The 57671-nt window shown below is 40.0% G+C and carries 53 protein-coding genes (1 of these 53 running past the window's edge); 31 read left to right on the plus strand and 22 right to left on the minus strand.

Annotated features, from left to right (window positions below; all coding sequences use genetic code 11):
- The 3 genes from J1G40_RS08620 to recA all read right to left on the minus strand — a co-directional run.
- A partial coding sequence (locus tag J1G40_RS08620) for an RNA polymerase sigma factor (RefSeq protein WP_265242221.1) occupies positions 1-515 on the minus strand: 515 nt, incomplete at its 3' end.
- A 38-nt stretch (positions 516-553) separates the two neighbouring features.
- Complete coding sequence (locus J1G40_RS08625) at positions 554-979, minus strand: hypothetical protein (RefSeq protein ID WP_265242222.1); 426 nt, start codon at positions 977-979, stop codon at positions 554-556.
- A gap of 106 nt (positions 980-1085) precedes the next feature.
- On the minus strand, positions 1086-2090 hold the full coding sequence (gene recA / locus J1G40_RS08630) for a recombinase RecA (protein ID WP_265242223.1): 1005 nt from the start codon (positions 2088-2090) through the stop codon (positions 1086-1088).
- A gap of 389 nt (positions 2091-2479) precedes the next feature.
- On the opposite strand from recA, the gene J1G40_RS08635 reads away from it, so the two are divergent.
- The 8 genes from J1G40_RS08635 (at position 2480) to J1G40_RS08670 (ending at position 11248) form a co-directional block, all read left to right on the plus strand.
- Positions 2480-3511, plus strand: coding sequence for a rhodanese-related sulfurtransferase (locus J1G40_RS08635; protein ID WP_265242224.1), 1032 nt, complete (start codon positions 2480-2482; stop codon positions 3509-3511).
- Positions 3512-3721: 210 nt separating this feature from the next.
- Entirely contained in the window at positions 3722-4885 is a 1164-nt protein-coding gene (locus tag J1G40_RS08640) for a stage 0 sporulation family protein (protein ID WP_265242225.1), read from the plus strand.
- Complete coding sequence (locus tag J1G40_RS08645; RefSeq protein WP_265242226.1) at positions 4878-5360, plus strand: gliding motility lipoprotein GldH; 483 nt, start codon at positions 4878-4880, stop codon at positions 5358-5360. The genes J1G40_RS08640 and J1G40_RS08645 overlap by 8 nt, the downstream gene beginning before the upstream one ends.
- Positions 5361-5363: 3 nt before the next feature.
- Positions 5364-7697, plus strand: a complete 2334-nt coding sequence (locus J1G40_RS08650) for a penicillin-binding protein 1A (RefSeq protein WP_265242227.1) — start codon at positions 5364-5366, stop codon at positions 7695-7697.
- 134 nt (positions 7698-7831) lie between these two features.
- Positions 7832-8533, plus strand: a complete 702-nt coding sequence (locus tag J1G40_RS08655) for a CoA transferase subunit A (protein ID WP_265242228.1) — start codon at positions 7832-7834, stop codon at positions 8531-8533.
- Entirely contained in the window at positions 8533-9186 is a 654-nt protein-coding gene (locus tag J1G40_RS08660) for a 3-oxoacid CoA-transferase subunit B (RefSeq protein ID WP_265242229.1), read from the plus strand. Before J1G40_RS08655 ends, J1G40_RS08660 begins: the two co-directional genes overlap by 1 nt.
- 359 nt (positions 9187-9545) lie before the next feature.
- Positions 9546-10088, plus strand: a complete 543-nt coding sequence (locus J1G40_RS08665) for a GNAT family N-acetyltransferase (protein ID WP_265242230.1) — start codon at positions 9546-9548, stop codon at positions 10086-10088.
- Positions 10088-11248, plus strand: coding sequence for a serine hydrolase domain-containing protein (locus tag J1G40_RS08670; RefSeq protein ID WP_265242231.1), 1161 nt, complete (start codon positions 10088-10090; stop codon positions 11246-11248). The genes J1G40_RS08665 and J1G40_RS08670 overlap by 1 nt, the downstream gene beginning before the upstream one ends.
- A 2-nt stretch (positions 11249-11250) precedes the next feature.
- Here J1G40_RS08670 and J1G40_RS08675 read toward each other — a convergent pair whose 3' ends face one another.
- Together J1G40_RS08675 and J1G40_RS08680 are read right to left on the minus strand one after the other, a co-directional pair.
- Positions 11251-11949 carry a LytR/AlgR family response regulator transcription factor gene (locus J1G40_RS08675; RefSeq protein WP_265242232.1) on the minus strand — a complete coding sequence of 233 codons (699 nt, stop codon included), beginning with the start codon at positions 11947-11949 and terminating at the stop codon, positions 11251-11253.
- Positions 11946-12917, minus strand: coding sequence for a sensor histidine kinase (locus tag J1G40_RS08680; RefSeq protein ID WP_265242233.1), 972 nt, complete (start codon positions 12915-12917; stop codon positions 11946-11948). Before J1G40_RS08680 ends, J1G40_RS08675 begins: the two co-directional genes overlap by 4 nt.
- Positions 12918-13130: 213 nt before the next feature.
- On the opposite strand from J1G40_RS08680, the gene J1G40_RS08685 reads away from it, so the two are divergent.
- Positions 13131-13706 carry a thioredoxin family protein gene (locus J1G40_RS08685; RefSeq protein WP_265242234.1) on the plus strand — a complete coding sequence of 192 codons (576 nt, stop codon included), beginning with the start codon at positions 13131-13133 and terminating at the stop codon, positions 13704-13706.
- Here J1G40_RS08685 and J1G40_RS08690 read toward each other — a convergent pair.
- The 4 genes from J1G40_RS08690 to J1G40_RS08705 all read right to left on the minus strand — a co-directional run bounded on the left by J1G40_RS08690 (position 13703) and on the right by J1G40_RS08705 (position 18453).
- A complete protein-coding gene (locus J1G40_RS08690) occupies positions 13703-14860 on the minus strand; it encodes a methionine aminotransferase (RefSeq protein WP_265242235.1) in 1158 nt (385 codons plus the stop codon). The two genes, J1G40_RS08685 and J1G40_RS08690, sit on opposite strands and share 4 nt — an antisense overlap.
- Positions 14861-14976: 116 nt before the next feature.
- Positions 14977-15723 carry a succinate dehydrogenase/fumarate reductase iron-sulfur subunit gene (locus J1G40_RS08695; RefSeq protein WP_265242236.1) on the minus strand — a complete coding sequence of 249 codons (747 nt, stop codon included), beginning with the start codon at positions 15721-15723 and terminating at the stop codon, positions 14977-14979.
- Between the two features lie 55 nt (positions 15724-15778).
- A complete protein-coding gene (locus J1G40_RS08700; protein WP_265242237.1) occupies positions 15779-17782 on the minus strand; it encodes a fumarate reductase/succinate dehydrogenase flavoprotein subunit in 2004 nt (667 codons plus the stop codon).
- Positions 17783-17784: 2 nt separating this feature from the next.
- Entirely contained in the window at positions 17785-18453 is a 669-nt protein-coding gene (locus J1G40_RS08705; RefSeq protein ID WP_265242238.1) for a succinate dehydrogenase cytochrome b subunit, read from the minus strand.
- Between the two features lie 270 nt (positions 18454-18723).
- Between J1G40_RS08705 and J1G40_RS08710 the strand changes: the two genes are divergently transcribed.
- Positions 18724-19614 (plus strand): RimK family alpha-L-glutamate ligase, encoded by an 891-nt coding sequence (locus J1G40_RS08710; protein WP_265242239.1) that lies wholly within the window; start codon positions 18724-18726, stop codon positions 19612-19614.
- Between the two features lie 42 nt (positions 19615-19656).
- Positions 19657-20619, plus strand: coding sequence for a succinylglutamate desuccinylase/aspartoacylase family protein (locus tag J1G40_RS08715; protein ID WP_265242240.1), 963 nt, complete (start codon positions 19657-19659; stop codon positions 20617-20619).
- 256 nt (positions 20620-20875) lie between these two features.
- Here J1G40_RS08715 and J1G40_RS08720 read toward each other — a convergent pair whose 3' ends face one another.
- Positions 20876-23725 carry a WD40/YVTN/BNR-like repeat-containing protein gene (locus J1G40_RS08720; RefSeq protein ID WP_265242241.1) on the minus strand — a complete coding sequence of 950 codons (2850 nt, stop codon included), beginning with the start codon at positions 23723-23725 and terminating at the stop codon, positions 20876-20878.
- 141 nt (positions 23726-23866) lie between these two features.
- Between J1G40_RS08720 and J1G40_RS08725 the strand changes: the two genes are divergently transcribed.
- Both J1G40_RS08725 and J1G40_RS08730 read left to right on the plus strand, forming a co-directional pair.
- A complete protein-coding gene (locus tag J1G40_RS08725; RefSeq protein WP_265242242.1) occupies positions 23867-24172 on the plus strand; it encodes a hypothetical protein in 306 nt (101 codons plus the stop codon).
- A gap of 99 nt (positions 24173-24271) precedes the next feature.
- The gene (locus J1G40_RS08730) at positions 24272-25570 is read left to right on the plus strand and encodes an aminopeptidase P family protein (RefSeq protein WP_265242243.1); all 1299 of its coding nucleotides are present in this window, start codon (positions 24272-24274) and stop codon (positions 25568-25570) included.
- A 51-nt stretch (positions 25571-25621) separates the two neighbouring features.
- Here the strand turns inward: J1G40_RS08730 and brnQ are convergent, their stop codons facing one another.
- Positions 25622-26908, minus strand: coding sequence for a branched-chain amino acid transport system II carrier protein (brnQ, locus tag J1G40_RS08735; protein ID WP_265242244.1), 1287 nt, complete (start codon positions 26906-26908; stop codon positions 25622-25624).
- A gap of 263 nt (positions 26909-27171) precedes the next feature.
- Here brnQ and J1G40_RS08740 point away from each other — a divergent pair, with 263 nt between their 5' ends.
- Entirely contained in the window at positions 27172-27438 is a 267-nt protein-coding gene (locus tag J1G40_RS08740; protein WP_265242245.1) for a hypothetical protein, read from the plus strand.
- 202 nt (positions 27439-27640) lie between these two features.
- On the opposite strand, the gene thiL is transcribed toward J1G40_RS08740, so the two are convergent.
- Entirely contained in the window at positions 27641-28690 is a 1050-nt protein-coding gene (thiL, locus tag J1G40_RS08745; protein WP_265242246.1) for a thiamine-phosphate kinase, read from the minus strand.
- A 78-nt stretch (positions 28691-28768) separates the two neighbouring features.
- On the opposite strand from thiL, the gene J1G40_RS08750 reads away from it, so the two are divergent.
- The 15 genes from J1G40_RS08750 to J1G40_RS08820 all read left to right on the plus strand — a co-directional run bounded on the left by J1G40_RS08750 (position 28769) and on the right by J1G40_RS08820 (position 45416).
- On the plus strand, positions 28769-30034 hold the full coding sequence (locus tag J1G40_RS08750) for a choice-of-anchor B family protein (RefSeq protein ID WP_265242247.1): 1266 nt from the start codon (positions 28769-28771) through the stop codon (positions 30032-30034).
- 3 nt (positions 30035-30037) lie between these two features.
- The gene (locus tag J1G40_RS08755; RefSeq protein ID WP_265242248.1) at positions 30038-31393 is read left to right on the plus strand and encodes a hypothetical protein; all 1356 of its coding nucleotides are present in this window, start codon (positions 30038-30040) and stop codon (positions 31391-31393) included.
- A 253-nt stretch (positions 31394-31646) separates the two neighbouring features.
- On the plus strand, positions 31647-31976 hold the full coding sequence (locus J1G40_RS08760; RefSeq protein ID WP_265242249.1) for a HesB/IscA family protein: 330 nt from the start codon (positions 31647-31649) through the stop codon (positions 31974-31976).
- Positions 31977-32036: 60 nt separating this feature from the next.
- Positions 32037-33482 (plus strand): Fe-S cluster assembly protein SufB, encoded by a 1446-nt coding sequence (gene sufB / locus J1G40_RS08765; protein ID WP_265242250.1) that lies wholly within the window; start codon positions 32037-32039, stop codon positions 33480-33482.
- Positions 33483-33505: 23 nt separating this feature from the next.
- Positions 33506-34384 (plus strand): N-acyl homoserine lactonase family protein, encoded by an 879-nt coding sequence (locus tag J1G40_RS08770; protein ID WP_265242251.1) that lies wholly within the window; start codon positions 33506-33508, stop codon positions 34382-34384.
- Between the two features lie 5 nt (positions 34385-34389).
- Positions 34390-35142, plus strand: coding sequence for a Fe-S cluster assembly ATPase SufC (gene sufC, locus J1G40_RS08775; RefSeq protein WP_265242252.1), 753 nt, complete (start codon positions 34390-34392; stop codon positions 35140-35142).
- Between the two features lie 71 nt (positions 35143-35213).
- Positions 35214-36530 carry a Fe-S cluster assembly protein SufD gene (sufD, locus tag J1G40_RS08780; RefSeq protein ID WP_265242253.1) on the plus strand — a complete coding sequence of 439 codons (1317 nt, stop codon included), beginning with the start codon at positions 35214-35216 and terminating at the stop codon, positions 36528-36530.
- A 44-nt stretch (positions 36531-36574) separates the two neighbouring features.
- On the plus strand, positions 36575-37801 hold the full coding sequence (locus tag J1G40_RS08785) for an aminotransferase class V-fold PLP-dependent enzyme (RefSeq protein ID WP_265242254.1): 1227 nt from the start codon (positions 36575-36577) through the stop codon (positions 37799-37801).
- Between the two features lie 73 nt (positions 37802-37874).
- Complete coding sequence (locus tag J1G40_RS08790; RefSeq protein ID WP_265242255.1) at positions 37875-38297, plus strand: SufE family protein; 423 nt, start codon at positions 37875-37877, stop codon at positions 38295-38297.
- A gap of 6 nt (positions 38298-38303) precedes the next feature.
- Positions 38304-38636: an SUF system Fe-S cluster assembly protein gene (locus J1G40_RS08795; protein WP_265242256.1), complete on the plus strand. Its 333-nt coding sequence runs from the start codon at positions 38304-38306 to the stop codon at positions 38634-38636.
- A 108-nt stretch (positions 38637-38744) separates the two neighbouring features.
- Positions 38745-39260: a DUF2480 family protein gene (locus J1G40_RS08800; RefSeq protein WP_265242257.1), complete on the plus strand. Its 516-nt coding sequence runs from the start codon at positions 38745-38747 to the stop codon at positions 39258-39260.
- Between the two features lie 71 nt (positions 39261-39331).
- Positions 39332-40258, plus strand: coding sequence for a DUF3078 domain-containing protein (locus J1G40_RS08805; protein WP_265242258.1), 927 nt, complete (start codon positions 39332-39334; stop codon positions 40256-40258).
- 809 nt (positions 40259-41067) lie between these two features.
- Positions 41068-43956, plus strand: coding sequence for a tetratricopeptide repeat protein (locus J1G40_RS08810; protein WP_265242259.1), 2889 nt, complete (start codon positions 41068-41070; stop codon positions 43954-43956).
- A gap of 359 nt (positions 43957-44315) precedes the next feature.
- Positions 44316-44885: a porin family protein gene (locus tag J1G40_RS08815; RefSeq protein ID WP_265242260.1), complete on the plus strand. Its 570-nt coding sequence runs from the start codon at positions 44316-44318 to the stop codon at positions 44883-44885.
- 12 nt (positions 44886-44897) lie between these two features.
- Positions 44898-45416 (plus strand): hypothetical protein, encoded by a 519-nt coding sequence (locus J1G40_RS08820; RefSeq protein ID WP_265242261.1) that lies wholly within the window; start codon positions 44898-44900, stop codon positions 45414-45416.
- Between the two features lie 42 nt (positions 45417-45458).
- Here the strand turns inward: J1G40_RS08820 and hflX are convergent, their stop codons facing one another.
- On the minus strand, positions 45459-46670 hold the full coding sequence (hflX, locus tag J1G40_RS08825; protein WP_265242262.1) for a GTPase HflX: 1212 nt from the start codon (positions 46668-46670) through the stop codon (positions 45459-45461).
- A gap of 77 nt (positions 46671-46747) precedes the next feature.
- Here hflX and J1G40_RS08830 point away from each other — a divergent pair, with 77 nt between their 5' ends.
- Entirely contained in the window at positions 46748-47722 is a 975-nt protein-coding gene (locus tag J1G40_RS08830; protein WP_265242263.1) for an endonuclease, read from the plus strand.
- An 18-nt stretch (positions 47723-47740) separates the two neighbouring features.
- Here J1G40_RS08830 and J1G40_RS08835 read toward each other — a convergent pair whose 3' ends face one another.
- A complete protein-coding gene (locus J1G40_RS08835) occupies positions 47741-48454 on the minus strand; it encodes a 3'-5' exonuclease (RefSeq protein ID WP_265242264.1) in 714 nt (237 codons plus the stop codon).
- A 158-nt stretch (positions 48455-48612) separates the two neighbouring features.
- Here J1G40_RS08835 and J1G40_RS08840 point away from each other — a divergent pair, with 158 nt between their 5' ends.
- A complete protein-coding gene (locus tag J1G40_RS08840; RefSeq protein WP_265242265.1) occupies positions 48613-49728 on the plus strand; it encodes a hypothetical protein in 1116 nt (371 codons plus the stop codon).
- Between the two features lie 164 nt (positions 49729-49892).
- Here J1G40_RS08840 and J1G40_RS08845 read toward each other — a convergent pair whose 3' ends face one another.
- From J1G40_RS08845 to hemE, 8 genes are all read right to left on the minus strand, one after another.
- Positions 49893-50366 carry a methylated-DNA--[protein]-cysteine S-methyltransferase gene (locus J1G40_RS08845; protein ID WP_265242266.1) on the minus strand — a complete coding sequence of 158 codons (474 nt, stop codon included), beginning with the start codon at positions 50364-50366 and terminating at the stop codon, positions 49893-49895.
- A complete protein-coding gene (locus J1G40_RS08850; protein ID WP_265242267.1) occupies positions 50366-51487 on the minus strand; it encodes a CNNM domain-containing protein in 1122 nt (373 codons plus the stop codon). The genes J1G40_RS08845 and J1G40_RS08850 overlap by 1 nt, the downstream gene beginning before the upstream one ends.
- Positions 51488-51543: 56 nt before the next feature.
- Positions 51544-52866, minus strand: coding sequence for a serine hydrolase domain-containing protein (locus tag J1G40_RS08855; protein WP_265242268.1), 1323 nt, complete (start codon positions 52864-52866; stop codon positions 51544-51546).
- A 67-nt stretch (positions 52867-52933) separates the two neighbouring features.
- The gene (hemB, locus tag J1G40_RS08860) at positions 52934-53923 is read right to left on the minus strand and encodes a porphobilinogen synthase (RefSeq protein ID WP_265242269.1); all 990 of its coding nucleotides are present in this window, start codon (positions 53921-53923) and stop codon (positions 52934-52936) included.
- A 46-nt stretch (positions 53924-53969) separates the two neighbouring features.
- On the minus strand, positions 53970-54758 hold the full coding sequence (locus J1G40_RS08865; protein WP_265242270.1) for a PhzF family phenazine biosynthesis protein: 789 nt from the start codon (positions 54756-54758) through the stop codon (positions 53970-53972).
- 9 nt (positions 54759-54767) lie between these two features.
- Complete coding sequence (locus J1G40_RS08870; protein ID WP_265242271.1) at positions 54768-55712, minus strand: DUF4421 domain-containing protein; 945 nt, start codon at positions 55710-55712, stop codon at positions 54768-54770.
- Positions 55703-56605 (minus strand): oxygen-dependent coproporphyrinogen oxidase, encoded by a 903-nt coding sequence (hemF, locus tag J1G40_RS08875; protein WP_265242413.1) that lies wholly within the window; start codon positions 56603-56605, stop codon positions 55703-55705. Before hemF ends, J1G40_RS08870 begins: the two co-directional genes overlap by 10 nt.
- A gap of 53 nt (positions 56606-56658) precedes the next feature.
- A protein-coding gene (gene hemE, locus J1G40_RS08880) for a uroporphyrinogen decarboxylase (RefSeq protein ID WP_265242272.1) crosses the window boundary here: on the minus strand, positions 56659-57671 show its 3' portion. The gene runs 43 nt beyond the window's last position; the window shows 1013 of its 1056 coding nt (coding positions 44-1056); its start codon lies off the right edge, out of view — the gene reads right to left on this strand; the stop codon is at positions 56659-56661.

A 57671-nucleotide genomic window follows, 5' to 3' on the forward strand; every position in this document is an offset into this window, starting at 1 on the left:
TTTTTTTTTTTGATCTTCTCCTTTAAAATCATCCTTGCTCTTGCGAGATTAGATTTTGATGTTCCTGTTGAGGTCCCTAGCTCTTCACTTATTTCTTTGTGAGAGTAACCGTCAAGAACATACATATTAAATGTGAGGCGATATTTATTAGGGAGTTCCTGAATGTATCGAAGCAGCGTCTTGAGATCTACATCAATATATCCTGTTTCTTCTTCTACCTCTTCTTCCTGATTTTCTGAAACCACATTGAGGTATTCTTCTTTTCTGTATTTCTGAAGCACCGTATTTACTGTAATACGTTTCATCCAGCCTTCAAATGACCCCTTAAATTTATATTGCCCAATTTTATCGTAAATGGTCATAAAACTATCGTGCAGATTATCTTCTGCCTCGGTCTTATTCCGGGAGTATTTTAGGCAAATGCCGAACAAAATACGGGAGTACTTCCTGTATAACTGTTCCTGCGCTTTCCTATCACCTCTTTTACAATTATGTATGAGTTTATCCAGACTCAAAATGTTGGTTAGATTAAGTTGGTATTAAGTAGTCGTTGTTATGGTGTAACGGGCACTTCAACTTCAAAAAATTGAGACGATCCGCTTTCATCTTCACCAGTCCAAAATCTAAAGACATAAGTTTTAGAATAAAGACATAAAAAACTAAATGTGGTCTCCACCTCTTCCACAGCCTGTGTACACTGTTCATTTTCACGCTCTGCGCCAAAGGCTACAACATTCCTTATCTGATTGTCTTCAGTTTCCGTTTCGGAAATGTCAAAACCTTCAAATGAAGTACAACCATTTGGAGTAGCATAGGTGACCCTAATTTGGTAGGTTTGATTCAGCGTAAAAGATTCAGGAAGTTCTGCTGCGGTAATTTGTAACGGAACAAAATGAAATTTTTCTTCGCCATCATCCAAACTACACGAGTTAAGACCTATGCTAGCACAACAAAGGAGTAATAACAACGCTTTCTTCATAGTCAACTCTTCTAATTGTTATCCTAAAGATGAAAGGCAGTTCTAAAGGTTGCTTTTAAAAAGGCGAAAAACCCGGTATTCCGTTGTCTTACCGGATAATATAGTATTATGCAAGAGAACTGATAGCCACTTTAATCTTAGCCTCCAGCTCATCGATCAGTTCTGGGTTGTCTTTCAATAATTCTTTAACCGCATCACGGCCCTGTCCTAATTTTGTGTCCCCATAGCTAAACCAGGAACCACTCTTTTTAACAATTTCATATTCTACCCCCAGGTCCAGTATTTCACCAACTTTTGAAATACCCTCCCCGTACATAATATCAAATTCTGCCGTTTTAAAAGGGGGAGCAACTTTGTTTTTAACCACTTTTACCCGTGTCTTATTACCGAGTACTGCACCATCGGTGTTCTTGATCTGCGTGGATCGCCTAATGTCCAGGCGTACAGAAGCGTAAAATTTTAAAGCATTACCACCTGTCGTTGTTTCAGGGTTTCCGAACATTACCCCAATTTTTTCGCGTAACTGATTAATAAAAATAACAGTACAATGGGTTTTACTAATTGAACCCGTAAGTTTCCTAAGTGCTTGCGACATAAGACGGGCGTGAAGCCCCATTTTAGAATCTCCCATTTCCCCTTCTATTTCGCTTTTAGGGGTAAGTGCCGCAACCGAATCTATAATAACAATGTCAATGGCACCTGAACGGATAAGATTGTCTGCAATTTCCAATGCCTGTTCTCCATGGTCTGGTTGAGAAATGATGAGATTATCAATATCTATTCCCAGTTTTTGAGCATAGAACCTGTCAAAAGCGTGTTCTGCGTCTATGAATGCCGCAATGCCTCCATTCTTCTGAGCTTCTGCTATAGCATGCAGCGTCAGGGTAGTTTTACCAGAAGATTCCGGGCCATATATTTCTATAACTCTTCCCCTGGGATAACCCCCAACTCCTAAAGCGATATCCAGGCCTAAAGAACCGGAGGGAATAACTTCTACATCTGCAACTACGGTATCTCCCATTTTCATAACAGCTCCTTTTCCGTAAGTTTTATCGAGCTTGTCTAAGGTTAGTTTTAAGGCTTTTAATTTCGCTTCTTTCTCGTTACTCATTTTTTGAAAATATATAGTGTTAGGAAGGCTAAATTACCATTTCTTTTTAGGTATTACAATGTCAAAAGCAACCTTTTTAATTTTCGTGCATCCTAGAGATATGTGTTCGTACAAAAACACCTAAAACACCATTTTCCGAAAGGACTTTGGACAAGTTTTGACCACAATCATATTGAAGATTCTATGAAAAAGGAAGTACAACAGATGTGGTCTGTTGAAGCCCTGATAATTTTATCGGGGCTTTTCTTTTCTTTATAGTTTAATTTACGCCTTCTTCCGCCAATTTACCTTGGTATAGTGCAAAACAGCTACAGTTTTATCTGGAATACGGGAGATATTGATTATTTTTGTCCCCTTACTGAACCTTTAATCTTAATTTTTAGTATAGCATGCAACTGTACAATACATTAAGCGCAAAGGAAAGAGAAATTCTTATTGAGGAAGCCGGAAAAGAACGGCTTACCATCTCTTTCTATAAATATGCCCATATAGGTAATACCTCAATCTTTAGAGATTATCTGTTCATTCATTGGAATGAACTCGATGTCCTAGGAAGGATCTATGTCGCTAACGAAGGGATTAACGCCCAGTTATCTGTTCCTGCAGAAAATTTTGAAAAGTTTAAACATCATTTAGACGGCATTAGCTTTCTTAACAATGTACGGCTGAATATCGCGATAGAACAAGACAACAAATCTTTCCTCAAACTCAAAGTTAAAGTTCGAAAGAAAATAGTTGCCGACGGTTTAAATGATAACACTTTCGATGTAACTGATAAAGGGGTTCATGTAAACGCCGAAGCTTTTAATGAGCTCATTGAAGATCCCGATACCGTTCTGGTGGATATGCGCAATCATTACGAATCCGAAATAGGGCACTTTAAAAATGCAATTACCCCGGATGTGGATACCTTCAGGGATTCTTTAGACATTATTGAAAATGACCTGAAAGAGCATAAAGAAGATAAGAAGCTCGTAATGTATTGTACCGGAGGCATAAGATGCGAGAAAGCAAGCGCTTATTACAAACACAAGGGGTTTAAACAAGTATATCAGCTCGAAGGTGGCATTATAGACTATACCCGCCAGGTGAAGAAAAGGAATCTTGAAAACAAATTTATTGGAAAGAACTTTGTTTTTGATCACAGGAGGGGAGAGCGGATTTCAGAAGATATTATATCTAACTGCCATCAATGCGGTGCTCCTTGCGATACCCATGTTAATTGTGCAAATGAAGCCTGCCATTTATTGTTCATACAGTGCCATACCTGCGCTGAAAAAATGAACGACTGTTGTTCGGACGCCTGTAAAGAGATTCATGAGTTACCATTTGAAACTCAAAAGAAACTAAGAAAGGGCAAAGGAGCCAGCAATAAAATCTTTAAGAAAGGACGCTCTGAAGTGCTGAAGTTCAAAAAATAAGCACTTACCACAAGAAGATTAAAACATTGAACTGTGGCCATACAATTATTCACAAATCATCTTTGACTACACAGGGTTCAAATGCAATGCATAGCGTTAAGCGGTGCTATGTTTCTATTCAAAAGCAAATTGTCTTATCTTTACCTTTGAGTTTAATATGAACCTTATTTGGCGAAAACAATAGCGTTTCGCCAAACCAAGATACAAAATATGGGTTGTAACAGTTGTTCAACCGGTAAGGATGGACAACCGCGTGGATGCAAGAATAATGGGACTTGTGGCACAGATGGTTGTAATAAATTAACCGTGTTTGACTGGCTTTCCAACATGTCTCTTCCTAACGGTCAACAGCCGTTCGACTGTGTTGAAGTCCGATTTAAAAATAGTAGGAAGGAATTTTACAGGAATTCCGAAAATCTTTCACTTTCTATAGGAGATATTGTGGCTACACAGGCAAAATCTGGCCATGATGTAGGGATGGTTACCCTTTCCGGAGAATTGGTAAAGGTTCAAATGAAAAAGAAGAAAGTTGACCTGAAGAGTGAAGAAATTCCAAAGATTTACAGGAGAGCATCCCAGAAAGATATTGATAAGTGGCAACGGTGTAGAGATAAAGAAGAAGAAATAAAAAAGCGAGCCAGAGAAATTGCTATTCTCCTTAAACTTCAAATGAAAATCTCAGATGTTGAATTTCAGGGAGATGGTTCTAAAGCTACTTTCTATTATACAGCCGAAGAACGGGTAGATTTCAGGCAACTCATCAAAGATATGGCCAAAGCTTTTGGTATCCGCATTGAGATGAGGCAAATAGGCTATAGGCAAGAAGCCCAAAGATTGGGAGGGATAGGTTCTTGCGGACGCGAATTATGTTGCTCTACATGGCTTTCAGATTTCAGATCTGTAAGTACTGCGTCAGCGCGTTATCAACAATTATCTCTTAATCCTCAAAAACTAGCAGGCCAGTGTGGGAAACTAAAATGTTGCCTCAATTATGAATTGGACGTGTACCTGGACGCCCTAAAAGATTTCCCTCCTCAGGACGCTAAACTAGCAACAGAAAAAGGCATCGCCTTTTGCCAGAAGACAGATATTTTTAAAGGAGCCCTCTGGTATTCTTACAAAGATGACCCTGCCAATTGGCATGAACTTACCAGCAATCAAGTACAGGAGATTCTTGAAAAAAACAAAAAGAAAATAAAGGTTCCCAGCCTTGAAGAATATGCAGCCGACAATTTACGTGAGGAAGAAGTCGTTTTTGAAAACGTAGTTGGTCAGGATAGCCTTACCCGGTTCGACAGGCCCAAACGACAGAACAAAAAGCGCAAAAATAAAAAGCGTAGAAACTATAAAAAAAGACCTGCCAGAAATGCGTAATTTTCTTTTAATACTGATTATTAGTACCCTTATTTCGTCCTGTTCGGAAACACTTCAAGTATCTGAATTTACTGCTATCCCTGGGGGTAACTGGAATAAAGATGACACTGTGGAATTTACATTTTCAGAAGTGGACACTTTGGGAATCCACAATATATTTGTCATGGTAAGAAATGATGAAAGATATCCATACAGCAATCTATTTCTTATCACCGAATTAGGATTCCCGAATGGAGAAACCATAAGAGATACTCTGGAATATGAAATGGCCCTGCCAGATGGTCAATGGCTGGGAAAAGGGTATGGTAGTATAAAAGAAAATAAGCTCTGGTATAAGGAAAACATCGTTTTTCCCGTTAGTGGCGTATATACTTTACAAATATCTCACGCGATGCGTAAAAATGGAAACGTTGATGGCATTGCAGATCTGCAGGGGATCACTGATATTGGTTTCGAAATAGAAAAGAGTAAATAGGTTATGGCAAAAAAAGCGAAAGCGCCCAGTTTTATTAAATTCATAAAATGGTTTTGGATTGTATTTGGAGTAGGAGTACTTTCTCTTGTGCTCATCTTTCTTATGGCTTCCTGGGGAGCTTTTGGTGAAATGCCCACTTTTGAACGACTCGAAAGTCCGCAGACCAATTTAGCTACTGAAATAATCTCATCTGATGGGAAAACGCTTGGAAAATTCTATTTGGATGATAACCGAACTCCAGTCCCTTATGATAGCCTTCCAGCAAATCTTGTCAACGCCTTGGTAGCCACAGAAGATGCCCGATATTATGAACATTCCGGCATCGATGCGCGTGGTACGCTGAGGGCTGTTTTCTTTCTCGGAAAACGGGGAGGAGCCAGCACCATTTCTCAGCAATTGTCCAAGTTGCTATTTACCGAACGTGCTTCTGCCAGTACCTTAGACCGGATTCTTCAGAAAGCTAAAGAATGGGTTATCGCCACACGCCTCGAAAGACAGTACACTAAGGAGGAAATTGTGGCAATGTATATGAATGAATACGATTTTGGATATAATGCAGATGGGATAAGATCTGCCGCACGAATCTATTTTGGGAAAGAGCCAGCACAGCTAAAGACCGTGGAATCAGCTGTACTAGTTGGGATGCTTAAGAATTCTTCGCTATATAATCCCATTCGCCGTGAGGAGTTGGTATTCAACAGAAGAAATACAGTCCTCAGCCAAATGGCTAAATACGAGTACATAACTGAACAGGAAAAAGACTCGCTGCAGGCCTTAAAAATGGACATCAATTTTAGTCCGGAATCCCACCGTGAAGGATTAGCGACCTATTTCAGGATGTACCTGCAACGTTTTTTAAACAATTGGATTGATAAAAACCCAAAACCTGCATTGGAAGGAGAAAGAGACCGGTGGAATATTTATTTGGACGGATTGAAGGTGTACACTACAATAGATTCGAGGATGCAGAGGAATGCCGAAGAAGCCACCAGAGAACATATGAAAAGGCTTCAGGCCGAGTTTTTTCATCAAAATACCCCTGATCGCAATAGTACCGCTCCCTTTTTAGAATTGGAAAAGGATGAAATTAACGGCATCATGGAAAAGGCCATAAAAAGTTCTTCTCGTTGGAGAAAAATGAAAGCTAACGGAATTTCAGAAAAAGAAATCAGAGCTTCTTTTACCAAAGCAACCGAAATGACCGTCTTTGACTGGAATAGCGAGACCCAGGAAAAAGATACAATAATGACTCCCCTGGATTCTATACGATATTACAAAACATTTCTTCGGGCTTCTATGATGAGTATGGAGCCACAAACCGGGCATGTAAAGGCATGGGTAGGAGGACTTAATTACAAACATTTTCAGTACGATAATGTTATTCAGGGAGCACGACAGGCAGGGTCCACTTTTAAACCGTTTATTTATGCAGCTGCAATAGACCAATTGCGCTATTCCCCCTGTGATTCGCTTCCGGATAGTCAGTACTGCATTGAGGCAGGGAAACACGGTAATCCCGAACCCTGGTGTCCAAAAAATGCGGATGGCAAGTATTCCGGAAGGAATTTTACACTAAAGCATGCTCTTGCCAATTCTGTAAATACCGTTACTGCTCAGCTTATAGACAGGGTAGGGCCAAAAGCCGTAGTTTCTATAGTAAAGAACCTTGGGCTAACCCGTGAAATCCTGGAGGTACCTGCAATTGCGTTAGGAGTGCCAGAAGTTAACGTCTTCGAAATGGTTGGCGCTTATGGAACATTCGTAAACCAAGGGGTCTATGTAAAGCCAGTTACAGTGACCAGAATTGAAGATAAAAACGGAACTGTCCTTTATGAATACGTTCCGGAAACCAAAGATGTATTGAGTAAAGATGTGGCCTATGCAATGGTGAATTTGATGGAGGGAGTCACTCAGGGAGGTTCAGGGACACGCCTAAGACACACCTACAAAAAGAATGCTACGGAATACAAGGAAATTATAACCGGGTACCCTTATGAATTTACCAATCCGATTGCCGGGAAAACAGGAACTACTCAGAATCAAAGTGATGGCTGGTTTATGGGGATGGTTCCAAATTTGGTCACCGGAGTCTGGGTCGGAGGAGAAAACAGGTCCATTCATTTCAGGACAATTACATATGGCCAGGGGGCCTCTATGGCATTACCCATTTGGGGATTATATATGAAAAAGAACTATGCCAACGAAGACCTGGGCATATCTCAGGAAGAATTTCCAGAACCAGAGGAGTTGTCTATTAATGTGGATTGTACAAAAATTAAAGAGGAAACACAGAAAGACAACGACCTTGATGACGATCTGGATGATCTGGATTTTTAGTCCTGAAAGATCATATAAAACACAATCATTACAATTATAATTTATCCCGCTTTTGAGCGGGATTTTTTATTTAATGATGTATTTTAGTAGAGCTTGGGGTAGATAAAAAGCCCCATACATTAGATCGGCAACATATGATAAAGAAAACGGTAAAGGATGTAAGAAAAGCCCTTGACGGAGTGCAAAATGGCATGACCTTTATGCTAGGGGGGTTTGGACTCTGTGGAATTCCGGAAAATGCAATAGCGGAATTAGTGCGCCTTGGTATTAGAGACATCACCTGTATTAGCAATAATGCAGGGGTAGACGACTTTGGTCTGGGATTACTATTGCAAAAACACCAGATAAAAAAAATGATTTCTTCATATGTGGGAGAGAACGATGAATTTGAACGTCAGATGTTAAGCGGAGAACTGGATGTAGAACTTACACCTCAGGGAACACTGGCAGAGAAATGCAGATCGGCACAAGCTGGCTTTCCCGCTTTCTTTACCCCAGCGGGTTTTGGAACAGAAGTAGCAGAAGGAAAGGAAACACGAGAATTTAACGGAAAAATGTATGTATTGGAGAAAGCCTATGAAGCTGATTTTTCTTTTGTTAAGGCCTGGAAAGGAGATGAAGCAGGGAATTTAATGTTTAAAGGAACAGCCAGAAATTTTAATCCATGTATGTGCGGAGCGGCTAAAATTACGGTCGCTGAGGTTGAAGAATTACTGCCGGCAGGGTCACTAGACCCTAACCAAATTCATGTACCAGGCATCTTTGTCCAACGAATATTCCAGGGAGAGAATTATGAAAAGCGAATAGAACAGTTAACCACAAGGGCAAAGAACTAATGTTAGATAAAAACGGGATTGCAAAACGAATAGCAAAGGAGGTAAAGGATGGCTACTATGTAAATCTGGGCATTGGCATTCCCACCCTGGTTGCGAATTTCGTACGCGAGGATATCGATGTAGAATTTCAAAGTGAAAATGGTGTTCTCGGAATGGGTCCTTTTCCTTTTGAGGGTGACGAAGACGCAGATATAATAAATGCAGGGAAACAAACTATAACTACGCTTCCCGGGGCATCTTTTTTTGATTCGGCTACGAGTTTCGGGATGATCAGAGGACAACATGTGCACCTCACAATTCTGGGAGCAATGGAGGTTTCCCAAACCGGGGATATTGCAAATTGGAAGATTCCGGGAAAAATGGTAAAAGGAATGGGAGGAGCTATGGACCTGGTTGCTTCAGCTGAAAATATTATTGTCGCTATGATGCACACCAACAGAGCAGGAGCATCTAAATTGCTCAGCGAATGTTCCCTGCCGTTGACAGGGGTTAATTGCGTAAAAAAAATAGTTACCAATCTTGCCGTTATAGAAATTGTACCCGAAGGGTTTAAATTATTAGAAAGAGCTCCGGGGGTTACCGTGAAAGAAATTAAAGATGCCACTAAAGGACATCTCATCATTGAAGGAGAAATTCCAGAAATGGTATTATAGCGAAGAAATTGAACAGTTTATCGAAGAAAATTACCATTAATTTTATTCACAACAGTATAATATCAATTCACAACATATATTTAGCCACGATAAGAATAGGAAGTATATTTACAAAATAATACAACGTTAGACCCAATTTCTAGCCCTTAACCTACAAAGACTATGGAAGCCCAAATTAACCACAGACCTGTTGAAGAAGAAGTTCAGGTATATCGCAACGATTTCTACAGCGGTCTAATTATGCTGGCCAGAAAACTCTTTATGTTATAGAAAAGAGATTTTTTTGCAAGAAATAAAAGAGCAGTTCCCCCAAAGACTGCTCTTTTTTATTTTAGTATTTTAGGATGCAGTAGAATTTGATGAACCTCCACTATAATCTTTGCACTTCTGAAGACCTGGCCCAATTAACTCAATTGGCCAGAAAGACTTTTGCAGACGCTTTTGAATCCCAGAATGATCCAAAAGACTTTTCAGCCTATATGAACACTGTTCTGTCTGAAGAAAACCTTGAAAAGGAGCTTCTGGATCCCGACTGTAGTTTTTACTTTGTAAAAAACGAGGATAAACTGGTAGGCTATTTTAAGTTAAATGAAAATGCTGCTCAAACAGAGTTAAAGCGAAGTGATAGTCTGGAATTGGAACGTATCTATGTAGATGAAAAATTTCAGGGCATGAAAATAGGCGCCTGGATACTACAGCAGGCAATTGATTTGGCAAAAGGGAAGGATGCAGATTTTTTATGGCTTGGGGTGTGGGAACACAATACAGCAGCAATTAAATTTTATCAGCGCTATGGTTTTATCAAGTTTGGGGAACACCCCTATTACGTCGGTGATGATAAACAAATAGATTGGTTAATGCGGCTAGATTTGGTTACCTTGAAATCACAAAATAGTTCATAATGAATGTAAAAAAGGGAGTTTTAGCCATATGTTTCTTAGTCATTAATCTAATTTCAGCACAAGAAGGGTATTATTTTCCAGATAGAAATGCATCCTGGGCAAGCGCTCCTCCTTCGGCATTTAATATCAATGAGCAAGAATTAGATGAAGCTGTGAACTTCGCCGAAAATAATGAATATTCCGGATCGCGCGATTTACGAATAGCCATACTCAAAGGATTTGAACGCGAACCTTTTCATGAGATTCTGGGACCTACTAAAAAAAGAGGTGGGCCGGCCGGGATCATTCTGAAAAAAGGACGAATTATTCGTACATGGGGAGATATAAAAAGAGTAGACATGACCTTTAGTGTTACCAAAAGTTTCTTGTCTACAGTGGCCGGATTAGCAGTGGACAAAGGGCTAATTGCTTCTACTAATGATAAAGTGGGGGATTATTTGTGGGATGGCACTTTTGAAGGAGCACATAATAGTAAAATTAATTGGGGACACCTGTTACAACAAAACTCCGATTGGACAGGGGAACTCTGGGGAGGAAAAGATTGGGCAGACAGACCACCACGACAAGGGGGAATAGACGATTGGAAATTCCGAAAACTCAATGAGCCGGGAACGGTAATGGAATACAATGATGTTCGTGTAAATGTATTGGCATATGCATTAACACATGTTTGGAGAAAACCTTTACCCATGGTGTTAAAAGAGGAATTGATGGATAAAATAGGGGCGTCTACCACCTGGAGATGGCACGGTTATAAAAATGCGTGGACCGAGATAGATGGGATTCAGATGAAATCGGTAACGGGGGGAGGTCATTCAGGGGCTGGGATTTTTATAAATGCTGAGGATATGGCAAGATTTGGGCTGTTATTTTTGAATGAAGGCAGATGGAAATCAGAGCAATTAATTAGTCCGGAATGGATCAGGGAGGCTACTACCCCCTCTACACCCAACGTAAATTATGGCTATATGTGGTGGTTAAACAAAAAAAGTAAACGGTATTGGTCCGGGCTTTCTGAAGAGCTTTACTATGCCGCAGGATTTGGCGGAAATTTTATTGTTATTGACAAGCAAAACGATTTGGTTGTCGTCACAAGATGGTTGGAGCCTTCCAAAATAGAGGAATTTATGAAGATGGTGAATACAGCTATAAGTAATTAGTACTATCCCAGACTTATCCGTTTTCTGAATTGTGGTTTATATGTTCTACCTACCGGAATACCTTGCCCATTTAGAAATACGAGATTTCCTTTAATTTTTTCGATCTTTTTACAATTAATGATATAAGACCTGTGCACCTGAATAAAGTCTTCATCAGGCAGTTTTTCTATCCAGGTCTTTAAGGCGTCGATAAAGGTGAATTTACCTTTCAATGTAACGAGAGTAATGTAATTTCTATCCGATGCAATAAACAAAATATCCGTTAATAGAATTTTATGAAGCGTTTTATCAATATTGACAAAAATGGAAGCTTCTTCTTCCATTGTAGTGTATTGATCCATTGTTTTTCTATGGCCATTTTTTGCTTTGTTAATGGCTTTTAAAAATCGATGAAAGGAAAATGGCTTTACCAGGTAGTCGCAAATAGTATCCAGTTCAAAACTTTCAGCCGCATGCTCCGGATAGGCTGTTGTCATTATTATTCCTGGAGGGTTATTTAAGGTTCTGATATACTCAATCCCTGAAATATCGGGTAAGTTGATATCTAGAAAAATAAGATCAACAGCATTGTTTTGTAAGAACCGATTGGCTTCCAGGGCAGATTGAAACGCAGCGATCAGGGTGAGCTCTGGCAATTTTGAAATATAATGCTTCACCAATTTTTGAGCTGGAATTTCATCTTCTATAATTACGCAATTCATCTTAGATCCAGTTTTAAAATAGCGATAAATTCTTCCCCCGAACTAAGGGTCAGTTCGTGTTTATTCTTATAAAGTAATGACAGGCGCTTTTTTAAATTGTCTAATCCTATGGGCGTATGTTCGTCCAGATTTTTAGAGAGACCTACCAAATTCTTGCAATTGCATTCCAGGACCCCTTCATGTACACTTATGGTTATTGAAATGGTACTTTTTGCTGCACTATGCTTAAAGGCATTTTCTATTAATGTAATTAGTAATAATGGGGCTATTTCATACTCCCCGAAATCTCCGCTTGTAGAATAGTTGATCTCTTTAATATTTTCTGTCCGGATCCTCTGAAAATCAATATAGTTGCTTATGTATTCCAGTTCGTTAGTCAAAGGTACCTTTTGACCGTTGCTTTCGTAAAGTACATGCTTTAGGTTATCGGACAATTTAAGGATCAATTCCGGTGCCTGGTCCGGCTTTTCCAGGGCATATGAATATATAGTATTTAGATTGTTGAAAAGGACATGTGGATTAATCTGCGATTTTAAATATTGAAGCTCCATAAGCGTATTTTCCTTTTTGATCAGGGAAATCTCTTCTTGTTTTTCCAAATATCTGTATAACATCCAGACAAACGAAAAGAAAACAATTGGCACCAGGGTTTGCCAAAGATAATCTGACAGGCATTTCATTAAAGAACAACCACACTGGGCCAGGTAATTACAGTACAATTGGGTAGCAACTACCGCAACAGTTGTAATAAGGATGGCATAAGGAAGATAGATTCTCCGTTTCAGAAAATAGGGCAGCAAGAATTCACTGTTAACATACACCAATACTACCAATATTGCGAAGTACTGCAAAAATGGATTTTCCTTCCAATAGTAATCCGAGAAAACAAAAAGGGATACGAAGATGAACAATGCCCAAAAAAGCAGATGGATTAATATTTTGGAAATATTGTGACTGAAAATCTTCATCGAATATTAAAACCGAAAAGTACCAAAAAAGTATTGCTTGTTCAAAAAACCTTTACCAAATGAAGTTTCATCTGTACAAACGACTGCCTTCATCAAAAGATACGTTTAGTACAGGTAATATAGCAGCTTGCAAAGTTTTGTCTTCCGCAGGGATACTTTTCATTATTCCGGAATTCCACCAGATTAGTTTTATGGCAGCAAAAAACAAACACCATGAAAAATGTAAAGCACATCTTATTACTTCTGGCACTTATTTCATTTACCAACAAAGGCACGTCCCAGGAAACAAATTACCAGATAACCGATCAAAATGGCAGAGTAAAACTTTTGGGGGTCATCAATAAAGACGGACTTATGAAACCTCCTTTTCAGTCATGGTATAAGAGTGGTTTTAATAGCTATCAATTAGATATGGCAACAATAGCGTCATTTGAGAAAGAGCTGGGAAATTATACTATTAAAGTTTTTATGGGGACCTGGTGTGGGGATAGCAAACGCGAGATTCCAAGGTTTTACAAAGTTCTGGATGCCACTGAATATCCTGAAAAACAATTAATTACTATAGCTGTAGATTATGTTAAGCCCAATTACAAAAAAAGTCCCGGGGGCGAGGAAAAGGGGATGAATATCATTAAAGTACCCACGTTTATATTTTACAAAAACGGAAAAGAAGTTAATAGAATTATAGAATCCCCGGTTGCATCTTTTGAAAAGGATATGGCGGCTATTTTAAGTGGAAAGGACTATGTTCCCAACTACAGTAATATGCCTGTACTCCCGGTAGACTAAATACTGCACAAGATTTTTGCCGCCTTCAGCAGGGTTTCATCTGTCTTCGCAAAACAAAATCGCAATTGCTTATTATCTTCTCCATTGCAGTTGAAAACTGAAATTGGGATGCTCGCCAGGCCTTTTTCAATGGTTAACCTTCTGGCCAGGGCTACATCGTGTTCCTCTGTAATTGCCGAATAATCCAGTAGTTGGAAATAAGTGCCTTGCGAAGGGGTGTAAGTAAACCTGGATTCGGATATGGCACTTAAAAACAGATCTCTTTTTTGCTGAAAAAAGTTACCCAAACCAGTATAATGGCTGGGTTCTTTCAAGTAATTGGCAAGGGCTACCTGAACAGGATGACTAACAGAGAACACTGTAAATTCATGAATTTTCTGAATTTCCTCCATTAAGGATTTGGGCGCTGCACAATATCCCATTTTCCATCCGGTACTGTGAAAAGTTTTTCCAAATGAGGCGCAGATAATGCTTCTCTCAATCAGGTTCGGAAACCGCGCCACGCTTTGATGACTAACCCCATCAAAAGTAATATGCTCATAGGCCTCATCACTTAGTAATAAGATTTTGGTATCCTTCAGACAGTCCCCCAGTTGAATCATATCTTCGACTGAAAAGACTCTGCCACTGGGATTGTGTGGGGAATTAATGATTACCATCCTGGTATTCTCATTGAGAGCTGCCTTAAATGCTATCCAGTCGATCTCAAATGACTTTCCCTTCATTTGTATTAAAACAGGAGTTCCTCCATTGGCAATTATGGCCGGTTCATATGAGTCATATGCAGGTTTTAGCACCACAACTTCATCTCCTGGCCCTACAAATGCCGAAATAGTTGAATAGAGGGCCTCGGTGGCACCTACGGTTATGGTAATTTCAGATTCCGGATGGTATTTTGCATTATAAAGAGACGCTATCTTTTCAGAGATTACTTCCCTTAAAGCGTAGATGCCCTTCATAGGGGCATACTGATTATACCCTTCCTCCATGGCCTTGGAAACCAGGTTGATCAGGGTACTGTCCATATTAAAATTGGGAAATCCCTGAGATAAATTAAGGGCATTGTGTTTTTTTGCCAACCCACTCATTACAGTAAAAATTGAAGTGGGAAGATCGGGTAATTTAGAAGTAAACCCGGATGAGATTAAGGCCATAAGTTTTTGTGTTTGCTATAAAAGTAGCGAAATTGGCAGGCTTCAATTCTAATTCACCAAAAGAAGAAGTATTTTGTAAGGCTTTTGTGTATTTAAGAGCACTAATTAACTCTGAATTATCCCTTTACAGAGGCGCTTAAGTACTCTCTGTTTAGCCTGGCGATATTCTCTAAAGAAATACCCTTGGGACATTCTACTTCACAGGCTCCTGTATTGGTGCAATTACCAAAGCCTTCCAGATCCATTTGGCGTACCATATTCTGAACCCTGTCCACTGCTTCGACCCGGCCTTGAGGCAATAGTGCAAATTGGGAAACTTTAGCGGCTGTAAACAGCATTGCACTGGCATTTTTACAGGCGGCAACACATGCACCGCAACCGATACATGCAGCGGCATCCATGGCCTCGTCAGCAGCATGTTTATTAATCGGTATGGCATTGGCGTCAACGGTATTTCCGGAAGTGTTGACAGAAATATAGCCACCGGCCTGCTGTATTCTCTCGAACGCAGTACGATCAACAATTAAATCCTTGATTACCGGGAATGCCTTGGCCCGGAACGGTTCTATCACAATAGTATCTCCGTCATTAAATTTTCTCATATGAAGCTGGCAGGTAGTGATCAATCTATCTGGCCCATGTGGCTCTCCGTTAATTTGCATAGAACAGGTGCCGCAGATTCCTTCCCGGCAGTCATGATCAAACTCTACAGGTTCATCACCTTTATTTATCAGTTCTTCATTAAGAACGTCTAACATTTCCAGAAAAGACATATCACCTTCAATTCCATTGATTGGATATTCAACCATTTTACCGCTTGAAGAAGCATCTTTCTGGCGCCAAATTTTGAGTGTTAATTTCATATATCGTCTATTTGAGAACTGAGGTATTGCCAAACATCAATGCCTCTTCTACCTATTATTTATAACTTCTGGTTTTCAATTCTATATTCTCGTACTTTAAATCTTCTATATGAAGTACGGCTTCTTTTGGCTGTCCTTTATACTCCCAGGCTGCCACATATTTGAAGTTTTCATCATCTCTCAGGGCCTCTCCTTCTGGCGTTTGATATTCTTCCCTAAAATGGCCGCCACAGGATTCATTTCTATGCAATGCATCTTTGGCAAAAAGCTCTCCCAGTTCCAGAAAATCTGCTACTCTCCCCGCTTTCTCTAATTCCTGGTTCATGTTGTTTAAATCCCCAGGGACTTTTACATTCTCCCAGAAATCTTTGCGTAACTCAGCAATTTCATCAATAGCTTCTTTTAGTCCGGTAGCATTTCTGGCCATTCCACATTTGTTCCACATGATTTTGCCAAGTTTCTTGTGATAGTAATCTACAGAATGTTCTCCCTTGGCATTAAGTAATTTATCTAATCGTTCTCTCACTACGGATTCCGCAGCATCAAATTCGGGTGATGATGTAGAGATTTCCCCTGTTCTGATATCATCTGCCAAATAATCACCAATTGTATATGGCAGCACAAAATAGCCGTCTGCCAATCCTTGCATCAGAGCCGAGGCACCTAACCTGTTTGCACCGTGATCGCTAAAATTTGCTTCCCCCGCACAGTAGCATCCGGGTATAGTGGTCTGTAAGTTATAATCTACCCAAAGCCCACCCATAGTGTAATGCACAGCAGGATAAATCATCATTGGGGTTTTATATGGATTTTCATCTACAATCTTTTCATACATCTGGAACAAGTTTCCATACTTTTCCTCAATCACCTCTTCTCCCAGACTGCGAACGGTAGTGTCGTCCGGATTTTTAAGTCCTGAGGTTAATGCTTTTTCCTTGCCGTATCTCATAATTGCGGCAGCAAAATCAAGAAATACAGCTTCCCCTGTTTTATTTACTCCGAAACCGGCATCACATCGCTCTTTCGCAGCCCTTGAAGCCACATCCCTGGGGACAAGATTACCAAAAGCAGGGTAGCGCCTTTCCAGAAAATAGTCGCGTTCTTCTTCACTCAATTGAGTTGGTCTTAATTTACCTTCCCGGATAGACTGGGCATCTTCAAGCCTTTTAGGTACCCAAATTCTCCCGTCATTCCTTAAAGACTCCGACATTAGGGTTAATTTGGACTGATGCTCTCCGGAGACCGGGATACAAGTTGGATGAATCTGGGTAAAACATGGATTTGCAAAAAATGCTCCGCGCCTGTGGGCTCTCCACGCAGCGGTTACATTGCTTCCCATGGCATTGGTAGAGAGGAAGAACACATTTCCATATCCTCCAGTAGCCAATACAACTGCATGACCAGAATGTCTTTCAATTTTCCCGCTCACCAAATCTCTGGCGATAATGCCTCTGGCTTTACCATCTACCAGCACAAGATCTAGCATCTCATGACGATTATAAGCCTTAATTTTTCCGCGGTTTATTTGCCTGTTCATTGCGGCATAAGCACCCAGCAATAATTGTTGTCCTGTCTGCCCTTTAGCATAGAACGTCCTTGACACCAATACTCCACCAAAAGAACGGTTATCCAGCAAACCTCCATATTCCCTGGCAAATGGCACTCCCTGAGCCACACATTGATCTATAATGTTAGCGGACTCTTCGGCCAACCTGTACACATTTGCTTCCCTGGACCTGTAATCTCCGCCTTTTACTGTATCATAAAATAGCCTGTAAGGACTATCGCCATCACCCTGGTAGTTCTTTGCGGCATTTATACCTCCCTGAGCTGCTATAGAATGTGCCCTTCTTGGAGAATCCTGATAACAAAAGGTCTTAACATTGTACCCAAGTTCTGCCAAAGTAGCGGCCGCAGATCCACCGGCTAGTCCGGTTCCTACTACAAGAATATCAATATTGCGCTTATTAGCAGGGTTTACCAGGTTAATTTCATTCTTATGATTTGTCCATTTTTTGGCTAACGGCCCAGATGGAATTTTTGAATCCAGAATTCCCATAATTAATGTGTTATTGGGTTAAGATGGTGGTATATAGCTATAAAAATAAAGCCCAAAGGAATTAAAACAGCAAATAGCTTTGTCAGTGGTTTGATGGCTATTGAATACTTATTGTTGAATCCTACAGATTGAAATGACGATGCAAAGCCATGCCATAAATGGAGGCTTAGAAGAACAAAAGAGATAATATACAGTACAGTTCTCCAAATTGGTTCAAATTTTTCCACTGTTTCAGCGTGATATCTACCGGGATCTTCCGGACTGAAATCTATGTATTTATAACTTATCTCATGAATCCAAAAGTCGTAAAAGTGCAACACCAAAAATGCCAGAACAACAAGTCCGGTAATAATCATATTCCTGGAAACCCAGCTGGCATTGGCACTTCCTTTGTAACTCGCATAGCTTATACTACGCGCCCTTCTATTCTGCAGCTCCAAAATAAAACCCATGACAAAATGAATAATTACTCCGGCAATAAGAATTGGTTGAAGCAGGTATTGCACCAATGGATTGTAACCCATAAAATGAGACCATTCATTAAAAGTGTCGGGTGCTATTACAGATGTAATATTGATAGTAAAATGCTGGGCCAGAAAGAAAACTAAAAAAAGGCCGGAAAGCGCCATTACCACTTTTCGGGCAATGGAAGATTTAGTCAATCCGCTCATAAGAAGTTGGTTTAAATAGTGAATACAAAACTAGCGCATAGCCCTGTCTTTAACAAACTTTATAGCCGAATTTAGAATGGATATAAAGTACTGCAACAGCCGAATTTTTAATTGGCACAAATTCTAAAATAATGATCCTCAATGCCGCTGTTATATTTGTTAATTTAAGGATGAAAAGTATTGAGTCTGCCGTAATTTTTCTCAAAGCGTTGGGGTGATTCCGATTTTTGAACGATATTACAGAGGTAATCCAACCAAGTTACTACTAACATGAACATTGGCCTCTTATCGGTGAGTATGAATGTTTATTCCACAAAAAGAATAGCTGTGGAGGCCGAGAAGTTAGGGCATCATATAGAACTTATTGATCACACAAAATGTTCGGTAAAACTGGGATCAGGGAAACCCCAGATCTATCTCAGGGACGAAAATATAACCAACGATTTCCATGCTATCATTCCGAGAATTGGAGCTAAAGTAACAAAACACGGCTCCGCTATCGTAAAGCAGTTTGAAATGAATGGAGTTTTTAGTACGGCTCGTTCATTGGGGATTACCCGGGCCAGGAATAAAGTCAGGACACTACAGATTATGGCCAGAAAAGGCATCCCTATCCCCGAAACATTATTTTCAATAAACCCTGACAATATTGAAGAGCAAATAAAAATTCTGGGGGGGCCGCCTGTAATTATAAAACTTCAGGAAGGCACTCAGGGACTAGGTGTGATTTTGGCAGAGACCAAAAAATCAGCCAAATCTATTATAGATACTTTTTATAAAATGGATACAAGCATACTGATTCAAAAATATATTGAGGAATCTAATGGGGAGGATATCCGCATTTTTGTTGTCGGAAATAAAGTGGTAGCCAGCATGAAACGGACCAGCGCTGTGGGTGAATTTCGCTCCAATGTACACAGAGGGGGTAAATCTGTGGCCATCAAACCATCAAATAAGGAAGAGTATATAGCCCTTAATGCGACAAAGTATTTGGGATTAGGAGTAGCAGGCGTAGATCTTATTCGCTCCAAAAAGGGCCCTTTGCTTATTGAGGTAAATGCCTCACCTGGATTACAGGGCATAGAGGCCGCCACAGGCGTAAATATTGCTAGTGAGATCATCAAGTACGTAGAACAAAATGGGCGCCGCCGAAGGCGTTAATATTTTTTTAGGTAAAGCCTTTTACCTGAGAATAATTTAAATATGGAAAACGAGGAGAATAAAGACATTGTAATTGGTAATGAGGCCGTTGCTCCCGGAGAAGCAAAATTGTTGAAGATAAGTATAGACAGACTACCTACAGGGACCCTGATAGACATACCAATCTATGTTTTTAACGCCAAAAAACCTGGACCAACAATTCTGGTTCAGGCCGGATTGCACGGCGATGAGATCAATGGAATTGAAATTGTACGTCGAATGTTGCAGCAGAAGCGTTTAAAAGTAAAGAAAGGAGCTATAATTGCGGTCCCCATCCTGAATATTTTCGGATTTATTCATTTTTCCAGAGATGTACCAGACGGCAAAGATGTTAACAGAAGTTTTCCGGGCAAAAAAACAGGTTCAATGGCCAGCAGGATAGCGTATCATTATACTACCGAAATTTTGCGTCAGGTAGATTGTGGCATAGACCTGCATACAGGTGGTGCCCAAAGGCATAATTACCCCCAGGTACGCTATACTGCAGAGGACGAAAACAGTAAGAGATTGGCAGGGATTTTTAATGCACCAATAACTTTTCCGGCCAGACTAATCAGGGGGTCGTTTAGAAATGCAGCTTTTAGAATGCAGGTGCCCACTATAGTTTTTGAAGCAGGCGAAAGTATGCGGTTCGATGATTATGCAATTCTGCAGGGAATGCAGGGGATTATAAATGTTTTAGATCATTTTGGGATGAATACCAAAACACAACCGGAGTACGCAAAAAAGAAAAAAACAATACTACTAGACGAAAGGCGATGGTTGCGTGCACATACAGCAGGTATGTTTATCCCGGAGGTCATTAATGGAAGTAAGATTATAAAAGGACAGGAATTGGGGCTTATTACAGACACCTACGCAAAGCACAGAAGAAAAATTAAATCCCCGTATGATGGGTATGTTATTTGTATTAACCATCAGGCGGTAGTAAATCAGGGGGATGCGCTATTTCACGTAGGCAGGTAAATGTAGCCACTTACCGACGTTAAAAAGGATTTTTTATAGGCTTTTCAGCCCTGGAGGTATTTTTTAAAAGCAAATTACAGACCACCTGGTTGGTTGCTAAGGTTTTTAATCGATAGTGGCCAGTAAAACTAGCGCCTTATCGATAAAAAACGACTCAAAAACCAAGGCAATTCCTGAGATAAGCGTGTGCCAATGGCATAAAAACAAACTACTAAGTCTGTTTCGCAATTTTGTCATTTTATCGGAAAAACGGGCATCATTTTATTTCAAAATGCACCGTTTCTTTAAGCTTTTTTGTGGTAATTTCCACTGTATATTTGCCTTGAGGAAGGTAAGTTTTACCATTTTTGGCAGTCCTGAGGGCCTTTTTGTTTCTTTTTAAATATGCGGTTTTGCCAGACTTGGAGAAGGCGACATCATAAGACATAATATTAAGTCCTTTATCTGCGCTAAGTTCACTGGAACTTACCACTATGCCTTCCTGGCTTTTTACTTCGGCCCTATAAATCTCTGCTTTATCTGAATAAAAAGTAATATCAATCCCGGGGGTATTGGGCGTACTCCATTGGCCAGACGGGTTGCCCCAACGGTCTGAGTGCTTTATATTTTCCGGCTCGAATACAACAAGGTTTTTAGAAAGCATATCTGGAGTTAATTGTTGCAACTCCGCGATATCGGCCTTATATATACTCCTCCCATGGGTGCCTACGACTAAATGCCGGGCTTCTGGCTGGATTACCAGATCGTGGATTGCCACGTTCGGGATCCCGTTTTGAAAAAGTTCCCAGGAATCTCCCCGGTTAAATGAAACATACAGGCCGTTATCTGTTCCGGCGAACAGTAGCATTTCGTTCTCAGGATCTTCTAAAATTACATTTACTGGAGATTTAGGAATATTAGCAGCGATGTTTTTCCAGCTTTTTCCATAATCTTCACTAACATATATATATGGGGTAAAATCGTCCCAACGGTAGCCATTCAGGCTGGCATAGACCCTTTCTTTTTTATGTTTAGAAGCCGCTATTCTGCTTACCCACAGATCTTTTGGAAAGCCCGAAGACAGGACCTCCCAGCTTCCTCCACCATTTTTACTCAAATGTACCAGTCCGTCGTCACTTCCGGTATAAAGTAATCCAAACTTAAAAACAGATTCTGAAATTGTGGTAATTGTTCCATAGGCTACATTGCCTTTCTTTCCTCCTGTACTAAGATCTCCAGAGATGGTTTCCCAATCGTCTCCCTGGTTTAGGGAGCGATGTAACATATTACTGCCCATATATAATATATCCTGGTTGTGAGGCGATAGTAAAATGGGAGTTAGCCAGTTAAAACGAAATGGTGTTTGACCAAGCTCGTGTTTTGGTTGAATGCGTTTACGAGAATCTTTACTGAGGTCTAATCTGAAATAATTACCAAACTGGAATCCTGTATAGACAATACTTGGGTTCCTGTTGTCTATTTGTACTTGCATCCCATCTCCCCCAAGGATAGATTTCCAAGGATTATGACCGGTTTGATGCCATCTGCTGTTTATCTGCGCATTATGGGGCCCCATCCATACCCCATTATCCTGAAGTCCGCCATAAACATGATAGGGCTCCTGGTTATCTACATTAACGGCATAGAACTGACCGACAGATGTAGAGTTGTGTTTGGTCCAATGTTTCCCGTCATCGTAGGTAGTATTAAGCCCGCCGTCATTGCCATTAATAAGGTGGCCTGGTTTTGCCGGGTTTAACCATAGCGCCTGATGATCTGAATGTACATTTTCAGCGCTAATTGAAGTGAAACTCCTTCCACCATCTTTGGATTTTATTAGGGGGACGCCCCCCAGGTAAATTTTCTCTTTGTCAGTAGGTGCTACGCGTATTTCTCCAAAATAATACCCATAACTATAGTAGAGATCATCTATATAATCCTGATTCATTTTTTTCCAGCTCATACCCGCATCATCACTCCTGTAAACCTCAGCGCCAATTACCGGAGTGTCAAAAAGCCTTGAATTCGCATTCTCTAAATACCTGGCCAGGTCTATAGGTTTAATCTTTCCGCTTCTGACCATCTGTTTTACATTTGCGGCCTTATATTTTTCTTGAAAACCATTGGCCTTAAGGAACTTATCAAGTTTCTTATCTTCTAAACTCAGGAAATCGGATGTTGACATCGACTTAAAGTCGTTTTTCTCCAGGGATCCGAAAGTATCCGGGGCTTTCTTTGAAGGGCTTCTCCTGTATTGATTGTCGAGTACTGCGTACACTGTATTTTCGTCATAAACAGCCAATCCAATGCGGCCAACGCCTTTTCCGGTTGGAAATCCACTTTCTGGGGTAGATAATTTGGTCCAGCTACTCCCTCCATCTGTACTTTTATAAATACCAGAACCTTCACCGCTGCCGTCAAAATTCCAGGCTTTTCTGTCTTTTTCCCAACTGCTGGCGTACATAATATTGAAGTTGGCGGGTACATGAGCCATGTCTATAATCCCAGTTACCTCATTTACGTAGAGTGTTTTTTCCCATGATTTGCCTCCATCCACAGTTTTAAAAACCCCTCTATTTGCATTTGGGGAATAAAGATGTCCGGTGACACCAACTATGACTTCATCGGAATTGTTAGAGTTGATCAAGATGCGACCAACATGATGAGAGTCTTTAAGACCTGTGTTTACCCATGTTTTACCATTATCAACAGATTTTAAGATCCCTATGCCGGCATAAGAAGACCTTGACGAATTATTCTCCCCGGTACCAACCCATAGTGTTCCAGATTTCCAATCAACAGCAATGTCACCCACATTCTGTGTGGGAGTGCCATCCAATACAGGAACAAAGGAAGTGCCATTATTATTGGTGTACCATACCCCTCCAGAGGCATAACCCACATAATACTCAATCGGATTATCGGGGTTTGCTTCTATATCTACGACTCTCCCACTCATAACTGTGGGGCCAATATTGCTAAACGAGATATTTTTTACTATGGAATTTGCTGCCAGGGCTGTTTTTTTATCAAAGGCTGAGGAGATTTCTTCTGATGAAGTTGGACCTGGTTGAGCAAGGAGTGGAATGCTACTTAAGAGCAGTATGGAGATCAAGAAAGATTTCATTGTTTGGTGGATTAAAATAATTGGAGGTGAAAATATGAATTTGTAAGGGGAATTAGAAAATATTAAGTTATTAACAATTAATTGGACAATGATTTTAATTTTTGTTAATTTATTACCCTCTAAACAACTAAACTAACAATAATGGAAGAGTACTTACCCTTAATTATTCAGCTACTATCCGGGGCCTTGGGAGGCAATATAGCCGGGAAACTATTAAAAAATTTATCATTGGGAACAGTAGGTAATTCTATTTCAGGAATCCTGGGAGGTGGCCTTGGAGGTTATCTTTTGGGGATGCTTGGATTGGGTGATGGTGGTGTAGAAATGTCTGCAGCCGCCGGAAGCATGGACCTTTCCGCTGTTCTTGGAAGTATCGCCGGTGGGGGTGTTGGAGGTGGTGTAGTAATGGCAATCATAGGCGCTTTAAAGAAAGCAATCTCCAAATAACAATAACCAATCTAAAACCGGAGAGGGACTTATTTTAAGTCCCTTTTTTTATGGAGAAATGAGGCATTTGGCTATTTTTGAGAAAATACTACGGATCCGATGAAATACGAGCAAATAACAAACCAGCTATTTATAAAAAACCGCAAAAAATTTATGGCGATGATGAAGCCACAAAGTATAGCGGTGTTTAACTCTAATGATATCTATCCTATAAGTGCAGACAGCACTATGCCCTTTCAACAACATAGAGATATATTTTACCTTAGTGGAGTAGACCAGGAAGAAAGCATACTCCTACTCTTCCCAAATGCGACAAATGTAAAATACCGAGAGGTATTATTTGTCAGAGAAACCAATGATCATATAGCGATCTGGGAAGGAGAGAAGCTAACAAAAGAAAGGGCTACCGACGTTTCAGGGGTTTCAACCGTACATTGGCTTTCCGATTTTGAGAAGATCTTCTTTGATCTTATGACCGAAGTGGAGACCGTTTATTTTAATACTAATGAACACTACAGGCAGGCCGTTGAGACCCAAACCAGGGAAGATCGTTTTATTGCCCGGTGCAAATCAAAATTCCCCGCCCACCAAAGTGCTAAGAGTAACCCCATTTTACAAAAGATTAGAGGTGTCAAGGAGCCCGAGGAACTGGAGCTACTTCAAAAAGCATGTGATATTACAGAAAAAGGTTTTCGAAGGATCCTGAGTTTTACTAAACCCGGGGTATGGGAATACGAACTGGAAGCAGAATATTTACACGAATTTATCCGCAGGCGTTCAAAAGGCTTTGCCTATACACCAATTATTGCTTCCGGGAATAACGCAAATGTTTTGCATTATATAGAGAACAACAATTTGTGTGATGATGGGGATTTGATATTAATGGATGTTGGAGCGGAATATGCCAATTATTCCAGCGATATGACCAGAACGATCCCGGTTAATGGGAAATTCAGTCCCAGGCAGAAAGAAGTATATGAGGCAGTCTTTCGGGTTAAGAATGCAGCGACCAAATTACTGGTGCCCGGCACCCTCTGGGCAGAATACCATAAGGAAGTAGGGCACATAATGACCTCTGAATTGCTTGGCCTTGGTCTGTTGGATAAGGCCGATATTCAAAATGAAAATAAAGACTGGCCCGCCTATAAGAAGTATTTTATGCATGGCACTAGTCACCATATCGGGCTAGACACTCATGATTATGGGGAATTAAAAACGCCAATGAAAGCCAACATGGTTTTCACCGTGGAACCAGGAATTTATATCCCGGACGAAAAATTGGGAATACGCCTCGAAGATGATGTGGTAATTCAAGAAAAGGGGGAGCCATTTAATTTGATGCGCAACATCCCGATAGCCGCAGACGAAATTGAAGAGCTGATGTCTGCCGGGAAGTAATTGCTGCTGTTAAATAAGATCTCTAACTATTATAAAGCAGTTAAATATATTCTACTGCGAAGGATTAACCACCGCAGTTCTTTTTAAGTTTGTAATTATCAAAACCAATAGCGAAGGTATTACCCATCCTAAACTATAACTGCTAAATGGGATCCATTGCTGTACCCCTGCTATTTCCTCACTAAGCCCTATACTGCCTAAAAAGTCGGGAATACTAAAAATTATCGTGGCAAAAATCACCCATTTAAAAACTTTTGGTGTAGTAAACTTCCCCGGAAGTGCATTCAGCAAAATAAGGACAATGGTAATAGGATAAATAAACATTAATGCGGGAAGGGCTATAGCAATGATATAGCCAACATTAAACTGCCCCATCAATACACCCAGAAAACAACCGATAACTGCGGTAATGGTATAAGCCAGCTTATTATTTCCCAATCGCGATTTAACAAAATCTGCAGTACCTGCTACGATACCAACAGCAGTGGTAAAACAGGCAAGGCTCACCAGCAGACTAAGCATTAAATTGCCGGTATTGCCCAAAGTAATACGGCTTATCCCACTTAATAGACCTGTACGTGAAATAGATGCATCAAATTCATTATGCATTAGTGCCCCGGTAATGATAAGTCCACCATAAATTAGGAATAATCCCAATCCTGCCAGCCATCCGGCTTTGGCGATCAAACTTCTTCGTTCCTCATAAGTGGCATTCTTATTTTTCAGGTTGATCGAAATTATAATAACCGCCCCGACAACAACTGCACCTATGGCATCAAAGGTCTGGTAACCTTCAATTACTCCATGCGAGAAGGGATTCCCAATTTCAGAAGGAGCAAAATCTAATTCGAACTGAAACAAACTGGTGCCAATAATCAATGCAAGAATGATAATTATGGCCGGGGTAAGGAATTTACCAATAATATTGAGGATCCTGGATCTGTTCATTACAAAAATAAAAACCAGGAGAAAATAGACTATGCTTGTAGCGATTGCGGGAATATTAAAAAAAGGTTCAATAGCCATTTCATGAGTTACCGATGCGGTTCTCGGAGAAGGGAGAGCTAAGGAGATTGCATAGACAATAAAACAATAAGTTAAACTAAATGCCGGAGATACCTTATGAGCAAAATGGAACATGGTACCTTGTAATTTAGAATGCGCCACAATCCCCAATATTGGTATCAATACTGCGGAAATACAAAATCCAAGAGCCACCAGCCACCAGTATTCTCCAAATTTAAATCCGAGTTGGGGGGGGAGGATTAAATTACCGGCTCCGAAGAAAAGGGAAAATAATGCAAAGGCCGTTACAAGTATTTCCTTCGACTTGTTCATAGTTGAAAATAAGTTGGTAAGATAATAGAAAATACTACAAAACTGTTGCAGAATCTGAGCAAAGAAAAAGTTCCGATAATCGAAAAAAAAGACGTTCATCGAAAAAAGAGGGAAAAAAACCAGGGACACCCAATAAAATGCGGTAACGAGTCGTTACTTAATAGAAAGTGATTCTGCTGAAGCACTTTTTAAATAACCCAGATTAAAATTAGCATTTACTACGGTCCCCAAATCGTCCCGATGCAACCTAAAAACCTACAATTATGAAAAAAATATTTTGTAATATTTTTGGGCACCACTACTCCGTTTCCAAAAAAGTAACTGGTCATATAAAAGAATACAAGTGTGTACACTGTGGCAGAGAAGTTACCACAGATGTAGATGGCAATCTTTCAACTCTGACTCCTGAGCTGCAGGAAATAAACGAAACCTTAGAAAGACTTTATCAAAGAAGACATAGGGCTGCTCAAGTTGTAGCTCCAAAAACACCCCCACAGGTTACTAAAGATGTAACTCAGAAGGTGGCCTGATTATGCTTTGGCAATGAATTTGTCGTCGTAAATGGCGATCCAAATTCTAAAAACTATTCCCAGAAATCAATTGAGCTTCTCTTATGCTATGCCGTCTTGCGCCCCACGACTGTATGGTCCGGAATGTCTCGTTATTTTTGGGAATTTTTTTGTTTATCCCTTCACAAAAATTTATAAATAAGTCTGCCGCATCCAAATTAAATCAGCTGCTTTTTAAGGCATTCCAGCCTTGGGCCTGAAGTTCTATTTGTGTATTTCCCCTTGTAATTAAATAACGCCCCTCCTCTTCAGGAGTCATATGCCCTATTACACTTAAGTTGGGATTGCCTTTTATTTTAGAAAAATCTGCCTGGTCTACGGTAAAGAGTAATTCATAATCTTCTCCTCCATTTAATGCCACAAGGGTACTATCTAGCTGAAACTCTTCACAGCTTCGAATAACGGAAGGATCTAAAGGGATTTTATCCTCAAATAATTTACAGCCCGCCTTGCTTTCTTTACAGAGATGCAGTATTTCTGAAGATAAGCCATCGCTAATGTCTATCATTGAAGTAGGGCGTACTTCTAACTTTTTTAATAGTTCTACAATATCTTTCCGCGCTTCAGGTTTTAACTGACGCTCAACAATATATGAGTACTCTGAAAGATCTGGTTGATTCTCTGGGTTTACCTCAAATACCGCCTTTTCTCTTTCCAGAACCTGTAATCCCATATAGGCTGCACCCAGATCACCACTAACCACTAATAGATCATTGGGTTTTGCTCCACTTCTATAGGATAGTTCCTCTTCTTCAGCGATTCCTATTGCAGTAATACTCAATAGCATTCCTTTATTAGATGAGGTGGTGTCCCCGCCTATAACATCAACATTATAAAGCTTAGCTGCTAATGCGATGCCTTCGTATAATTCCTCGAGAGCCTCAAGAGGAAAACGATTAGAAACAGCCACCGAAACGGTAATTTGGGTGGCAAGGGCGTTCATTGCAAAAATATCGCTGAGATTCACAACAACTGCTTTATACCCCAAATGCTTCAATGGCATATAACTAAGATCAAAATGCACCCCTTCTATCAACAAATCTGTAGAGAGCACCGTTTTTTTTCCTTTAAAATCTAGCACAGCGGCATCATCTCCGATGCCTTTTAAGGTGGTTGGCTGTTGCGGTGCAAAGTTTTTGGTCAGATGGTTTATAAGTTGAAATTCACCCATCTCACCTAAGTCGGTTTTCGCTTGATTCTTGTCTTCGAACATGTTGCAAAAATAAGTAGGATAGGATATAAATGGTATCTTTATATTGAAAAAGAATAAAAGTCTCAAATTATTATTGCTATGCAAAAACTATGTTTTCTCGCATTTCTGTCATTCCTGCTATTTTCCTGTTCAAAAAATGATACTCCAAATGACGCCACCGATGATGATCAAATCATCACAGATGATATGCCAATGGGGGGCGGTGACGATGATCCGATAGTATCCTTCACACCTTGTGAAGGTGGCATGGCTGGCGAGTATCCCTGTAACGGGTACGATCTTTTGGCAAGGATTTCTCTGGCTGATTTTAGTGCCACATCAGCTAATGATATTTGGGGCTGGACAGATCCCGACACCGGGAAGGAATATGCGCTTATTGGCCTGGACAATGGTACTGCATTTGTGGACATTTCCGACACAGAGAATTTAATTTACCTGGGAAAATTACCAACGGCCACAACAAATAGCCCGTGGAGAGATATTAAAGTTTACGAAAATCATGCAATCATTGGTTCGGAGGCAGCCGGACATGGAATGCAGATATTTAATCTGGCCCAACTTCGAAATGTCGTCAATCCTCCGGGAACGTTTTCATCTACAACGCGTTATACCGGTTTTGGAAATTCGCATAATATCGTTGTTAACGAAGAAAGTGGATTTGCTTATCCTGTAGGGACCGCCAGGAATGATGATTTTAACGGAGGGGTACATTTTATTGATATACAAAACCCCAGTGGACCTCTGGCTGCAGGGGGATACGGGGGCAATGGGTATACCCATGATGCCCAGGTAGTGACCTATAATGGCCCTGATGCCGATTATGCCGGAAGCGAGATACTGATAGGAGCTAATGAAAGCAGGGTGGTTATTGTAGATGTTTCGGATAAGGAGAATCCGGTGAATATCTCAACCATCCAATATAGTAATATTGGCTACACTCACCAGGGCTGGTTTACGGAAGATCAGCGCTATTTTTTGCTGGGGGACGAAACGGATGAAATAAATTCCGGATTTAACTCCAGGACTTTGGTCTTTGACCTTTCTGACCTGGACACCCCTGTATTATCAGCAACTTATCTAGGAGAAACAACAGCGATAGACCATAATGGTTATGTAAAAGGAGATGAGTATTTCCTGGCCAATTACAGTGCCGGGCTCAGAGTTTTAGATATTTCGGATATCGCCAATATGAATATTAGCGAAAAAGCTTTTTTTGATACTTTCCCTCAGAATGACACTCCTTTGTTTGATGGCGTCTGGAGTATATACCCTTATTTCGAAAGCGGTAAGATTATCATTAGTGATATCAGTTCAGGACTCTTCGTAGTACAAAAATCGAATTGAAAAATGTCTGGAAAAACGGCTACAAAAATTTTTCTTATTCTGCTCTGCTTTTCCTGTTCAGATGATGATATGAACGACGGGGCTGGGATGCTTCTGGACGATTCAATAGTTAATATGGAACCCGAATGGATCAGGAATTTCGGGGGAAGTGGTAGTGAGACTGCCCAGGCAATTATCAACACAAACGATGGTGGATATGCAGTTTTAGGCTATACCAACAGTACGGATGGTGATATTAGCGATAAGACTATGGCGGTTAATGATTATTGGCTGATTAAATTAGATACAGCCGGTAATATGCAATGGAATACCACCTATGGCGGGAGTAAAGATGATAGGGGGCAGTCTGTAATTCAGACAAAAGATGGGGGCTATGCCATAGTTGGTTACGCCATGAGCAGTGACGGTGATGGCAGTAATAATGAGGGGTTTCATGACAACTGGATTCTTAAACTCAATAGCAGTGGCGGGATAGAATGGGAAAGGAGCTTCGGGTTTTCGGGGCACGATCATTCTTATGATCTGGTCCAGACCGAAGATGACGGTTTCTTTTTTGTAGGATTTCTGGATGTAGTCTCCTCTGGAGGAGCAGGAAGCACCGCCAAATTCAATTCTATTACCAGCCATGGGGTTGGAGAGTTTTGGGGAACCAGGCTAGATGCTACAGGGAATCTGATATGGCGGCGCTATTTTGGCGGATCTAATAACGACAGAGCGCATAGTGTGGTCCAGGCAAATGACGGGGGCTTTATTATGGCAGGGTTTTCGGAGAGCGGCGACGCTGACATCTCATTAGCCAAAGGCAGTTATGATTATTGGGTGGTAAAAGTGGATGGTAAAGGTAAATTGGTCTGGGAAAAATCTTTTGGTGGTAGTGGAATTGAGGTAGCGTATGACATAGAAAAAACAGATGATGGTGCTTACGTCGTCACTGGCCACACCTTTAGTGATGACAATGATATTTCTGAACAACACGGAGAATCTGATGTTTGGCTTATTAAGATAGACGATGGTGGTGAAATGCTCTGGGAGCAGACCTATGGAGGTTCTGGTTTTGATACTGCCCAAAGTGTAAGTCTTACCGCTGACGGGGGATTCCTTATATCCGGGAATTCTAAAAGCACCGATCTGGCAAACTCCAAAAATGCAGGTGAAAATGATATGTGGATACTGAAAACCGATAACCAGGGCATTCTGGAATGGCAGATGAATATTGGTGGTACCGCTATAGACACTGCAAACGATGCGATTGAAGATGCTAATGGTAAAATTTTGGTGGTTGGAGCCAGTCCCAGCACAGATTTCCCAATGGTCCAGAATAAAGGGCAGTCAGACCTGATAGTCCTTAAATTGCAGTAACGTACCCCTTGGTAGTAGGGTAATTTTACCCTTCTAAAAAACTCAAAGAATACCGTCTTTTTAACAGTGGATAATGCCAATGACATTTGGGACGGCTTTGATCTCCAGATTTTTTATCAATTCCATAAAGAAAGTTTATAGAGACATACGTTATAATAATGTTAGGTTCTATGGTAAAACCCTACTTATAACCTATATTTGTAAACTATTTAGAATTGTACTAAATAAGCATTAGTACATAAATATTATAAGAATGATACAGGTTTCTGATACGGCAAAGCAGCGAGTGATCAACCTTATGACGGAAGAAGGGTTTGATGCTTCAAAAGATTTTGTACGAGTTGGTGTGAAAAGCGGGGGTTGTAGTGGGCTGTCTTATGAACTTAAGTTTGATGAAATTGCCGGGGAAGCCGATAAGGTTTTTGAGGATAACAGCGTTCGGATCATTGTAGATAAGAAGAGTTTTCTTTATCTGGTAGGTACCACCTTAGAATACTCTGGAGGCCTTAACGGCAAAGGATTCGTATTTAATAATCCCAATGCACAAAGAACTTGTGGTTGTGGAGAAAGTTTTTCCCTCTAAAACATATTTGATAATTAAATAAGCAACAGGCGGTTTTAATCAACAGCCTCAGATCAAAAAATGGCATATACCGAAGAAGAACTTAAGAAAGAGCTCGAAACAAAAGAGTACGAGTATGGTTTCTATACCGATATTGAGTCGGATACGCTACCGAAAGGACTAAATGAAGATATTGTCAGGGCGATTTCTAAAAAGAAAGATGAACCGGAATGGATGACCCAATGGCGTCTTGAGGCTTTCCGGGCCTGGAAAGATATGGTTGAGCCGGAATGGGCCAATATTCATTATAAGAAACCAGATTTCCAGGACATCTCTTATTATTCTGCACCTAACAAAAAACCAAAATATGAGAGCTTAGATGAGGTAGACCCTGAATTGCTCGCAACTTTCGAAAAATTAGGGATTTCTCTGGATGAGCAAAAAAAACTGGCTGGAGTGGCAGTGGATATAGTGATGGATTCGGTTTCAGTGGCTACCACATTTAAAAAAACCCTGGCAGAGAAAGGAATTATTTTCTGTTCTATATCAGAAGCCATTCAGGAACATCCGGATTTGGTTAGAAAATATCTTGGTACCGTGGTACCTCAAAAAGATAATTTTTACGCAGCGCTAAATTCCGCTGTTTTTTCTGATGGTTCTTTTTGCTATATCCCAAAAGGGGTAAGATGCCCTATGGAACTTTCTACCTATTTCAGAATCAATCAGGCAGGAACAGGTCAATTTGAAAGAACCTTGGTTATTGCCGATGAAGGAAGCTATGTGAGTTATCTCGAGGGTTGTACAGCGCCTTCACGTGATGAAAACCAATTACATGCCGCAGTGGTTGAATTAATAGCTTTAGATGATTCAGAAATAAAATACTCAACGGTACAAAACTGGTTCCCCGGTGATAAAGAAGGTAAGGGCGGCGTTTATAACTTTGTGACTAAGAGGGGAATATGTGAAAAAAATGCAAAAATTTCCTGGACACAGGTAGAGACAGGTTCGGCGATTACATGGAAGTATCCCTCATGTATATTAAAGGGAGATAACGCAATAGGAGAGTTTTATTCTATAGCTGTTACCAATAATTACCAGCAGGCGGATACAGGAACAAAAATGGTGCATATTGGTAAAAACACCAAGAGCACAATTATCTCTAAAGGGATTTCGGCCGGGAAATCTCAGAATAGCTACAGAGGTTTGGTCCAGGTGAACAGCAGAGCTGAGAATGCCAGAAACTTTTCTCAGTGTGATTCCCTGCTTATGGGGAATGAATGCGGAGCACATACTTTTCCCTATATAGAGGCAAAAAACAAATCGGCGCAGATAGAACATGAGGCCACCACTAGTAAAATAGGGGAAGACCAGATTTTCTATTGCAATCAAAGAGGTATAGATACAGAGAAGGCCATTGCACTTATTGTAAACGGATTTAGTAAAGAAGTTTTAAACAAGTTACCTATGGAGTTTGCCGTGGAGGCTCAGAAGCTGTTGGAAATAAGTCTTGAAGGATCTGTAGGATAATGATAATACACAGTATGGCAGAAATGAAAAAAATAGTAATTATTGGCCTGTTAAGCTTAGTCGTTTTATCCTGCAAGGAGCAAAAGGAGAAAAATTCCCAGGCGGCGGCGGCAAAGAACGAAAAAATTGCGCCGGAAGTAAAGCTTTATACTTTTAGCGGGGGCACGGTAATGGTTAATAATCTTGAATTGTTTTCGCAGGATACCACTTACCAGGGGCAGAGCAAGGAGTTTGCCGATGCATTTTATGTAATTAGCCATCCCGACGGGAACCTGATGTGGGATGCCGGCTTGCCAGAAGCATTGGCAGCTATGGATGAGCCGTTTACCTCTCCTGATGGAAATTTTACCGTTTCAAGGAAAGATTCTGTAAAAAATCAACTAAAGAGTATCGACCTCTCAATAGAGGACATTAAATACCTTGCGGTTTCTCACACCCATTTTGATCATACCGGGCATGCCAATGTCTTTAAAGATGCCACATGGTTAGTTCAAGGGGCGGAATATGATTTTATAACAAGTGAAGAATCTCAGCAAAATAATGCTGATAATTACAACGCTATCAAGGAACTTACCAAGGTAAAGAAACTAAATGGCGATTTTGATGTGTTTGGAGACGGATCTGTAATCATAAAATCCATGCCCGGACATACCCCGGGTCATCAGGTATTGTATTTGGATTTGGCAGAGCACGGACCTTTACTCTTAACCGGAGATCTCTATCATTTATATGAGAACAGGGAGTTTAAACGCGTACCAATTTTCAATTTTGATGTAGCCCAAACGCTGGCAAGCATGGACGCTTTTGAGGCATTTGCAAAAGAAAAGAATGCCAAAGTGTACCTGCAACATCAGAAAGAAGACTTTGATAAAATGCCTAAGGCACCTAAATTTTTAAAATAAAGAAAATGCTGAAAATTAAAAATCTACACGCAGGGGTAGAAGGAAATGAAATCCTGAACGGGATTAATTTGGAGGTGGCGCCAGGAGAAGTGCATGCTATTATGGGGCCCAATGGTTCAGGAAAAAGTACTCTTGCTTCAGTAATTGCCGGGAAAGAGGAATTTGAAGTAACAGAGGGGGTAATCTTTTTTGAAGGGAAAGACCTTGAAGATATGGCACCAGAAGAAAGGGCTCATAACGGGATTTTCCTCTCCTTTCAATATCCTGTAGAGATTCCCGGTGTATCCGTAACCAATTTCATGAAAACGGCAATTAACGAATCCAGAAAAGCCAGAGGCAAAGAGGATATGCCTGCAAATGAGATGCTTAAACTTATTCGGGAGAAATCGGCAATGCTGGATATTGATCGAAGGTTTTTATCGCGCTCGCTTAACGAAGGGTTTTCCGGAGGGGAGAAGAAACGAAATGAAATCTTTCAGATGGCCATGTTAGAACCTAAGCTAGCCATTCTAGACGAAACGGATTCCGGTTTGGATATAGATGCTTTAAGAATTGTAGCCAATGGCGTAAATAAGCTAAAGAGTAAAGATAATGCTGTCATAGTTATAACGCATTATCAGCGACTGTTAGAATATATAGTCCCGGATTTTGTACATGTTTTACATGAAGGTAAAATTGTTAAGTCGGGGAACAAAGATCTTGCTCTTGAGCTAGAGGAGAAAGGATACGACTGGATAAAAAACGAGGCTGTTGTTTAGACTGCCCTGAGGGCGTAAGGCAATGGATAGCTATTTAATCCTCATAACGCTGTACTGAATACCACTAAGAAATGGATTTAAAAGAAAAATTAGTTTCCTCTTTTATGGCCTTCGAGAACAATGTTGATATAGATCACTTTGTTCATGACATCAGGTCCGAAGCCATCAAAAACTTTGAAAACAAAGGTTTCCCTAATAAAAAACAAGAGGCGTGGAAATATACTTCGCTTAACAGTTTGCTGAAGATAGATTTCAGCATATTTCCTAAGGAAGTAAATGCCTTGGAATACAAAGATGTAAAAAAGTACTTTTTACATGAAATAGATACCTATAAGATAGTATTTATAGACGGTATCTATAGTTCATATCTTTCGGAAACCACACATGACGGCGTAGATATTTGCCTGATGAGTTCGGCTTTGACAAAACCTATGTACAAGGCTGTTATTGATACCTATTTTAATAAAGTTGCTTCCGGGGAAGATTCGCTCACCACATTAAATACGGCTTTTAGTCAGGAAGGGGCTTATATTTATATCCCAAAGAACAAAGCACCAAAGAAGCCGGTTGAGATCCTGCACTTTGCGACTGGGAATGAGGCCAATTTAATGCTACAGCCCAGAAATTTAATAATAGTCGAAGAAAATGCCGAGCTTCAGGTAATTGAAAGACATCAGAGCCTTACCTCTAATGAAGTGCTTACCAATTCGGTTACAGAAATTTATGCTGCTAAGCACGCCAATATAGACTATTACAAAGTGCAGAATAATGTAAAGTCGGCCTCGTTAATAGATAACACTTATATTTCTCAAAAAGATACCAGTACGGTTAAAGTACATACCTTTTCTTTTGGCGGGAAACTTACAAGGAATAATCTGAATTTTTACCAGGATGGAGAACACGTTAATTCTACCATGAAAGGAGTTTCTATTCTAGGGGAGAAACAACATATAGATCATCATACCCTGGTACATCACAGACAACCAAATTGCGAGAGTCATCAGGATTATAAAGGGATATATGGAGAGAAATCTACCGGAGTTTTTAACGGTAAGATTATAGTAGATAAGATTGCCCAGAAAACAAATGCCTTTCAGCAAAATAATAACATTCTCATAAGTGATAAGGCTACAATTAATACCAAACCTCAATTGGAAATTTTTGCAGATGACGTAAAATGTTCTCATGGGTGCACCATTGGACAATTGGATGAAGAGGCCTTGTATTATTTAAGATCAAGAGGCATCCCAAAAAAGGAAGCATCTGCTCTGTTAATGTATGCATTTGCAAATAATGTCCTGGAAAGTGTACGACTTCCGGCGCTTAAAACCAGAATTAATAAGTTAATTGCCAATAAACTTGGTGTCCGATTGGGATTTGAACTATAGAGATCAATTCTTGTATTAATGTAGCATCATTATCCATCTTAGAAATGATACAGACGGCCTTAGATATAGAAGCTATTCGAAAAGATTTCCCAATTCTTAAAAGAGAAGTTAATGGGAAACCCTTAGTGTATCTGGATAATGCTGCAACTTCTCAAACACCTCAGCAAGTTATAGATGTAATAGTGGATTATTACCAGAATTACAATGCAAATATTCACAGAGGGGTACATAGTTTATCGCAAGAAGCAACGGATAAATACGAATTGGCCAGACAAAAAATCCAGAGGCATTTTAACGCTGCCAAATCCAAGGAGATAATATTTACCTCCGGTACTACTCATGCCATAAATTTAGTCGCCAACGGATTTACTTCTCTTTTGGAAAAAGGGGATGAAGTTTTGGTTTCTGCCATGGAACACCATTCAAATATTGTCCCCTGGCAAATGCTTTGTGAGCGGAGCGGGGCAGTGTTAAAGGTAATCCCCATGAACAATGAAGGAGAACTTCGTATCGATTTGTATAGGGAGATGCTCACCAGCAAAACCAAACTTGTATTCTGCAATCATGTTTCAAATGCCTTAGGCACCATCAATCCGGTTAAAGAGATGATAGCTGCTGCACACAATATTGGGGCGGCTGTATTAATTGACGGAGCACAAGCGGCTCCCCATATAAAGACCGATCTTCAGGAATTGGACGTTGATTTTTATACGGCTTCGGCGCATAAGATGTGTGGGCCAACTGGAGTAGGAATACTATATGGCAAAGAAGAATGGTTAAATACCCTTCCACCTTATCAGGGCGGAGGCGAAATGATAGAAGAAGTAACCTTTGAAAAATCGACTTATGCCGGTTTACCTCATAAATTTGAAGCAGGAACGCCTAATATATGTGGAGGGATAGCCTTTGGGGCCGCTATAGATTACCTTAATTCTGTTGGATTAGACCTGATAGAAAAATATGAGCACGAGCTTTTAGAATATGCTACCGAACAGTTACTATCTATAGAGGGATTAAAGATATACGGGACTGCCAAACAAAAGACCTCTGTAATTTCCTTTAATATTCAAGGGATACATCCTTATGATATTGGCGCTATATTAGATAAACTGGGAATTGCGGTGAGAACGGGTCATCATTGTGCACAACCGGTGATGGATTTTTTCAGTATTCCGGGTACGGTGCGGGCAAGTTTTAGCTTTTACAATACCAAAGATGAGGTGGATAGCTTAGTAGCTGGTGTAAATAAAGCAAGGCAAATGCTTGTATAGGCATGCGCTAATGAAATAAGGTGACAATTGAAAAACACTTATACATATCGTAATTTTACTGTTATATTAGCCTATGACCATTAAAGAGATCCAGGAAGAAATTGTTGATGAATTTTCCTTGTTTGAGGATTGGATGCAGCGCTATGAATACATGATAGAACTCGGAAAATCTCTTCCTTTAATTGATGAGCAGTTCAAGACAGAAGACAACATCATAAAGGGATGCCAGAGTAAAGTTTGGGTGCATGCGGAACTAAAGGACGACAAACTTTATTTTACTGCGGATAGTGACGCAATAATTACTAAAGGAATTATTGCCATATTAATACGGGTCTTTAGCGGCCAGCCACCCAGAGATATTATTGATGCGGACACCGATTTTATTGATGAAATTGGACTTAAAGAGCATTTATCACCTACCAGAGCAAATGGTCTGGTGAGTATGATAAAACAATTGAAATTATATGCCGTGGCCTATCAAACACAACTTAATTAAATTAAAATGAGCGAAGAAGTGACAGCAATAGATACACAGGAATTGGGAGAAAAAATAGTAAAAGTACTTAAGACGATTTATGACCCGGAAATTCCTGTAGATATTTATGAACTGGGGTTAATTTATGACGTCTTTGTCAACGAAGACAATGAAGTCAAAATATTGATGACACTTACTTCCCCAAATTGCCCGGTTGCGGAGACCCTCCCTGTAGAGGTAGAAGAGAAGGTAAAGTCGCTAGACTTGGTTAAAGATGCTGAAGTCGAAATTACTTTCGACCCTCCATGGACACAGGATCTTATGAGTGAAGAAGCAAAACTGGAATTGGGGATGTTGTAATTACAGATATAGTTCCTTAAAATCTGATGTTTTATTAAATACAAAACATTTTGTATTACGGGAACTGATAAAAAAAAATAATCAAGGCTTAATAAAGTCAGTATTGGGATGCAAGAAGACACTGAACCCATTTTAAACCGCGTTGCCCAGAGTAAACTGGTCACTTTTAATCTCGAAGATTACTACCCTGAAGGGAAAAGGCGAAAACTCGATATTAAAGATTGGTTGCACCAGGGTTTAATCCTGAAAGAAAAGGAGTTCAGGAGCTATGTGGAGGATCACGATTGGCAGCAATATAAAGGGGATTATGTGGCACTTCATTGTTCAACAGAGGCTATTGTCCCGGGGTGGGCATATATGTTGATAAGTACAAAAATTCAACCCTACGCCAGGCAGGTAATTGTAGGAGATTTAGAAGAATTGGAGTCTGTAATTTATCTCGCAGTACTTTCAGAACTAGACCTTGCGCCATTTAAAGACAAACCTGTTATAATTAAAGGCTGTAGTAACAAACCCGTGCCTCAGAATGCCTACCTGTGGGCTGCTTCTAAAATCAGGCAGGTTGCCAAAAGTGTCATGTACGGCGAGGCCTGTTCTTCAGTGCCATTGTACAAGCGAAAATAATGTTGATAAAGCATGGGTTTTATTAACAATTATTACATTTGCTGTTCATAACACTATAAACACTACACACTATGAAAAAATTAATTTTGTTACTGCTAATTTTTGCCGGTACGCAAATGGCATTTACTCAGACGGAAGAGGAGTTAAAAGCTACACAAGCAGCAAAGAAAGATTCTATCGCAGCTATCCAGGGAAGAGTGGATGCCCTTCAAGCACAGATCGACGCTCTTCCAGGATGGAAGAAAGGCGCTTTTGGAACTATTGGCGGAAATTTTTCGAACTTCAGTAATTGGTATTCACAGGGGATTCCTAATAATTCAGCCGGGAATATCGGCTTTACCGTAAATGCTTTTGCTAATTTAAATCAGGATAAGTTTTTCTGGAGGAACTCTGGAAATGTCAATTTAAATTGGGTGAAGTTAGATGATAAAGACGATGACACAGATGAGGATGGTTTTAGGGAAGCTACAGACGTTTTTAATATATCATCGCTTTATGGTAGGAAGGTCAGTGAGAAATTTGCCGTTTCTGGTCTTGGGGAATACCGTACTACAATTTTAAATAATTTTAATGATCCCGGATATTTAGATCTTGGTGTTGGAGGTACATGGACACCTGTTACAGACTTGATAGTGGTAATTCATCCACTCAACTACAACTTTGTTTTTAGTAAGCAGGATAATATATTCGAATCTTCCTTAGGGGCCAAGATAGTTGCAGATTATACAAAACAATTGGGTGCGGTTAACTTTAAAACCAATCTTTCAATGTTCCAGAGCTATAGCAGTGGTGATCTTAGTAACTGGACATGGACCAACTCTTTTGCTTATACCTTATGGAAAATGATTGGAGTAGGTTTTGATTTTGGTTTAAGAAGTAATAAACAAGAGGCTTTGAATTATTCAATAAACACATTGGGTAATACCGCTGAAACCTTTGATACGGTTGATAATGATCTACAGACCTATTGGACCTTAGGCCTGAGCTATGCCTTTTAATCCAAATGCCACATAAACAAAATAAAAAAACCCTGACAATGTCAGGGTTTTTTTAACTAAGTAGGGATTGTAAGACTTGGTTATTATATTGGTCAAGTGCTGATTTGGGGTCCACACTTTAAATTAAGAACAGTATCAGATTTGGGGTCAACACTAAAACTTAATTACAATGTAAATGTATGGCGATATTCCGGAATCACTTAATTTATGTTGTGAACCTGGCCTTAAATGTTGTGAAAAATATGAGTGGTTCGTTTTCTTCGATGAATGGTAATCTAATTATCAATTAGATCACTACAACACAACAAAAAATCAATAATGGCAAATAAAAAAAGCCCCGACTTTATAGTCAGGGCTTTAATTGTTAAGCAGGTTTTGTAAAATTTGGTTTGGTATAGTCTTTAACTTGAAATGCTGATTTGGGCTAGCATTTTTAATTAGGCTCAGTATTAGATTTGGGGTTAAACACCAGAACTTAATTACAATGTAAATGTATGATGAGATTTTGAATACATTAAAATTATGTTGTGAAGTGTCCTTATTATGTTGTGAAACATCTCAACTGCATTTTAGTCCCAAGAAAGACATGCCTGAAGAAAAGTATCTAACAAGCCAGGGATAAGGCTGCAATAAACTTCTGGGAACTATTCTTATATGATTTGGGACTTATATATTAATCAGTTGCTGATGTTTTGCTTTAATATTGAAGTGGAGAAGGTGCATAAAAATTAAGTAACTTGTAAGTAAGGGAATATATTGGGATGAAATTTTATTTGTTATTCTTTTTTCTATTATCGACACTTTGCGGGATGTCCCAAACCAGAGCAGACAGTCTCATCTACAAATTGGACCAGACCAAAGAGGATTCGAGTAAGGTTAAGGTGTTGCAGCAACTCTTTTCTGAATATCAGAAAGATTCATTGATTTTTGCAGAAGAAATGATACTTCGGGCAATATCCCTTTCCAGGAAAGACAGTCTTAAGATTCCTTTGATTACAAGTTATAACCTGTATGGTGGCTTTTTAAGAATACAATCACGTGAAGATTCGGCCATAACGGTATTTAAATCTGCTTTAAAACTAGCCAGGGGAATTCAATATAATGAAGGTATATCTGATGCGCTTGTTGGTGCAGGGCATTCCTTTTGGCAAAAGGGAAATTTTGAGAAATCAGAGGAGTATCAGCAAATGAATATTGAAATTGCCAGGGCAATGGGAGATAGCGCTCGTGTTGCCAGATCATATATTGGTCTTGGAGGTATTCTATCTCAGACAGGAGATTATACCAAAGCCATGGAGTACTATACGGCAGCTTCGAAGCGCTTTCTGGAGTTGGGACAGGAAAGGAATTATGGGGTGGCCCTTGGTAATATTGGATATATACAAAGGAGTTTGGAAAATTATGAAAGCGCAATAGAATATTTCAAAAAGAGCGACAGTATATATATCAAATTAGACAATGTATCGGGCAGGGCTTTTGCCGCATATAACTTATCCGTGGTGTATAAGAATATGGGGTCATTAGATTCGGCCATGGTATACAACCATATTGGGCGGAAATTATATGAGCAGCTGGGTTACCGCAAAAGAGTTTCATACTGTTATTTTACCATGGGTGAAATTTTTCGTAAAAAGGAAGATTTTAATCAAGCGCTTAACTCGTACCAAAAGTCGTTAGAAATTTCCCAGGCTGTGGACGACTCCGTTCAAATTGGTTATTCTAGCATGGCGGTAGCCGACATGTACAAATCTCTTAATAATGGTAGCAAGGCAGTTGGTTATTTAAACACTGCTTTAAAAGTAGCTGAAAGCATGAAATTGGATATACTTGCCATGGATGTGCATGAGCGTTTGGCAAAGAGGTTTTCTAATTTGGGAAGTATGGCCGAAGCCTATCAGCATCTTGAACAATTCATCGTTCTTAAAGACAGCCTTTATACCCGGGAGAAGCGCGAACTTGGAAGTGAAATAGAGGCCAAATACCAGAATGACCAAAAGACGAAGGAAATTGCCCTCTTGGCCTCGGAGACGAAACTACAGGCCCTGCTCCTTAATAAAAGGAAAAATGAGCGAAATGCCATTATTGTCTTTGCACTACTAGCCGCCATACTGGCCCTATTATTATATAACCAGTTTAGAATTAAACAAAAGTCGAATAGAGAACTTCGGGAACTGGATAAAGCCAAATCTAATTTTTTCGCCAATATATCTCACGAATTCAGAACCCCCTTAACATTAATTAAAGGACCAATTGAGCACATTGAACAAAATCCTGAGGAACCACTTAGGAGAGATCAGATTAAAATGATAAGGCGAAACACCAACCGGGTTTTAGAATTAGTTAATCAACTACTCGACCTTTCAAAAATAGATCAGAAAAGTCTGCAACTGAAAAAAACTGAAGGAGACATATATAAATGTCTACGTGCGGCTACTTCTTCATTTAATTCACTCGCTGCCCAACGCAATATAGATTTTAGAGTAGAAATTCCATCCGGAGTATTGTGGGCGGCATTCGACAGGGATAAAATTGAGAAAATTGTTTATAACCTGCTGAGCAATGCGTTTAAATTTAGTGATGATGAAGAAACTATTTCTTTTAGATCATCATATGTAGAACAGGAATTAAGAATAGAAGTTTCCGATACCGGACGGGGTATTTCAAAAGAGAATTTGCCTTTTATCTTTGACCGGTTTTATCAGGAGGATAGCAGTTCTACAAAAGATAAAGAGGGCTCCGGTATAGGCCTGTCATTATCTAAAGGTCTGGTAGATCTTATGGATGGTACTATCACGGTTTCAAGTGAAATTGGGAAAGGTTCATTTTTCACAGTGCATTTGCCAATAGAAGAAATTAAAACTGCCCGGCCAGAGAAAAACGTCCAGAAAAACACCTTCAATACTGAAGGCACAAAGACCTTTGGTTTTGAAAAGACAGATGGCAGAAAGCTACCCAAAGTATTATTGGTAGAAGATAATGAAGACATGAAGACCTTTCTTGTAGATCACCTTTCCGGGCATTTTAGAATTATAAAGGCCACCAATGGAGAGCAGGGATTAAAGAAAGCAAACTCACAGCTGCCAGATCTCATAATAACCGATTTGATGATGCCAAAAATGGATGGCATTGAATTGTGCACTAGACTAAAAACCGATATTCATACCAGTCATATCCCGGTCATCATGCTCACTGCCAAGGCAGGAGTTGAAAACAAAATTCAAGGATTGGAAACAGGTGCAGACGATTATCTCACCAAACCATTTGATGCCCGGGAATTATTGGTTAGAACATCCAATCTAATTGCCCAAAGGCAAAAGCTAAAAGCGCACTTTGCGAATAAAGAGATACAGCTGCGTCCCGAACATGTCACAGCAACATCTATAGATCAAAGATTTTTAGAACAAGTTCTTCAATTACTGGAAAGCAGATATTCAGAAAGCTCATTTGGTGTGCCAGACATGCAAAATGCACTTGGAATGAGTAAATCTCAATTACACAGAAAGATTAAAGCCTTAACAAATGAGTCGCCGGGGGAACTATTACGCAACTTTCGCCTTAAAAGAGCTGCTCAATTAATTTCCCAGGATGCAGATACTGTCACACAAATAGCGTACAAAGTTGGTTTTAATGACCTGTCTTACTTCACTAAGTGTTTCAAAGCGCTGTATGGAATGGTGCCTTCGGCATATAACAATTAGTCATGCCCTGAGTTACCCCATAGGTGCTTTGTAGCGCCTTACACGAATCTCTTTCCATAGATCATTCATACCATTAAGGTGAATATGTTTTGCTGATTAACCAGAATTCACCTTGCCTTACTAATGACGTACACTTTCCAATTAGCTTTTTACCTTCCATTGGCTTGCATAGCAAGTTGTAACACCTATATAACCAGGTCGTGGGACTATTTACATAGTATATGAAACTATACTCCTAGTATTTCGGAGATGCCGGGTCTAGTTTTGACCTGTATGATCTTATGAAGTGTTAACTACTACCTGTAACTCATACCTAATATTGTTCCCTACAAAATAATAACATCTTAAATAACACTATTATGAAAAAAGCACTTTTAACTATGACCATTGTAATGTTCATTTCCTTCGCAGCAGCAGCTCAGGATATTAACATTGGAGCTAAAGCTGGCCTTAACCTTGCCACGCTCAAACCGGATTTAAATGATCCTGCAGTCCGGACATCTTTTCATTTGGGAGGGGTGGTAGAAATTCCACTTCTTGACGAGCTCTCTCTTCAACCCGAGCTTTTTTATTCTTCACAAGGGGTTAAGGATGAATCCGATGATGATGAGGAAGTAAGGCTCAACTACTTGTCGATTCCTGTATTAGCCAAATACTATGTAGCAGAAGGGCTGAGTATTGAAGCTGGTCCCCAAATAGGATTTTTGTTATCTGCTGAAGTTGAAGACAATGGCGACACAACCGATTTAAAAGACACAACAAAATCAACAGATTTTGGTTTTGCACTAGGTCTCGGTTACAAATTGGAGAATGGCCTGAATTTCGCCGCCAGGTATTATTTTGGTTCAGATGTCAATGACATTGAGTCTGATACCGATAAATTTAAGAACAATGTATTTCAACTTTCAATAGGGTATTTTTTTAATTAAAACTTTAATCAAATGAAGAATATTGTTAAATGCTTTCTATGTATTTGTTTTTTTTGGGGGTGCTCATCAGAAGACAGTGACGAGGAAAGTAGTGTATTGGAGCCAAATTTTAAATTTGAAATTAGCGGCGCAATTAATGCAACTTTGACGGGGCAAGGGGTGGTTTATAATGAGACTACCGTTGAAACAAAAGATTACGAAGGTAAAGATGTAAAGGTCACTACCATCCTGGTAATTGCGCAAGACAGAGATTCTGATAATCAGGTAATTTTTGGGGTTACCAGTAAAGGATCAAAAGTGGGTACAGGAGAATATGAAATTGGGACAGACCTGTTTGAATCCCGTAATGCGTTTATGAATTTTTCTGGAGATAGAGGAAGTACGATATCCTATCAGTCCGAATCGGGAAGTATCAACTTTGATTCCCGCCTTTTTTACGCCACTGGCCAGGTAAATGTAACATGCACTGGTGTTGGGGGTGGTGAAACCCTAACAGTTAAAGGGAGTTTCCAGGCCGAAAGCGTAAATTGATGAGTCGCGATTTTATATGAAACTATGAAGTTGGGGATATTTTCAATATTCATCCAGGTGTTCCGGATAGAGAAAGTTATTGTAAGGAAACCTGGAAACATGAATGTCCCTGACTTCATTATACACCCTTTTCCGAAACTCATCCAGGTTTTCTTTTTTCAGGGCAGATATAAATAATACTGAATTACCACTTCTGTTCATCCAGGTTTTGCGCCATTCTTCCAGCGTAAAGTGAGTGCTGTTTCTTTCCGTAACAAGATCATCTTCGGCCAATTCTACGGGCACATACTGATCTATTTTATTAAAGACCATTAGGGTAGGTTTATCACTTGCCTTAATTTCATCCAGTATATGATTTACAGAAGCAATATGTTCTTCAAAATTCGGATGTGAGATATCTACAACATGCAACAACAAATCAGCTTCCCTAACCTCGTCCAGGGTACTCTTAAAACTTTCTACCAATTGTGTGGGTAACTTGCGAATAAAGCCCACAGTATCACTCAGCAGAAAGGGGAGGTTCCCAAGCACTACCTTCCTGACTGTGGTATCTAAAGTGGCAAATAGTTTGTTTTCTGCAAACACATCACTCTTGCTTATTACATTCATAAGCGTGGATTTACCCACATTAGTGTATCCAATTAATGCCACCCGCACCAAAGCCCCCCGGTTTCCCCTTTGGGTTTCCATTTGGCGGTCTATTTTGGATAACTTTTTTTTAAGTAAGGAAATTCTATCACGGACAATCCTTCTATCTGTTTCTATTTCTGTTTCTCCAGGTCCTCTCATGCCTATTCCCCCACGTTGGCGTTCCAGGTGCGTCCAAAGCCCGGTTAATCTGGGAAGTAGGTATTCGTATTGTGCCAGTTCTACCTGGGTCCTTGCATAGCTGGTTTTAGCCCTTTGAGCAAAGATGTCCAGGATAAGTCCGGTTCTGTCCAGAATCTTGCAGCGTAGCTGTTTTTCAATGTTGCGTTGTTGAACAGGACTGAGTTCATCATCAAAAATCACAGAACCAATTTCATTTTCTTTGACGTAAGCCTCTACTTCTAGCATTTTACCGCTCCCAATATAGGTTTTGGGGTTGGGGATTTCTACTCGCTGCACAAATCGTTTCGTTACTTCTCCACCGGCAGTGAATGTCAGAAATTCCAATTCATCAAGATACTCCTGCACCTTTTCCTCATTTTGCTGTCTGTTAATAACACCAATGAGTACGGCCTTTTCATAGTCAATTTTGGTCTTCTCTAGCATAGATCGGATTAATATGCAAATCTAATCAATCGAAACGACCTGATTTTTGTAATTTTAGTTCTCAATTGAAAATTTCCATGCTTTTTCCCTTTTCAAGATCAAATAAAGCCAAAAACCTCCATACCATTGCCTTCTACAATCTGGAAAATCTCTTTGATTCAAAAGATGATCGCCATACATTAGATAATGACTTCACTCCAAACGGATTTAAGAAATGGACAGATAAGAGGTATAAGAAAAAGCTGAATAAGCTCTCGAGCACAATCTCTAAGCTGGGGCTAAAAAGTACTGAACACCCACCTGTCCTGGTGGGAGTAGCAGAAATTGAAAATGGAAAAGTAGCTCAAGACCTATTATCTGCTGATGCTCTTCGTGAGTTTGATTATGACTATGTGCACTATGAATCTCCTGATGAGCGAGGCATAGATACTGCCTTATTCTTTCTCAAATCTCATTTTGAAGTGCTGCATTCGGAACCCATAGCCCTGCTGGTTAATAATTCTGATGGAATCAGAGATACCACAAGAGACATCTTGTATGTGAAAGGTAAATTAAATGGCGAGATAACACACATATTTGTAAATCACTGGCCTTCCAGAAGGGCAGGCGGACAAGAGACAGAATACAAGCGTGTGGAAGCTGCTCAAACCTTAATTGCCTTTATGGAACAAATTGAAATGGAGGAAGCAGTGCCTAATTACATCATTATGGGAGATTTTAATGATGGGCCAACAGCAGAGAGTATTAAAACATTAGTGAATTCCAGGGCACTTTACAATCCGATGATAAAGCTATTAAGCCCTGACAGAGGGAGCGCCAATTATAGAAGAACCTGGGCGTTATTTGATCAGATTATTGTGTCTCATAGTTTTTTGAATTATGAGAAAAACACCCATAGCTTTGCCCATGCCAATATTTTCGATGAAAGATTCCTGACAGAGTTTAAAGGAAGGTATGCCGGCAATCCGTTCAGGACATTTGTAGGGAAAAAGTACCTTGGGGGGTATAGTGACCATTTTCCGGTCTATATTCAACTAAAATATAATGTTTGAAAGCAATAGAGGAGAGTGCTAAACCCTTTTTATTTCATCTTCGCTGAGCAGCTCTTCATTTCGCATTCTTATAAATACCTGGGCAAGGGTAATTACATCAAGTTCACAATACCTTATAATTCTGTCAAGGTTTTGTTCTTGGTAATATACCTCTCGTACCATACTTCCGTCAATATCGGCTTTGGGAGAAGGAATTCCCAGCACGTTGGCCATTAGTTTTAAAGAAGTAAAATGTTTGTAATCACCAAATTTCCATAATTCCATGGTGTCCAGGTGCGGTACCTCCCAGGGTTTTTTTCCAAAAAGATCTAATTTGTTAGGGAGAGGAATTCTGTGAATAATCATTCTACGGGCAATATAGGGGAAATCAAATTCCTTACCATTATGTGCACACAGCAACTGCTTTGGTCTATTGAAATGTACTTCGAGAAGATTCTTAAATTCTTTTAGCAATTTTATCTCTTCACCGAAAAAAGAAGTCACTCTAAAATTTCTGCTACTTCCCTTAAAGTTAAAATATCCTACAGAAATGCAAATAATCTTCCCAAATTCTGCCCATATTCCAGCCCTTTCATAGAATTCTTCAGCGCTTATCTCCTCTTTTCTCTGATATTTGGTTTTTTGCTCCCATAAATCTCTTTTCTCCTGGTCTAATTGCTCAAATTCTGCCTCTTCCGGGACAGTTTCTATATCCAGAAAGAGGATGTCCGTAAGTGCAACGTTCTTAAGCATTTTTATAAAAAATTAGACTTGAAATGATGGAATATTAAAGATAGCGATTATTTTCTATATCATATAGGGCCAAAAACTTTGAAATTCACAAGAACCATTTAAATCTTTGATAATTGAGGTGGCCTGTTAAAATAGTTTATCTTTAATCAAAAAGTTGTATGAATATCCGGAAATTGTTTTGTGGGGTGCTTTGCCTTGCCACATTGTTGGGGTGTTCCCGGGATGATGCAGCTGAGTTTGAAGAACCCATCTCAAATGTGCCCGATTTTAGGGTGGTAGGTGAAGATATTGAGAATATTTATCAATTTAACTATACCGCTTCCGGCGAAACAGGAGAACTAATTAATCTCACCCAGGAGAATAATGTGGCTCTTCAATACCTGGAGTTGAGTCAGGTTAATGATCTTCTAACATTTTACAGTTTTTCTGCCGGGAGTTTTTCAGCGGTACAACGAAATGCAGTCACGGGGGTAAACAATCAATTAAATAACTTCTATACCGTATCTGAAGAACGTTCTATTCTTTGGGGTGCTAATTCTGAATCCAAGTTATTTCTGGGTTTTTTTAGTCCTCAGGGATCAACCAATTTTGGCGTTCGTACCATAGATATTGCCACTGATGAGGTAACTGATATTAATATTGCCTTCAATGTTAATATTGTATTTCAGGCTATTTATAGTAACGGGAAGCTGATACTAACTTACAGAGACAATTTAAACTCAAATAAAGTAGCTATCATCAATACGCAAACTAATTCCTTAATGCGCACTATAGATTTTGGTCCTGCCACTACCAGCATTTTTATTGATGATCAGGGCGATATAGTAATTATCCTCTCGGAAGGTGATGAAAACCAGGAATATCAGTTATATGATTTTGATACTCTGGATTTAAAAGAGCAGCAGGCATTTTTGTTGGATAGGCTATTTGCTCCTGGTCCTCTGGACGCCAGTATTTCTGATACAAAATTGTTTTACATTTATTCCTATTCGCAACCTTCACCGGTGCTTGCCGCTCCGGCGATATATGATTTTGTCAACCAGGAGAACAAGATTATAGACATGATCGGAATAGCACGGCAGGTTGAAGAAGATCTGGAAGCCAATATCGTATTATCGGCAATTGCATATAAGAAAGAGGCCGATGTATTTTTAGTGGGTTATGGCAAACAAGACGGTAATATACTCGAAGGTGGGGTCCTGATTATTTCTTCAAAAGGCCAGCTCGTAGACAATATTAATTTACCTTTTGCCCCCACTTATATCGTTGAATAGCACAAAAGCAGTAAACATACCTGATAGTTTGTTAATTCCCTTTTAAAAATCCTCGTTACTTGGTGCGCAGCAGATTTTGAAAATAAAATCATCGACAAAATGCACTTCAAAAGCATTTTATATGCCCTCTGAAAAGACCTTTCAGACCATGTGGTTGGTTATGCTTAGAAAAGTGTTTGTTGTTTTACAGGGCTCTCGTGGTCCAGGAGCCATTTTTTACGATGTAATCCACCCGCGTAGCCCGTTAAGGAGCCGTCACTACCTATGACTCTATGGCATGGAATCACAATCCATAAGGGATTTTTACCATTGGCTGAGGCAACTGCCCTAATGGCCTTTACATCACCCAATTGCTTAGAGAGTTGAAGATAAGAAAGTGTTTTGCCAAAGGGGATTTGCTGTAAGGCATTCCAGACCTTTTTTTGAAAAGCAGTGCCTTCGGGATTCAATGATAAATTGAACGATTTTCTTTTGCCTTCAAAATATTCTTTTATCTGATATGCCGCCTCTTCCAGAGGTTCGGGAATTATATTGGTAGCCTTTTCTTGGGTTTCCAACACAGAAATTGTCTTTAAGCCAATAGCATCACCTTCAATATAAGCAGTTCCCAAAGGGGTGTCTATGTAGGCGGTCACCATTACTCAATATCTGTATTTTCTTCAATTATTCCCAGGCGTTTAGCCCTGGACTTCCATTTTTTACGCGCCAATTGCTGTAAGTCTTCTACATTGTCACTCTCATCCATGATTTCCAGCCCTAAAAGTGTTTCAAATACATCTTCCATACTCACCAGGCCACTCACAGACCCGTATTCATCTACAACCAGGGCGATATGCTCTCGTTCTGCTATAAAAACATCGAAGAGTTGAGGTATCGGGGTATTTCTGCTGGTGACCAGAATATCTCTTCTGATAGAAGACAAGTTATCTTCCCCATTTTTGTTAATAATCTCTTCCAGTATATTGTCTTTCAACACAAATCCGGTTATGTTGTCCATTCGTTCACTGTATACAGGGATCCTTGAAAAGCGTAATTTAGGGTTAGCCTCAAAAAATTCTTGAATAGAACTATCTTCCGAAGCTGTTTTCATAACGCTTCGTGGCGTCATGATATCTTTTATTAAAACTTCATCAAAGCGAATCAAATTCTTTATAACGGTAGACTCGGATTCCTGAAAGACCCCTTCTTCATGGGCAATATCTGCCATTGTAGTGAAATCTTCTCTGGTCAGAATACTTCCGTGATGCCCTTTCTTTCCTATAAGTCTTGTAAATAATTGTAGTATCCAAAGAAGACCGGTATACTTAAGTACCCAAACCATAATATTTAATGTGCTGGTACTAAAATGGGCCAATTGTTTCCAAAAAGTAGCTCCTATAGTTTTTGGAATAATTTCAGAAGCAATTAGAATTAGTAATGTCATCACCGTAGATACTACTCCCACCATCACATCTTCAGTAAATCTGATGCCCATAAGGCTTCGGGTTGTACTCCCATAGAGATCAGTATAAGCTACTTTAGCCTGAACCCCTACAAGGATAGCCCCTACCGTATGTGCTACTGTATTTAAAGTTAGGATGGCAATCAGTGGTTTATCAACATCTTTTTTTAATACCTCCAGATCATCCGCATAGGCCTTGCCCTCCTTTTTCTTTAAATTAATAAATGTTGGGGTAACGCTCAAAAGAACTGCCTCCAGGATAGAGCACAAAAAGGAAAAGATTACGGAAATAAGGGCGTAGAATATTAGTAGTCCCATGGTTCGTTAATATTAAACGAAGTTAGCAATAAAATAGGTATTTAAAATAGCTAATTTTAGTCATTCGCAGCCTCATAAAATACCTGGTGCAAGGCGGTCCTAATGTTTAAGCTATACAATTTTCTATGGCTTCGGCTGGGATAAACCCTGTTGGACAAGAAAATAAATACCAATTGGTTTTTTGGATCGGCCCAAACGAAAGTGCCTGTAAAACCGCTATGTCCAAAACTATTAGCAGCTGCATTTGGTGCCGGATATGCATCAGATAGTGAAAGTTCTGAGTTGTCTAGCAATGGTTTGTCGAACCCCAGGCCTCTTCTATTTTCATTATTTGCAAATTGTATTGCTGTAAACTCCTTCATAGTGCTTTCTGAGAGAATACGTTGCCCATTGAAGCTTCCGTAATTTTGGTATAACTGCATTAGTTTGGCTAAATCCAGGGCAGTTGCAAAAAGTCCGGCATTTCCGGACACCCCACCCAGTAGAGAGGCATTTTCATCATGAACCCATCCATGGGTGAGTGTTTTACGGTATAATGTATCTATTTCTGTAGGTACAATATTATTGGTCACCTGCCATCTATCCGGATTAAAACCCAGAGTATAGCACCCCAGAGGATCATAAATTGTTTCCCTGAGATACCTTTCGTAAGTCATGCCTGTCAATTGTTCAATTAGCTGAGGGAAAATCAAAAATGTCAGGCCGGAATAACGGTACTTTTTGTCTTCATTTACTTCAGACCTCCGGATCATGCGATGCATTTTATTTTGAAACTTGTTCTTTACGAAAATGCCATCATACGCTTGTTTCTGGAATCGATTGCTTTTAACCGGCTGAATAAAGCGTTTTTTAAGCCGATCTTTCTTCATTACCGTATTCAGAAAGACAATATAGGGCTCTAAGCCAGCCTGATGTGCCAGTATTTCCCTCAGGGTCAGGTCTTTTTTATCTTTCTTTCCTTTCCAGGACCTCCAGTAATTGCTGAAAGGAGCATCCAGATCTAGTTTCTTTTCATCTACCAGCTTCATTAGAGCGGGCAATGGACCGGCGATTTTTGTTACCGAAGCCAGATCATATATATCGTTCAATGCCACTGGTTGAAGACTGTCGTAGGTATGAAAACCATAAGCCTCATGGAAGATGATTTTACCTTCTTTGGCCACCAGGAGCTGGGCACCGGGAAAAGCCGTTTGCTTAATCCCCTCATTCATTATAGAATCTACCCTGGAGTAGATATAGACAGAATCCAGGTTTACCTTTGAGGGCCATGAATAAGCTAATTCAGAGCCGATGCTGCCGTCTAAAAGAACCGAAGTATCCCCTTGTCCGTGGGACATGAAAGAGAATAAACCAATAAGTATAAAAATATATCTCTTCATTTCAATATTCAGTTGAGCGTGCGCCTTAAAGTTTCCGAGATTACATTAGTCAGGATTATAATTCGTTTTAATCCAGTAAACGTACGGCGTCTTTGGCAAAATAAGAGGCGATAATATTGGCACCTGCCCTTTTAATGGCGGTCAACTGTTCCATCATCACAGTATCGTGGTCTAACCATCCTTTTTCTGCAGCTGCTTTTAGCATTGCGTACTCCCCGGATACCTGGTAAACAGCCAAAGGAACGTCAATTTCATTTTTTATCTCACGAACGATATCCAGATAGGCTAACCCCGGTTTTACCATAACAATATCGGCTCCTTCGTCAATATCCATTTCTACCGCCTTAATTGCTTCAAACCTGTTGGCAGGGTCCATTTGATATGTTTTTTTGTCTTTGGGGATCTCCGCACTATCAACGGGGGCCGAATCTAATGCATCCCTGAAAGGGCCATAAAAGCCGCTTGCATATTTGGCACTATAGCTCATAATACCCACATTGGTCAGTTCCTCATCTTCCAGAGCCTCTCTGATTATGCCAATCCTCCCATCCATCATATCGCTGGGAGCTACAAAATCTGCCCCTGCTTTTGCATGCGAAACACTCATTTCTGCAAGCAGTTCAACAGTCTCATCATTTAGAACCTCACCTCCCATAACAATCCCGTCATGGCCAAAGGAGGAGTAAGGGTCCAGGGCAACATCGGTCATAACCAGCATTTCAGGGCAACTGTTTTTCACCGCTTTTATGGCCCTGTGCATCAGCCCATGTTCATTCAGGGCTTCGGCACCTTTGTTATCTTTGAGATTTTCAGGAACTTTTACAAAAAGTAAGACCGCACAAAGCCCCATGTTCCATAGTTCTTTAACTTCCTTTTCCAAATTATCGAGACTAAGTCTGTATTGGCCGGGCATAGATAAAATTTCTTCCTTTACTCCCCTTCCTTCAACAACAAAAAGGGGTACAAGAAAATCATCTGGAGTAATTATTGTTTCACGCACAAGCCTGCGAACAGATGCGGTAGTTCTTAGTCTTCGGTTTCTTCGTAATGGATACATGACAAGGTGTTAAACGTTAAAAGGTCTTTGTAAAAGTACCAAGAATTTAAATTTCTATCTCCCCTACAAGGTAAGGAACGGCTTTACCCGATATTTTTATGCGTTCTCCCAGATCCTCACAAATTAGTGTGCCCCCACGTTGAGAGAGTTGTCTTGCCGTGAGTTTGTTTTTACTAAACTTTTCAGACCAGTAAGGGGTTAATGTGGTATGGGCAGAACCTGTAACCGGGTCTTCTGGTATGCCGCACTGAGGGGCAAAAAATCTGGAAACAAAGTCTACCGATTCTCCTGGAGCTGAAATAATAACCCCCCTGCAATCTAATTGATCCAGGAGATGAAAATTTGGGGAGATGTTTTCAATTTCTTTCTGCGAATTAAAAATGAGAAGGTAATCTGTTTTCCCTTTAATTGTTTTAACGGGGTCGGCGCCAATTGCCTGGTTTATCTCAGCTACAGTGGCTATTTCCTCATAGACGTCTTTTGGGAAGTCCATCGTTATATAACCATCACTCCTGTTTTCAACAATTAGTTTTCCACTTCTTGAGGAATAAAATTCTATCGGATTAGGGATATTATCAAAATAGTGAAAAAGAACGTAAGCCGAGGCCAGAGTTGCATGTCCACAAAGATCAACTTCTGTTTCCGGGGTAAACCACCTTATTTCAAATTGCCTCCCGGAAGGTACTACAAATGCAGTTTCAGCGAGATTGTTTTCCATAGCTATCTGCTGCATAGTTTGTTCGGATATCCAGGTATCCATTATGCATACCGCAGCAGGGTTTCCTTTGAAAACTTCTTCTGCAAACGCATCTATTTGAAAGATCCTTTGTTTCATTTTATGAAATTAGTCCAACCCAAATTTACGATTAAATTTATCTGCTTTATCTATCCAGGATTTTGGGGCATTAAAGCGATACCCCAGGTAAAGCTCGCCGAAGAAAATAATGTCGTCCTGAATATTCGTGGGGTCTGTTTTATACTGTAAGATCTGTGCACTGGTATTGACGCCGATAAAGAAGCGCTCAGAATTATATCCTATAGCATTTCTGAATAACAATTGGGTTAGAGAAGTTGAAGTTGTGGTGAAATCCGAACGGGTAATATTAATACCATACCCCAAGGTCGCACCCAGGGAAAAAATAAAATGCTTTTTAATGACCCAATTGTAATAGTACCCTGGTCCTATAGCGATATCATAGGAGTTAGTTGAACTTTCCGGAGTCTCATCATGGAGATCCAGTTTAGTATAATAAAAAGTAAACCTAGGGATAAAACTCCCAGCACTTTTTTTTTGCCATTCGTTCTGAAAACCAATGGCCCGAAACGAGAATTTGTCATTGAGTATATAGCCCGTAGTGCCTCCAATTTTAAGAGAGGTCATTTCTGGAAGCGGGATGGTATTATTCCTGTCTGTTAGAAAAAAACCTTTCTGGTTGTAGAAATCTAATGTTTGCATCCATTTTCCCAAAAACATTCTGAAGTTCAGGGTAAATAACCGGGAACCTTCATTGTCTTTGTTCTCAGCCAAAAAATTAGGCGCAAACCCAAGGTCTATCTCCACAGATCTGAAAAGGAATGAAGCACCGAGATAGGTCTTATCATTAGGAACGATCTCTAAAACTGAATTATCGGCTGTATCGGTGAAAGCAAAACTGTTGAAGGTACTTTGCAGCCCCAGCCTGACCGTAAACTTTTCTGGAAAAGCTCTTATATAATCAGGATCGCTCTGGGAGTTGCCTGCACAGCAAAACAATAATAGAAGTACTGTACCAAAGCATTTTACGCCCATCTTTTGGGATGCTTTAATACTTCCAATAACTGTGCTTCAGGACTCTCTTCATCTGGCTTATGGTTGTACTTCCATTGTACATGAGGAGGGAGGCTCATTAGGATGCTTTCTATCCTTCCATTTGTTTTCAGTCCAAATAGAGTGCCTTTGTCATGAACCAGATTAAATTCAACATACCGCCCTCTCCGGATTTCCTGCCATGTTCTCTGTTCATCATTGTAATCCATATCTTTTCTTTTGTCTACAATAGGGAGATATGCCTCTAAAAAACTATCCCCTATTTCTGTAACAAAGTTGTACCAGTCTTGCATTGACATTTTATCAGTGGCTTTGCAATAATCAAAGAAGAGTCCTCCAACCCCCCGCGCTTCATCTCTATGTGAATTCCAGAAATATTCATCGCATTTTTCCTTGTATTTCGAATAGAATTCGGGATGATGATTGTCACAACCGCGCTTACAAACCTCATGAAAATGGCGCGCATCTTCTTCAAATAAGTAATAAGGAGTTAAATCCTGTCCGCCGCCAAACCACTGATCCACAATCTTCCCGTCCTTATTATACATTTCGAAATACCGCCAGTTGGCATGAACAGTGGGCACCATAGGGCTTAGAGGGTGTATTACCAGACTTAGGCCACAGGCGTAGAAATTGGCCTCTTCCACGCCAAAATAGGACTGCATACTCTGGGGTAATTCTCCGTGTACGGCAGAAATATTCACACCTCCTTTTTCAAACACACGACCGTTCTCTATAACACGCGACTTGCCGCCACCGCCTTCAGGGCGTAACCAGACATCTTCCTTAAAGGTAGCCGAACCATCTGCTAGTTCCAGACGCTCAGTAATGGCGTTTTGCAGCTTTTGAATGTAGTTGTAAAACTTGTCTTTAATTTCGGACATTTTAAATTTTCTAATTAAGACATTTCGAAGGCATCAGAACACCTCTACATTTTATATTCTTTGACTGCATCAACAAATGCACGGGCATTTTCTACGGGAATATTTGGTAATATTCCGTGCCCCAGGTTGGCAATATATCGGTCTTTTCCAAATTCGTCGATCATTTTCTTGACCATTTTTTTAATTTTTTCCGGCGGAGAGAGTAGCCTTGCCGGGTCAAAATTTCCTTGCAGCGTAATTTTACCTCCACTTAAATAACGGGCGTTTGCGGCAGAACATGTCCAATCTACCCCTAAAGCAGCTGCCCCGGAATTAGCCATTTCGCCCAAGGCAAACCAACAGCCTTTTCCAAAGACAATTACAGGTGCCTCTTCTTTAAGGGCATCGATTATCTGCTGAATGTAATACCAGGAAAATTCCTGATAATCTACAGGAGAAAGCATTCCCCCCCAGGAGTCGAACACCTGTACAGCGTTTACTCCTGCTCCTATTTTAGCCTTAAGGTAAGCTATTGTGGTGTCTGTGATTTTTTGCAACAATTGATGCGCAGCCTCTGGTTGAGTAAAACAAAATGCCTTGGCCTTATCAAAGGTTTTACTTCCCTGTCCTTGTACGCAGTAACATAAAATGGTCCATGGAGATCCGGCAAAACCAATTAACGGGATTTCATTATTTAGTTTTTCCTTCGTCATTGTTATGGCCTGCATTACATAATCCAGGCTTTGCTCTACCTGGGGAATAATTACATTATCCACATCTTGCTGAGACCTGATTGGGTTGGGCAAATAAGGACCAAAATTGGGCTTCATCTGCACCTCAATATTCATTGCCTGTGGAATTACCAGGATATCACTAAATAATATTGCTGCGTCCATTCCAAATCTCCGTATAGGTTGTACGGTGATCTCAGATGCAAGTTCAGGAGTCTGACATCGGGTGAAGAAATCATATTTTTCCCGAATCTCCATAAATTCCGGAAGATATCGGCCGGCCTGTCGCATCATCCATACGGGAGGGCGCTCTACGGTTGCCCCTTTTAAAGCTCTGAGAAATAAAT

The organism is Muriicola sp. Z0-33 (assembly GCF_026126425.1).
Classification (GTDB): Bacteria; Bacteroidota; Bacteroidia; order Flavobacteriales; family Flavobacteriaceae; genus JAFMPW01.

What these genes read in the sequence shown, in the direction of transcription:
- J1G40_RS08625 (WP_265242222.1), bottom strand. Translation starts at nt 979, where the DNA reads ATGAAGAAAGCGTTGTTATTACTCCTTTGTTGTGCTAGCATAGGTCTT.
- recA (WP_265242223.1), bottom strand. Translation starts at nt 2,090, where the DNA reads ATGAGTAACGAGAAAGAAGCGAAATTAAAAGCCTTAAAACTAACCTTA.
- J1G40_RS08635 (WP_265242224.1), top strand. Translation starts at nt 2,480, where the DNA reads ATGCAACTGTACAATACATTAAGCGCAAAGGAAAGAGAAATTCTTATT.
- J1G40_RS08640 (WP_265242225.1), top strand. Translation starts at nt 3,722, where the DNA reads ATGGGTTGTAACAGTTGTTCAACCGGTAAGGATGGACAACCGCGTGGA.
- J1G40_RS08645 (WP_265242226.1), top strand. Translation starts at nt 4,878, where the DNA reads ATGCGTAATTTTCTTTTAATACTGATTATTAGTACCCTTATTTCGTCC.
- J1G40_RS08650 (WP_265242227.1), top strand. Translation starts at nt 5,364, where the DNA reads ATGGCAAAAAAAGCGAAAGCGCCCAGTTTTATTAAATTCATAAAATGG.
- J1G40_RS08655 (WP_265242228.1), top strand. Translation starts at nt 7,832, where the DNA reads ATGATAAAGAAAACGGTAAAGGATGTAAGAAAAGCCCTTGACGGAGTG.
- J1G40_RS08660 (WP_265242229.1), top strand. Translation starts at nt 8,533, where the DNA reads ATGTTAGATAAAAACGGGATTGCAAAACGAATAGCAAAGGAGGTAAAG.
- J1G40_RS08665 (WP_265242230.1), top strand. Translation starts at nt 9,546, where the DNA reads ATGAACCTCCACTATAATCTTTGCACTTCTGAAGACCTGGCCCAATTA.
- J1G40_RS08670 (WP_265242231.1), top strand. Translation starts at nt 10,088, where the DNA reads ATGAATGTAAAAAAGGGAGTTTTAGCCATATGTTTCTTAGTCATTAAT.
- J1G40_RS08675 (WP_265242232.1), bottom strand. Translation starts at nt 11,949, where the DNA reads ATGAATTGCGTAATTATAGAAGATGAAATTCCAGCTCAAAAATTGGTG.
- J1G40_RS08680 (WP_265242233.1), bottom strand. Translation starts at nt 12,917, where the DNA reads ATGAAGATTTTCAGTCACAATATTTCCAAAATATTAATCCATCTGCTT.
- J1G40_RS08685 (WP_265242234.1), top strand. Translation starts at nt 13,131, where the DNA reads ATGAAAAATGTAAAGCACATCTTATTACTTCTGGCACTTATTTCATTT.
- J1G40_RS08690 (WP_265242235.1), bottom strand. Translation starts at nt 14,860, where the DNA reads ATGGCCTTAATCTCATCCGGGTTTACTTCTAAATTACCCGATCTTCCC.
- J1G40_RS08695 (WP_265242236.1), bottom strand. Translation starts at nt 15,723, where the DNA reads ATGAAATTAACACTCAAAATTTGGCGCCAGAAAGATGCTTCTTCAAGC.
- J1G40_RS08700 (WP_265242237.1), bottom strand. Translation starts at nt 17,782, where the DNA reads ATGGGAATTCTGGATTCAAAAATTCCATCTGGGCCGTTAGCCAAAAAA.
- J1G40_RS08705 (WP_265242238.1), bottom strand. Translation starts at nt 18,453, where the DNA reads ATGAGCGGATTGACTAAATCTTCCATTGCCCGAAAAGTGGTAATGGCG.
- J1G40_RS08710 (WP_265242239.1), top strand. Translation starts at nt 18,724, where the DNA reads ATGAACATTGGCCTCTTATCGGTGAGTATGAATGTTTATTCCACAAAA.
- J1G40_RS08715 (WP_265242240.1), top strand. Translation starts at nt 19,657, where the DNA reads ATGGAAAACGAGGAGAATAAAGACATTGTAATTGGTAATGAGGCCGTT.
- J1G40_RS08720 (WP_265242241.1), bottom strand. Translation starts at nt 23,725, where the DNA reads ATGAAATCTTTCTTGATCTCCATACTGCTCTTAAGTAGCATTCCACTC.
- J1G40_RS08725 (WP_265242242.1), top strand. Translation starts at nt 23,867, where the DNA reads ATGGAAGAGTACTTACCCTTAATTATTCAGCTACTATCCGGGGCCTTG.
- J1G40_RS08730 (WP_265242243.1), top strand. Translation starts at nt 24,272, where the DNA reads ATGAAATACGAGCAAATAACAAACCAGCTATTTATAAAAAACCGCAAA.
- brnQ (WP_265242244.1), bottom strand. Translation starts at nt 26,908, where the DNA reads ATGAACAAGTCGAAGGAAATACTTGTAACGGCCTTTGCATTATTTTCC.
- J1G40_RS08740 (WP_265242245.1), top strand. Translation starts at nt 27,172, where the DNA reads ATGAAAAAAATATTTTGTAATATTTTTGGGCACCACTACTCCGTTTCC.
- thiL (WP_265242246.1), bottom strand. Translation starts at nt 28,690, where the DNA reads ATGTTCGAAGACAAGAATCAAGCGAAAACCGACTTAGGTGAGATGGGT.
- J1G40_RS08750 (WP_265242247.1), top strand. Translation starts at nt 28,769, where the DNA reads ATGCAAAAACTATGTTTTCTCGCATTTCTGTCATTCCTGCTATTTTCC.
- J1G40_RS08755 (WP_265242248.1), top strand. Translation starts at nt 30,038, where the DNA reads ATGTCTGGAAAAACGGCTACAAAAATTTTTCTTATTCTGCTCTGCTTT.
- J1G40_RS08760 (WP_265242249.1), top strand. Translation starts at nt 31,647, where the DNA reads ATGATACAGGTTTCTGATACGGCAAAGCAGCGAGTGATCAACCTTATG.
- sufB (WP_265242250.1), top strand. Translation starts at nt 32,037, where the DNA reads ATGGCATATACCGAAGAAGAACTTAAGAAAGAGCTCGAAACAAAAGAG.
- J1G40_RS08770 (WP_265242251.1), top strand. Translation starts at nt 33,506, where the DNA reads ATGAAAAAAATAGTAATTATTGGCCTGTTAAGCTTAGTCGTTTTATCC.
- sufC (WP_265242252.1), top strand. Translation starts at nt 34,390, where the DNA reads ATGCTGAAAATTAAAAATCTACACGCAGGGGTAGAAGGAAATGAAATC.
- sufD (WP_265242253.1), top strand. Translation starts at nt 35,214, where the DNA reads ATGGATTTAAAAGAAAAATTAGTTTCCTCTTTTATGGCCTTCGAGAAC.
- J1G40_RS08785 (WP_265242254.1), top strand. Translation starts at nt 36,575, where the DNA reads ATGATACAGACGGCCTTAGATATAGAAGCTATTCGAAAAGATTTCCCA.
- J1G40_RS08790 (WP_265242255.1), top strand. Translation starts at nt 37,875, where the DNA reads ATGACCATTAAAGAGATCCAGGAAGAAATTGTTGATGAATTTTCCTTG.
- J1G40_RS08795 (WP_265242256.1), top strand. Translation starts at nt 38,304, where the DNA reads ATGAGCGAAGAAGTGACAGCAATAGATACACAGGAATTGGGAGAAAAA.
- J1G40_RS08800 (WP_265242257.1), top strand. Translation starts at nt 38,745, where the DNA reads ATGCAAGAAGACACTGAACCCATTTTAAACCGCGTTGCCCAGAGTAAA.
- J1G40_RS08805 (WP_265242258.1), top strand. Translation starts at nt 39,332, where the DNA reads ATGAAAAAATTAATTTTGTTACTGCTAATTTTTGCCGGTACGCAAATG.
- J1G40_RS08810 (WP_265242259.1), top strand. Translation starts at nt 41,068, where the DNA reads ATGTCCCAAACCAGAGCAGACAGTCTCATCTACAAATTGGACCAGACC.
- J1G40_RS08815 (WP_265242260.1), top strand. Translation starts at nt 44,316, where the DNA reads ATGAAAAAAGCACTTTTAACTATGACCATTGTAATGTTCATTTCCTTC.
- J1G40_RS08820 (WP_265242261.1), top strand. Translation starts at nt 44,898, where the DNA reads ATGAAGAATATTGTTAAATGCTTTCTATGTATTTGTTTTTTTTGGGGG.
- hflX (WP_265242262.1), bottom strand. Translation starts at nt 46,670, where the DNA reads ATGCTAGAGAAGACCAAAATTGACTATGAAAAGGCCGTACTCATTGGT.
- J1G40_RS08830 (WP_265242263.1), top strand. Translation starts at nt 46,748, where the DNA reads ATGCTTTTTCCCTTTTCAAGATCAAATAAAGCCAAAAACCTCCATACC.
- J1G40_RS08835 (WP_265242264.1), bottom strand. Translation starts at nt 48,454, where the DNA reads ATGCTTAAGAACGTTGCACTTACGGACATCCTCTTTCTGGATATAGAA.
- J1G40_RS08840 (WP_265242265.1), top strand. Translation starts at nt 48,613, where the DNA reads ATGAATATCCGGAAATTGTTTTGTGGGGTGCTTTGCCTTGCCACATTG.
- J1G40_RS08845 (WP_265242266.1), bottom strand. Translation starts at nt 50,366, where the DNA reads ATGGTGACCGCCTACATAGACACCCCTTTGGGAACTGCTTATATTGAA.
- J1G40_RS08850 (WP_265242267.1), bottom strand. Translation starts at nt 51,487, where the DNA reads ATGGGACTACTAATATTCTACGCCCTTATTTCCGTAATCTTTTCCTTT.
- J1G40_RS08855 (WP_265242268.1), bottom strand. Translation starts at nt 52,866, where the DNA reads ATGAAGAGATATATTTTTATACTTATTGGTTTATTCTCTTTCATGTCC.
- hemB (WP_265242269.1), bottom strand. Translation starts at nt 53,923, where the DNA reads ATGTATCCATTACGAAGAAACCGAAGACTAAGAACTACCGCATCTGTT.
- J1G40_RS08865 (WP_265242270.1), bottom strand. Translation starts at nt 54,758, where the DNA reads ATGAAACAAAGGATCTTTCAAATAGATGCGTTTGCAGAAGAAGTTTTC.
- J1G40_RS08870 (WP_265242271.1), bottom strand. Translation starts at nt 55,712, where the DNA reads ATGGGCGTAAAATGCTTTGGTACAGTACTTCTATTATTGTTTTGCTGT.